52 protein-coding genes and 1 other RNA gene (1 of these 53 running past the window's edge) are annotated in these 57,671 nt (G+C 46.2%); 46 read left to right on the top strand and 7 right to left on the bottom strand.

What is annotated here, in order from left to right:
• The 7 genes from glyS to rnpB form a co-directional block, all read left to right on the top strand.
• A protein-coding gene (gene glyS / locus G3352_RS07585) for a glycine--tRNA ligase subunit beta (RefSeq protein WP_163755372.1) crosses the window boundary here: on the top strand, window positions 1-13 show its end. 2,063 nt of this gene lie to the left of the window's left edge; 13 of the gene's 2,076 nt are visible here — the last part of the coding sequence; its start codon lies beyond the left edge, outside the window; its stop codon occupies window positions 11-13.
• A 207-nt stretch (window positions 14-220) separates the two neighbouring features.
• The gene (locus G3352_RS07580) at window positions 221-709 is read left to right on the top strand and encodes a YaiI/YqxD family protein (protein WP_090901596.1); all 489 of its coding nucleotides are present in this window, start codon (window positions 221-223) and stop codon (window positions 707-709) included.
• 47 nt (window positions 710-756) lie between these two features.
• The gene (dnaG, locus tag G3352_RS07575; protein ID WP_163755370.1) at window positions 757-2,577 is read left to right on the top strand and encodes a DNA primase; all 1,821 of its coding nucleotides are present in this window, start codon (window positions 757-759) and stop codon (window positions 2,575-2,577) included.
• A 43-nt stretch (window positions 2,578-2,620) separates the two neighbouring features.
• Window positions 2,621-3,760 carry an RNA polymerase sigma factor RpoD gene (gene rpoD, locus G3352_RS07570; RefSeq protein ID WP_024628459.1) on the top strand — a complete coding sequence of 380 codons (1,140 nt, stop codon included), beginning with the start codon at window positions 2,621-2,623 and terminating at the stop codon, window positions 3,758-3,760.
• 184 nt (window positions 3,761-3,944) lie between these two features.
• The gene (locus G3352_RS07565) at window positions 3,945-4,703 is read left to right on the top strand and encodes a tRNA (adenine(22)-N(1))-methyltransferase (RefSeq protein ID WP_099858458.1); all 759 of its coding nucleotides are present in this window, start codon (window positions 3,945-3,947) and stop codon (window positions 4,701-4,703) included.
• A complete protein-coding gene (locus tag G3352_RS07560; protein ID WP_163755368.1) occupies window positions 4,679-5,794 on the top strand; it encodes a Nif3-like dinuclear metal center hexameric protein in 1,116 nt (371 codons plus the stop codon). The genes G3352_RS07565 and G3352_RS07560 overlap by 25 nt, the downstream gene beginning before the upstream one ends.
• Before the next feature lie 81 nt (window positions 5,795-5,875).
• Window positions 5,876-6,285: RNase P RNA component class A (rnpB, locus tag G3352_RS07555), an RNA gene on the top strand.
• 238 nt (window positions 6,286-6,523) lie between these two features.
• Here the strand turns inward: rnpB and G3352_RS07550 are convergent.
• Window positions 6,524-7,753, bottom strand: a complete 1,230-nt coding sequence (locus tag G3352_RS07550) for an aminotransferase-like domain-containing protein (protein ID WP_163755360.1) — start codon at window positions 7,751-7,753, stop codon at window positions 6,524-6,526.
• 109 nt (window positions 7,754-7,862) lie between these two features.
• Here G3352_RS07550 and pdxR point away from each other — a divergent pair, with 109 nt between their 5' ends.
• Together pdxR and G3352_RS07540 are read left to right on the top strand one after the other, a co-directional pair.
• A complete protein-coding gene (pdxR, locus tag G3352_RS07545; protein WP_163755359.1) occupies window positions 7,863-9,383 on the top strand; it encodes a MocR-like pyridoxine biosynthesis transcription factor PdxR in 1,521 nt (506 codons plus the stop codon).
• 85 nt (window positions 9,384-9,468) lie between these two features.
• Entirely contained in the window at window positions 9,469-9,726 is a 258-nt protein-coding gene (locus G3352_RS07540) for a hypothetical protein (protein ID WP_064636406.1), read from the top strand.
• Between the two features lie 95 nt (window positions 9,727-9,821).
• Here G3352_RS07540 and G3352_RS07535 read toward each other — a convergent pair whose 3' ends face one another.
• The gene (locus tag G3352_RS07535) at window positions 9,822-11,699 is read right to left on the bottom strand and encodes a S8 family peptidase (RefSeq protein ID WP_163755357.1); all 1,878 of its coding nucleotides are present in this window, start codon (window positions 11,697-11,699) and stop codon (window positions 9,822-9,824) included.
• 287 nt (window positions 11,700-11,986) lie between these two features.
• Between G3352_RS07535 and G3352_RS07530 the strand changes: the two genes are divergently transcribed.
• Window positions 11,987-12,493: a YpuI family protein gene (locus G3352_RS07530; protein WP_063567014.1), complete on the top strand. Its 507-nt coding sequence runs from the start codon at window positions 11,987-11,989 to the stop codon at window positions 12,491-12,493.
• Here G3352_RS07530 and G3352_RS07525 read toward each other — a convergent pair whose 3' ends face one another.
• Complete coding sequence (locus G3352_RS07525; protein WP_163755066.1) at window positions 12,494-12,766, bottom strand: hypothetical protein; 273 nt, start codon at window positions 12,764-12,766, stop codon at window positions 12,494-12,496. It abuts the gene before it with no gap.
• Here G3352_RS07525 and G3352_RS07520 point away from each other — a divergent pair.
• From G3352_RS07520 to thiI, 5 genes are all read left to right on the top strand, one after another.
• The gene (locus G3352_RS07520) at window positions 12,659-12,877 is read left to right on the top strand and encodes a DUF1540 domain-containing protein (protein ID WP_064636410.1); all 219 of its coding nucleotides are present in this window, start codon (window positions 12,659-12,661) and stop codon (window positions 12,875-12,877) included. The genes G3352_RS07525 and G3352_RS07520 overlap by 108 nt on opposite strands.
• A gap of 34 nt (window positions 12,878-12,911) precedes the next feature.
• Window positions 12,912-13,328, top strand: coding sequence for a hypothetical protein (locus tag G3352_RS07515; RefSeq protein WP_163755355.1), 417 nt, complete (start codon window positions 12,912-12,914; stop codon window positions 13,326-13,328).
• Between the two features lie 242 nt (window positions 13,329-13,570).
• Window positions 13,571-14,332 carry a lytic transglycosylase domain-containing protein gene (locus G3352_RS07510; RefSeq protein ID WP_240342972.1) on the top strand — a complete coding sequence of 254 codons (762 nt, stop codon included), beginning with the start codon at window positions 13,571-13,573 and terminating at the stop codon, window positions 14,330-14,332.
• Window positions 14,333-14,506: 174 nt separating this feature from the next.
• Window positions 14,507-15,655: a cysteine desulfurase family protein gene (locus G3352_RS07505; RefSeq protein WP_163755352.1), complete on the top strand. Its 1,149-nt coding sequence runs from the start codon at window positions 14,507-14,509 to the stop codon at window positions 15,653-15,655.
• Window positions 15,656-15,661: 6 nt separating this feature from the next.
• The gene (gene thiI, locus G3352_RS07500) at window positions 15,662-16,906 is read left to right on the top strand and encodes a tRNA uracil 4-sulfurtransferase ThiI (protein ID WP_163755349.1); all 1,245 of its coding nucleotides are present in this window, start codon (window positions 15,662-15,664) and stop codon (window positions 16,904-16,906) included.
• 131 nt (window positions 16,907-17,037) lie between these two features.
• Here thiI and G3352_RS07495 read toward each other — a convergent pair whose 3' ends face one another.
• The gene (locus G3352_RS07495; RefSeq protein WP_062326458.1) at window positions 17,038-17,739 is read right to left on the bottom strand and encodes a TerC family protein; all 702 of its coding nucleotides are present in this window, start codon (window positions 17,737-17,739) and stop codon (window positions 17,038-17,040) included.
• A 103-nt stretch (window positions 17,740-17,842) separates the two neighbouring features.
• Between G3352_RS07495 and G3352_RS07490 the strand changes: the two genes are divergently transcribed.
• From G3352_RS07490 to G3352_RS07465, 6 genes are all read left to right on the top strand, one after another.
• Window positions 17,843-18,502, top strand: coding sequence for a TerC family protein (locus G3352_RS07490; protein ID WP_163755347.1), 660 nt, complete (start codon window positions 17,843-17,845; stop codon window positions 18,500-18,502).
• 288 nt (window positions 18,503-18,790) lie between these two features.
• The gene (locus tag G3352_RS07485; RefSeq protein ID WP_163755345.1) at window positions 18,791-19,285 is read left to right on the top strand and encodes a hypothetical protein; all 495 of its coding nucleotides are present in this window, start codon (window positions 18,791-18,793) and stop codon (window positions 19,283-19,285) included.
• A 177-nt stretch (window positions 19,286-19,462) separates the two neighbouring features.
• Window positions 19,463-21,307, top strand: coding sequence for a translational GTPase TypA (typA, locus tag G3352_RS07480; protein WP_091028450.1), 1,845 nt, complete (start codon window positions 19,463-19,465; stop codon window positions 21,305-21,307).
• Window positions 21,308-21,606: 299 nt separating this feature from the next.
• The gene (locus G3352_RS07475) at window positions 21,607-21,903 is read left to right on the top strand and encodes a YlaH-like family protein (RefSeq protein WP_053781242.1); all 297 of its coding nucleotides are present in this window, start codon (window positions 21,607-21,609) and stop codon (window positions 21,901-21,903) included.
• Between the two features lie 90 nt (window positions 21,904-21,993).
• Window positions 21,994-23,055 carry an LCP family protein gene (locus G3352_RS07470; protein ID WP_163755343.1) on the top strand — a complete coding sequence of 354 codons (1,062 nt, stop codon included), beginning with the start codon at window positions 21,994-21,996 and terminating at the stop codon, window positions 23,053-23,055.
• A gap of 99 nt (window positions 23,056-23,154) precedes the next feature.
• Window positions 23,155-23,607: a pyridoxamine 5'-phosphate oxidase family protein gene (locus G3352_RS07465; protein WP_063567005.1), complete on the top strand. Its 453-nt coding sequence runs from the start codon at window positions 23,155-23,157 to the stop codon at window positions 23,605-23,607.
• A 7-nt stretch (window positions 23,608-23,614) separates the two neighbouring features.
• On the opposite strand, the gene G3352_RS07460 is transcribed toward G3352_RS07465, so the two are convergent.
• Window positions 23,615-24,310: a YhcN/YlaJ family sporulation lipoprotein gene (locus tag G3352_RS07460; RefSeq protein WP_163755341.1), complete on the bottom strand. Its 696-nt coding sequence runs from the start codon at window positions 24,308-24,310 to the stop codon at window positions 23,615-23,617.
• 153 nt (window positions 24,311-24,463) lie between these two features.
• Here G3352_RS07460 and G3352_RS07455 point away from each other — a divergent pair, with 153 nt between their 5' ends.
• Together G3352_RS07455 and G3352_RS07450 are read left to right on the top strand one after the other, a co-directional pair.
• A complete protein-coding gene (locus G3352_RS07455; protein WP_024628438.1) occupies window positions 24,464-25,798 on the top strand; it encodes a PhoH family protein in 1,335 nt (444 codons plus the stop codon).
• 222 nt (window positions 25,799-26,020) lie between these two features.
• A complete protein-coding gene (locus tag G3352_RS07450; RefSeq protein ID WP_163755338.1) occupies window positions 26,021-27,301 on the top strand; it encodes an ABC transporter substrate-binding protein in 1,281 nt (426 codons plus the stop codon).
• Here the strand turns inward: G3352_RS07450 and G3352_RS07445 are convergent.
• Both G3352_RS07445 and G3352_RS07440 read right to left on the bottom strand, forming a co-directional pair.
• Window positions 27,293-28,372, bottom strand: a complete 1,080-nt coding sequence (locus tag G3352_RS07445) for a coiled-coil domain-containing protein (protein WP_163755335.1) — start codon at window positions 28,370-28,372, stop codon at window positions 27,293-27,295. The genes G3352_RS07450 and G3352_RS07445 overlap by 9 nt on opposite strands.
• 180 nt (window positions 28,373-28,552) lie before the next feature.
• Entirely contained in the window at window positions 28,553-28,789 is a 237-nt protein-coding gene (locus tag G3352_RS07440; RefSeq protein WP_053781237.1) for a DUF2626 domain-containing protein, read from the bottom strand.
• Between the two features lie 315 nt (window positions 28,790-29,104).
• Here G3352_RS07440 and G3352_RS07435 point away from each other — a divergent pair, with 315 nt between their 5' ends.
• From G3352_RS07435 to G3352_RS07325, 23 genes are all read left to right on the top strand, one after another.
• Window positions 29,105-29,755: an RsfA family transcriptional regulator gene (locus G3352_RS07435; RefSeq protein ID WP_063567002.1), complete on the top strand. Its 651-nt coding sequence runs from the start codon at window positions 29,105-29,107 to the stop codon at window positions 29,753-29,755.
• A 144-nt stretch (window positions 29,756-29,899) separates the two neighbouring features.
• On the top strand, window positions 29,900-30,862 hold the full coding sequence (locus G3352_RS07430) for a ketopantoate reductase family protein (protein ID WP_163755333.1): 963 nt from the start codon (window positions 29,900-29,902) through the stop codon (window positions 30,860-30,862).
• Entirely contained in the window at window positions 30,862-31,236 is a 375-nt protein-coding gene (locus G3352_RS07425) for a DUF3397 domain-containing protein (protein WP_076288116.1), read from the top strand. The genes G3352_RS07430 and G3352_RS07425 overlap by 1 nt, the downstream gene beginning before the upstream one ends.
• 151 nt (window positions 31,237-31,387) lie before the next feature.
• Window positions 31,388-33,085: a peptide ABC transporter substrate-binding protein gene (locus G3352_RS07420; protein ID WP_163755331.1), complete on the top strand. Its 1,698-nt coding sequence runs from the start codon at window positions 31,388-31,390 to the stop codon at window positions 33,083-33,085.
• 189 nt (window positions 33,086-33,274) lie between these two features.
• Window positions 33,275-34,207, top strand: coding sequence for an ABC transporter permease (locus G3352_RS07415; RefSeq protein WP_063566998.1), 933 nt, complete (start codon window positions 33,275-33,277; stop codon window positions 34,205-34,207).
• A gap of 47 nt (window positions 34,208-34,254) precedes the next feature.
• Window positions 34,255-35,136: an ABC transporter permease gene (locus G3352_RS07410; RefSeq protein ID WP_371121656.1), complete on the top strand. Its 882-nt coding sequence runs from the start codon at window positions 34,255-34,257 to the stop codon at window positions 35,134-35,136.
• 17 nt (window positions 35,137-35,153) lie between these two features.
• Complete coding sequence (locus G3352_RS07405; protein WP_163755329.1) at window positions 35,154-36,917, top strand: ABC transporter ATP-binding protein; 1,764 nt, start codon at window positions 35,154-35,156, stop codon at window positions 36,915-36,917.
• 155 nt (window positions 36,918-37,072) lie between these two features.
• Window positions 37,073-38,704, top strand: a complete 1,632-nt coding sequence (bshC, locus tag G3352_RS07400) for a bacillithiol biosynthesis cysteine-adding enzyme BshC (protein ID WP_163755327.1) — start codon at window positions 37,073-37,075, stop codon at window positions 38,702-38,704.
• A 45-nt stretch (window positions 38,705-38,749) separates the two neighbouring features.
• Window positions 38,750-40,015: an adenosylhomocysteinase gene (locus G3352_RS07395; protein ID WP_163755325.1), complete on the top strand. Its 1,266-nt coding sequence runs from the start codon at window positions 38,750-38,752 to the stop codon at window positions 40,013-40,015.
• Between the two features lie 275 nt (window positions 40,016-40,290).
• Window positions 40,291-40,728 carry a division/cell wall cluster transcriptional repressor MraZ gene (gene mraZ, locus G3352_RS07390; protein WP_017687291.1) on the top strand — a complete coding sequence of 146 codons (438 nt, stop codon included), beginning with the start codon at window positions 40,291-40,293 and terminating at the stop codon, window positions 40,726-40,728.
• Between the two features lie 18 nt (window positions 40,729-40,746).
• On the top strand, window positions 40,747-41,697 hold the full coding sequence (rsmH, locus tag G3352_RS07385) for a 16S rRNA (cytosine(1402)-N(4))-methyltransferase RsmH (protein ID WP_163755323.1): 951 nt from the start codon (window positions 40,747-40,749) through the stop codon (window positions 41,695-41,697).
• Between the two features lie 27 nt (window positions 41,698-41,724).
• Window positions 41,725-42,153 (top strand): hypothetical protein, encoded by a 429-nt coding sequence (locus G3352_RS07380; protein ID WP_099858471.1) that lies wholly within the window; start codon window positions 41,725-41,727, stop codon window positions 42,151-42,153.
• A 50-nt stretch (window positions 42,154-42,203) separates the two neighbouring features.
• On the top strand, window positions 42,204-44,534 hold the full coding sequence (locus G3352_RS07375) for a penicillin-binding transpeptidase domain-containing protein (protein WP_163755321.1): 2,331 nt from the start codon (window positions 42,204-42,206) through the stop codon (window positions 44,532-44,534).
• A 93-nt stretch (window positions 44,535-44,627) separates the two neighbouring features.
• Window positions 44,628-46,592: a stage V sporulation protein D gene (locus G3352_RS07370; RefSeq protein WP_163755319.1), complete on the top strand. Its 1,965-nt coding sequence runs from the start codon at window positions 44,628-44,630 to the stop codon at window positions 46,590-46,592.
• 130 nt (window positions 46,593-46,722) lie between these two features.
• The gene (locus G3352_RS07365; protein WP_163755317.1) at window positions 46,723-48,210 is read left to right on the top strand and encodes a UDP-N-acetylmuramoyl-L-alanyl-D-glutamate--2,6-diaminopimelate ligase; all 1,488 of its coding nucleotides are present in this window, start codon (window positions 46,723-46,725) and stop codon (window positions 48,208-48,210) included.
• Window positions 48,210-49,622: a UDP-N-acetylmuramoyl-tripeptide--D-alanyl-D-alanine ligase gene (locus G3352_RS07360; protein WP_163755420.1), complete on the top strand. Its 1,413-nt coding sequence runs from the start codon at window positions 48,210-48,212 to the stop codon at window positions 49,620-49,622. Before G3352_RS07365 ends, G3352_RS07360 begins: the two co-directional genes overlap by 1 nt.
• A gap of 12 nt (window positions 49,623-49,634) precedes the next feature.
• The gene (gene mraY, locus G3352_RS07355) at window positions 49,635-50,603 is read left to right on the top strand and encodes a phospho-N-acetylmuramoyl-pentapeptide-transferase (protein WP_063566988.1); all 969 of its coding nucleotides are present in this window, start codon (window positions 49,635-49,637) and stop codon (window positions 50,601-50,603) included.
• 3 nt (window positions 50,604-50,606) lie between these two features.
• On the top strand, window positions 50,607-52,028 hold the full coding sequence (gene murD, locus G3352_RS07350) for a UDP-N-acetylmuramoyl-L-alanine--D-glutamate ligase (protein ID WP_163755315.1): 1,422 nt from the start codon (window positions 50,607-50,609) through the stop codon (window positions 52,026-52,028).
• A 48-nt stretch (window positions 52,029-52,076) separates the two neighbouring features.
• The gene (spoVE, locus tag G3352_RS07345) at window positions 52,077-53,174 is read left to right on the top strand and encodes a stage V sporulation protein E (RefSeq protein WP_163755313.1); all 1,098 of its coding nucleotides are present in this window, start codon (window positions 52,077-52,079) and stop codon (window positions 53,172-53,174) included.
• A 7-nt stretch (window positions 53,175-53,181) separates the two neighbouring features.
• A complete protein-coding gene (gene murG, locus G3352_RS07340; RefSeq protein ID WP_076288129.1) occupies window positions 53,182-54,291 on the top strand; it encodes an undecaprenyldiphospho-muramoylpentapeptide beta-N-acetylglucosaminyltransferase in 1,110 nt (369 codons plus the stop codon).
• Window positions 54,292-54,439: 148 nt separating this feature from the next.
• Complete coding sequence (murB, locus tag G3352_RS07335) at window positions 54,440-55,345, top strand: UDP-N-acetylmuramate dehydrogenase (protein WP_163755310.1); 906 nt, start codon at window positions 54,440-54,442, stop codon at window positions 55,343-55,345.
• Window positions 55,346-55,362: 17 nt separating this feature from the next.
• Window positions 55,363-56,646 carry a UDP-N-acetylglucosamine 1-carboxyvinyltransferase gene (murA, locus tag G3352_RS07330; protein ID WP_053781219.1) on the top strand — a complete coding sequence of 428 codons (1,284 nt, stop codon included), beginning with the start codon at window positions 55,363-55,365 and terminating at the stop codon, window positions 56,644-56,646.
• A 58-nt stretch (window positions 56,647-56,704) separates the two neighbouring features.
• Window positions 56,705-57,472, top strand: a complete 768-nt coding sequence (locus tag G3352_RS07325) for a cell division protein FtsQ/DivIB (protein ID WP_163755308.1) — start codon at window positions 56,705-56,707, stop codon at window positions 57,470-57,472.
• Window positions 57,473-57,671 lie beyond the last annotated feature (199 nt).

Raw genomic sequence — 57,671 nt, 5'->3', positions numbered from 1 at the left:
ACTCGTCTGGTAGTCGGGTTCGTTTTTACTCCGAGAAGATAGATCTGCGGCAAACCATAAATTCAGTATTAAAGAAGGATATATGAGGGTATAAATATACGGAACGGATTGTGAAAAATTTATATTTACAGCCGTTCCGTATTTTAGCCTTTGATTTCCATAGACCGGTCAGAAGGATTTTGACTGGCTGAGGTCGTATATTACAATATGCAGATATTTTATGAAACCGGGTGGTCTGGCTTTGAGTGAGTTGAATGTACGCCATATTGTTGTGGATGGTGATGCTTGCCCGGTCAAGGCTGAGATCGCAGAAACAGCTCTTCGATTCAAAGTTCCTGTATTGATGGTTTCTTCATTTGACCATTTTCTTCAGGGCGGAGAAGGAGTGCGCACCGTTCAGGTAGATCGAAGTGATCAGAGTGCAGACCTTTACATTGCCAATCACATCAAGCCATACGATGTGGTCATTACACAGGATTATGGACTGGCGGCGCTCGCACTTGGCAAACGTTGTTATGTTTTATCATTTCGTGGTCGTGAATTTAATGATCGTGACATTGATTTCATGCTGGATTCCCGTCATACTGCGGCCAAAGCACGAAAAAGAGGGCATTATGGAAAAGGCCCAAAGCCTTTCACAGAGCAGGATCGGGAAATTTTTCAACATAAACTGACAAAACTTTTGAAAGATTTGCAGGAGAATGTGTAAGTTTATCGAATAATATTTACGTGTTAAAGAGATGAAGGTGGACCAAGATGAGTACCGGACAAGGCGGTATACCCGAAAGCATTATTGAATCGGTGTTACAGCAGCATGATATCGTCGATACGGTGAGCCGATTTGTACATCTGACCAAACAGGGGAAATATATGAAAGGCCTCTGTCCTTTTCATTCTGAGAAGACGCCTTCGTTTACAGTTACGCCTGAGAAACAAATTTTCTATTGCTACGGTTGCGGCACGGGTGGAAATGCCATCAAATTCAGGATGGAAATCGAAGGGTTATCCTTTCCCGAGGCTGTCAAGACGATGGCAGAAGAAAGCCACATTTCAATGGGGGACTGGCAAGGGCGTGAATCGGCTCATGTTAATCCAGAAACAGAACGTTTATTGGAAGCATATGAGCTTACCGCGAAGCTGTATCATTTCTTATTGAAAAATACAGAGCACGGTAAAGTGGCTATGGAATATTTACGCTCACGTGGGTTTAGCGACAAACTCATTGACCAATTCCAGATTGGCTATGCGCCTAATCGCTGGGATACCTTGGTACAATTTTTGGAAAAACGCGAGTTTCCGCTTGAAGAGATGGAGAAGGGTGGATTACTGTCACCGCGAAACGAAGGTCAGGGGTATGTGGACCGTTTCCGAGACAGGGTCATGTTTCCGATTAATGGCAGGAGCGGAAAGCCGATTGCATTTGCAGGTCGCATTTTGGGAGACGGGCAACCGAAGTACCTAAATTCACCGGAAACCCGGTTATTTAACAAAAGCCGTGTTCTCTACAATCTGCATCATGCCAAAAATGCAATTCGCAAACAAAGGCAGGCCATATTGTTCGAAGGCTATGGCGATGTTATCTCCGCCTGGGATCAGGATATCCAGAATGGTGTAGCAGCAATGGGCACCGCCCTCACTGAGAATCAGGCATTGATGCTTAAAGGCATGTGTGATGAAGTCATTGTGTGTTATGACGGCGATCGAGCTGGACAGGCTGCAGCACTCAAAAACTTCCCTATTCTTGAGGAAGCGGGATTGCAGGTCAAAATTGCTCTGATACCGGATGGGCTCGACCCGGATGATTTTATCCGCAAGCATGGTGGCGAGCGGTTCCGAAACCAGATTGTGGACGGCGCCGTAACGACTACAAAATTTAAGCTTATAAACCTAAAAAAAAACCATATACTGCTAGAAGGCGGCGGACAAATCGCTTATTCCAAGGAAGCGGTGAAACTTATTGCTCCATTGTCTTCTCCTACAGAACGGGAAGTATATCTTCGGGAACTGGCTGCGGAAGTGGATGTATCATTTGAAACACTGAAGCAGGAGTGTAATGAAGAACGGGAGGCCATGAAAAATAACCTCCAGTATGGGGATAATAACCCGAAAAGGTGGAATAATGGTAGGCAACAAAATAGGCAGGTGCCTACACCCAATCTGTTGCCGGCTTACCACGCTGCTGAACGCAAACTGCTCGCCTGGATGCTTCAGGATGATGAGGCTGCCCAGTACGTGAATGAGCATCTTGGTGAAGCTTTTAACTTGGATGATCATGCAGCTATTGCTGCTTATCTATATGCCTATTATGCGCAAGGCAAACCGTCGGATACAAGCCGTTTTATGTCTTCACTGCATGATGACCGACTGGAAAAGACAGTCAGTTCAATCTCGATGATGGATGGTCCAGGTGAATGGAGTATTCAAGTGCTCGACGATTGCATCAGAGAAGTGCTGAAATATCCGCGTAAGAAAGAGTACGATCTGAAAAAAGAAGAAATGATTGCTGCAGAGCGGGCAGGTGATTCTGTACGCGCGGCACAAATTGCAATTGAAATGATTGCCCTAGAGAGACAGTGAACGTCTGAATGTTGGATGTTTCTAGGGAGGAGGGAGTCGAGTTATGGCGAATGATCAGCATACTGAACTAGAAACAGAATTGACACTGGATCAGGTTAAGGATCAATTGATTGAATCAGGTAAGAAAAGAGCATCGTTGAACTACAAGGAAATTATAGAAAAACTCTCCCCATTTGAGCAAGATGCAGAGCAGATGGATGAGTTCTATGAACAACTGAGCGACCTGGGTATTGATGTCGTGAACGAAAATGATGAAGAGGTAACCCTTCGCCCTAGTGAAGATTCCGAGAACAACACCAGAGAGGGAGACGATGAATTCCACTTTGATGATGATCTCAGCCTTCCACCAGGAATCAAAATCAACGACCCTGTTCGTATGTATCTCAAAGAAATTGGTCGTGTACCTTTGTTGTCTGCGGATGACGAAGTAGAACTGGCTAAACGGATTGAAAACGGGGATGAAGAAGCGAAACGTCGTTTGGCTGAAGCTAACCTTCGTCTCGTGGTCAGTATCGCCAAGCGTTATGTTGGACGTGGAATGTTGTTCCTGGATCTGATTCAGGAAGGTAACATGGGTCTGATCAAAGCGGTTGAGAAGTTCGACCACAAAAAGGGTTATAAATTCAGTACGTATGCGACGTGGTGGATTCGCCAAGCGATCACCCGTGCAATTGCGGACCAAGCACGTACGATTCGTATCCCTGTGCATATGGTGGAGACGATCAATAAGCTGATCCGGGTATCCCGTCAGCTGTTGCAGGAACTTGGGCGTGAACCGACACCAGAAGAAATCGCTGCCGAGATGGATCTGAGTGTGGAAAAAGTTCGTGAGATTACGAAGATTGCTCAGGAACCGGTTTCCCTGGAAACACCGATTGGTGAGGAAGATGATTCCCATCTGGGTGATTTCATCGAGGATCAGGAAGCATTGGCTCCGGCGGATGCTGCTGCTTATGAGTTGCTGAAAGAACAGCTCGAAGATGTCCTGGATACTTTGACTGAGCGTGAAGAGAACGTGCTTCGTCTGCGTTTTGGTCTGGACGATGGACGTACAAGAACGCTGGAAGAAGTGGGCAAGGTATTTGGTGTTACGCGTGAGCGTATTCGTCAAATTGAAGCCAAAGCTCTTCGCAAATTGCGTCACCCTAGCCGCAGTAAACGGCTTAAAGATTTCCTCGAATAACATCACTATGGGAGACTTTCCGCAAGACGCTTAAGCGGCGGCGGGGTCTCCTTTATTTTTAAATTGAATAACTAAATTTCTTGGTTTTGGTAATTCATCCTTGAAATGTTTTATTGGATTTCATTTTATCGCTTTTCGTTGTTCAATGCAAATCAATAAATTAAATGAATGGTGTAGGTGCTTCATGAAACTTTCGAATCGATTACAGCGGATACATGATCAAATTCCCGAAGGAAGCCGCTTGGCTGACATTGGCTCAGACCACGCTTTGCTTCCGGTAGCAGCAGTACGCAGCGGGAAAGCAGCAGGTGCAGTAGCCGGAGAAGTCAACCCCGGCCCTTATGAAGCTGCACGCAAGCAAGTCAGCGATGCAGGCCTGAAGGAACGAATAACAGTACGTCGTGGAGATGGCTTGGATGTCATCTCTGCAGGAGAAGTGGATGTTATCACCATTGCCGGTATGGGAGGAGCACTCATTGCCTCCATTCTGGATCGTGGCCTCTCCAAACTGGATGAGGTCAAGCTTCTTATTTTGCAGCCTAATGTTGGTGAGGATATTCTCAGACGTTGGCTGCTAGAGCATCACTGGGTGGTGGTTGCAGAACAGCTGCTTGAGGAAGATGGCAAAGTGTACGAGATTATTACAGCAATGCCGCAAGAACTCAGTCCGATTGCCAATGAGGAAGTGTATCGTGCACGTCCGCTTGAAGGCGGAGTGGAATTGACATCAGATTTGCTGCTGCGCATGGGGCCTTATTTAACTGACCGTCCAACGGATGTGTTTTTTGCCAAATGGGAGAGCGAAATCGTCAAGCTGCAAAGTGTTGTGCATTCCATCTCCAAATCAGATCAGGAGTCTTCACGGGACAAGGCGGCTGAGGTGGAGCGTCTTATTGTGAACTTGAAGGAGGTACTCTCATGTTTGCCAAAGGTCAAACTGTAATTCAATTGATGGAGCAGCTTGCTCCCAAACATCTGGCCGTGCCGGACGATCGGATTGGTCTTCAACTTGGCAGTTTGCAAAAGGAAATTACGCATGTTCTTATCGCGCTTGATGTGACGAACGAAGTTGTAGATGAGGCCATTCGGATTGGAGCCAATCTGATTATTGCGCACCATGCCATCATCTTCCGTCCGGTCAAGTCATTGAATACCGATACACCCATGGGGAAACTGTACGAGAAGCTGATCAAGCATGATATTGCGGTGTATATTAGTCATACCAATCTGGATGTGGCTGAAGGCGGCATGAATGACTGGATGGCCGAGGCCATCGGAATTGAGAGCAAGGAATCACTTGAGGATGTACATACAGATCATTTGTTCAAACTGGCTGTATTTGTACCTCGCACTCATCATGAGCAGGTGCTCCAGGCGATTCTCGAAGCGGGCGCTGGCAGTATCGGGCAGTACAACAAGTGCAGCTTCAATACGGAGGGCACAGGTACTTTTGTACCGGGAGAGGGGACACAACCTTTCATCGGTACAGAGGGACAGATGGAGCGTGTAGAGGAAATGCGGATTGAGACCATCGTACCTCAGAGTCTGCGCAGCAAGGTTGTACAAGCGATGCTTAAGGCTCATCCATATGAGGAAGTGGCCTATGACTTGTATGCAATGGATTTAAAAGGCCGTACGCTGGGTCTGGGGCGCTTGGGACCACTCAAACAACCAAAGACACTCGGTGAGCTGGTGGAGGTCGTTAAGGCCCAACTGGATGTGCCATACGTTAGAGTAGTAGGTGATTTCAATCGGCAAATCAAAAAAGCAGCAGTGCTTGGCGGTTCAGGCAGCCGTTATACCCTTTCGGCACGGTTCAAAGGTGCAGATGTCATCGTAACTGGAGACATTGATTATCATACGGCTCACGATGCGCTGATGGCGGGTATGTGTATCATCGACGCCGGGCATAATGCCGAGAAAATCATGAAACCGAAAACTGCGGATTGGCTTCGTTCACGTTTGGAAGACAAACGTTATGACACACAAGTGACTGCATCCGAGGTGAACACGGAAGTATTTCAGTTTATCTAAAAGCACTCGGGTTCATTGCTTCCAGTAAGATTAAGCTTGTTTGTAAACTCAAATGCCTGTATACTATGTAATGTTGTTCGGAAAGCTTGACAGACAATCGCTGGTGGCCTTCGTTGCCACGAGAGGAAAGTCCGGGCTCCACAGGGCAGGATGCTGGATAACGTCCAGTCAGCGCGAGTTGAAGGATAGTGCCACAGAAATGGACCGCCGATGGCCGGATTTTCCGGCACAGGCAAGGATGGAACCGAGGTGTAAGAGACCCCGAGGAACGCTGGTGACTTCGTTCCTGGTAAACCCCATCTGGAGCAAGACCTAATGGGACACAGTCGACTCTTCGGAGAAGGCAGCCTTAGCCCGAGGTGTGTCTAGGTTGGTCGCTTGAGCTGTGCAGCAATGTATGGCCTAGATAGATGATTGTCGCTTGTGGTGGGAGGGTAGTTCCCGTCTGAACCACGAAGAGCACAGAACCCGGCTTACGGTAAGCTTTCCTAACTACAACACAAACAGTAACAAGTGCAGTCCACTATCAGTCACGGGCAAACAGAACGATTGTACCTGATGTGCCTGACTGATCAGAAGGACGCGATTAAACTTCAAAAGAATTCCTGCACTTGCAGGTCATATAAATAAGGCGTCAGACTTTGAGCTTTCTCGGGTCTGACGCCTTATTTTTGTTGTTATTCGTTGGAATGAGAAATTGTTCCTAATGATACAGTGGATGACAGTTCGTTACAGTGTAACTACACTGTCGGACTGTAATGATGCATGCCAGCGTTGAATGGCACGATCCATACGCTCTACAGCCTCGGGAAGAAGATCTGGATCAGTATGAGTAAAGTTGATCCGCATACGGTTCAGCTCCGGTGTACCCGCATAGAACGAATCCCCTGGTACAATGCATACTTTCTCCTGAATTCCATAGGTAAACAGATTGCTGGCCAGCATGCCCTCAGGCAGTTGCAGCCATAGGAACATTCCGCCCTGCGGTGAGTTCCAAGAGATACCTTCCCACGATTTTGCAGCCATGAGAGTGGTCATTTTTTTCATCCGTTGTTCATAATCCTGTGAGATATTGCGAATATGCCCGTCCAGATCGAAAGACTCCAATAGCGCATGAAGTGCTCTTTGGTCGATGCTGCTGGAATGCAAATCAGCACCCTGTTTGGCGCGGGCAGCTATTTTGATAACATCCGGAGCTGCCAGTATCCAGCCAGTGCGGAGACCTGGAGCTACTGTTTTGGAGAATGTGCTGGTGTAGATGACATTGGATGGACCCTCATGGGATTCCGCATCCAGTTGCGCCAGTGCAGGGGCATCCAGTTGTTCTGGTTTAAAGCGGATTTCACCATAAGGATCGTCTTCCAGGATCAGTACGCCATATTTCCGGCACAGGTCTACGGCTTGTTGACGTCTGGCGCGACTCCATACTTTACCTGACGGGTTGGAGAACGTAGGGTTAATGTAAACGAGCTTTGGTCGATGCAGTTGCAGCTGTTCCTCCAGTGATTCAGGCAACATGCCGTCATCATCACAAGTAACACCGTGCGCCTCAGCCTGATAGGAATGAATGACTTGAAGGGCAGCCAGATAGGTTGGTGATTCAACCAGTACGCTGTCGCCTGGATCGAGCAAAATTCGGCACACCAGGTCGATGGATTGCTGGGAACCGGTAGTCAGAAGCATATGATCAGGTGAAGCGGGAATGCCCTTGGATTCAAGACGTTCTGCAATTTTGGCACGTAATGGTCGGAAACCTTCTGTCTCTGCATATTGAAGAGCAGCTGAACCACCCATGAATACTTTTTCGTATGCGTCACGGATGGCTTCAAGCGGGAATGATGACTGGGCAGGTAAACCTCCGGCTAGAGAAATCATTCCAGGCGCCTGTGCAGCCTGTAACATGTCGCGAACGACAGAGGACGGGGTATTTTGTGCCATTTTGGACCAAGGGATATTCATATTATTCTCATCTCCTGTTATTCACTGTTATACTGATATTATAAACTATATTAGACGGAATGCAGTATAACAGTAAAATGCTGATCATAACAGTTGGGAGGGTGCATGTGTGCATATTGAATTGAAACGGGGAAGCAGCACCAAATTGTATGTTCAGATTGCCCTTACACTTGCTGACCGAATAAGGTCTGGACTAATCGAGCCTGGAACCCGTCTGCCGTCGGTTCGTAAAATGACGACTGATCTGGGCGTCAGCCTGGTCACCGTGTCCAAAGCTTATGCCGAGCTCGAAGCTATACAGCTGATTACATGTTCCCAGGGGAAGGGATGTTATGTACGTGGCGCGCAAGAGCTGGAGAAAACGGAGGATACGGAGAGAACTCACCGTACTCATGCAAAGAATGAATCCAGCACACCTTGGAACTGGCAGATGGCTCTTGTGGATTATCTGCCCCGAGCTCAGCTCTGGAGACATTTTGATGCATCTCCACAAGTTAGATATGAGCTGCACATGTCGGCGATTCAGCCTGAATTGTTGCCAACGCGAGAGATCATTGACAGTGCATACCGACTTTCCTCGAATCATCCAGAGCGCATGGCAGCCTACGGGTCCTTTCAGGGGGACCGGGAACTTCGTCAGACGTTTTCCGGGCATTTTGCAGAAAGAGGTTTGCGGGTAATGCCTGAACGGATGCTGATTACGAGCGGTACCCAGCAGGGAATCGATCTTGTCGCGCGTACGTTTGTTGGTCCTGGTGATGTCGTTTACATGGAAGCACCGAGCTATACGGGAGCCATTGATGTGTTCACAAGCAGAGGAGCGAAGATTATTACGGTGCCAATGGATGACGATGGTATGCGTATTGATCTGTTAACCCGATTATGTGATACATACCCACCCAAGTTGATATACACGATTCCTACGTTTCACAATCCTACGGGGATTACGATGAGTGCCAAACGGCGTGCGCAACTACTTAACCTTGCTCAAAGTTATCATTGTCTCATCCTGGAGGATGATCCGTTCGCCGATCTGTATTTCCGTGATCCTCCCCCTGCTTCCATTAAATCGATGGATGGGACGGGCCATGTGATATATATCAAAAGCTTCAGCAAAGTATTATCTCCCGGCTGTCGTGTGGCGTGTGCGGTTGCAGACGGAAGTGTGCTCACCCGACTTGTTGCCGCCAAATCCACTGCGGATCTCGGAAGTCCGCTGCTTACACAAAAGGCGTTGCAATCGTTTATACAACATCAATACAGTGCGTATACAGCGCGATTGAGGGATGAGTTATATTCCCGGCTGCTTGCCGCATCAGCGGTATTGGAGGAACATGGTTCTCCCGGGATGTACTGGATTTTGCCTGATGGAGGACTAAACTTGTGGCTGCAATTGCCAGATGGTTTGGATATGCGTGAGCTGCACCGCCAGTCACTTGCTGCAGGTGTTTCTTTTTTGCCGGGCTCTGCGTGTTATGTGGGGGAAACGGATACGGCGAGTCTACGGATTTGCTTCACGGTTACGAATCAGGAGCTGTTATGTGAAGGGTTGCGGGTATTATGCATGGTCATTAAGAACATTACACCGCAACAGGGTGGGGCAACGGCGGACAGGCTCCCGCTTATATAATTTTTCGGAACACGGACATACATCCAATCCACATCGGACCCAGTGCAATACGTTATAGTATCACTTGAAAGGGAGTTGGTTTGAAATGAACCATTTCTGTCCACCGCTTTGTCCGATTGTATGTGACCCAATCCAGGTTGTTGAAGATTACTACATCCCACAAATCGTACCCGTAATTCACCCGATCGAAGTCATCAAAAAACATCACTGTGTGCCAATCCATCATCACATGTATCCTGTCGTGGTCAAAGAAGAAGATCCTTGTTATGTTTCAAGCCACAACGGTAAGAAAAAATCCGTGAAAAAATCAAGCAAATCCCGCACAACTTCTCGCAAACGCTAGTGCAGCGGGTGCCCCGGGGAAATAGGTGAACATACCAAAGAGCAGCATACGCCCCGGGGCGCAGCTGCTTTTGTTTTTTTATATCCAGTGTACAGTTATTGTTTGATGTACTTTTTCATTGTATTGTCCATTTGCTGTCGCACATGTTGCGGCCAAAATTGAAGTGGGGCACTGTTGCCAGAGGCCGCCTCCAATGCTTTAAACACATCGATTTGACCATAACCGAAATACTTGTCATGACCTGGGTCTCCCAGATCTATGACGCTTTGACGCATGAGATCCATAACTTCTGTATTGGTCAGATCAGGGTTGAGTGAGCGAATCAAGCCTGCAAGTGCCGCTACATGGGGGCTGGCCATCGACGTTCCGGACAAGGCTGCATATTGGTTGTTCGGATACGTACTTGCAATGCTAGACCCTGGAGCCGTCACATCGACGTAATCCCCGTAGTTGGAATAGGAAGCTTTGTTCATGTCCGGATCCGTAGCAGATACTGCAAATACTTCCGGATAAGCGGCAGGGTATCCCGGACGCTCCGTATTATCGTTACCAGTCGCTGCAATTAATACGATGTCGCGATCAAAAGCGTATTTGATAGCATCATGAAGAAATTGGGCATCCGCATAGTTACCCAGACTCATATTAATGACCTTGGCTCCATGATCAGCAGCCCAAATGATGCCTTCGGCCACAGCATAGGTTGTGCCTGAACCCGAATTATCCAGCACTTTAACAGGTAGTACCTTGTTATACCAGCTCATGCCTGCTACACCTTCGTTGTTATTCACAACAGCGCCAATGATGCCAGCTACATGTGTACCATGACCTACGTCATCAAGCGGTTGGCTCGCCGGATCGACAACGTTATAACCTTTCAGCAGCTTACCCTTCAGATCGGGATGAGTCAGATCAACGCCGGTGTCTACCACCGCAACGATAACATCCTTGTTGCCCTTCGTAATATTCCAGCCGCGGTTAGTCTCAATTGCGGGCAAGTTCCATTGGTAATCGGAAAACAAAATATCATTGGGCACGGTTACATCTTTTTGTTCAGGAGCGGTCTCATTGGTTAAATACATGTAGTGGGGTTCCATATACAGCGGATTCCATTTACGTTCGAAATAAGCATGTAATTGTTCATAATTCATATGTTCCGACCGAAAAACATACGTGTACCCCAGCTTGCGTGCCGATTGCGTCCGCAGGTCAGATTTAATGATGCGCATATCCCGTTCACCTGGATCCTGACGGAAACGAATGACGATTTCATTTTCGTAAAAATGGCTGGCATTGGCATTATCATGTCCTGTTTTTACAGTGATTTCTTTAAGGGTGTCGGGGTGCACAGACTCGATTTTGAATTTACCTTCACGCGGATAAGGAATCATGCGCAAATTTTTGCGCTGATGCTGTTCCACGGCATTCAGTACATTTTGGCTAAATAGGGCGATGACGGCACGTTCTCCATCCTTGGAGGGCTGCGCCATAACAAAAAACTTTTCCTTGCCTAGAGGAAAGGAAGAAGATTCGAAGCTTTGACGTTTGCTCACTGCTTTCTTGGCTAGGGCGAGAGAATGTTCCAGCTTTTGCTGTTCCATTTTACTTCCTTTTGCTGTTGTTTTGTCAAAGTGCCGACTGCGTGATCCCTTGGTATTCATTACATCAATAGACCGTATATGATCATGTGTTTGTTGTAGCTCTTTAACGTATTGGCTTATTTGCACATCATTCATTTTGGAGGTCTTCTCAAGCATGATACTAAGGTGCTGTTTGGCATCTGCACGGGTCAGCAGATCGGTTGACTTTACATCCTGGACTTTAAGACGTTGTTTGCTCGCATGTTCCTCGTGTGGAGAATCGGGCATGGCACTTGGAGCAGGAACAGGGCGATTGGACGTTGGAAGCAAAAGCGTCAAGGCAAGTGCGCCCGCACCCGCGGCAATGGCCCAGTTAACCCATTTCGGTCTGGACATAAGGATGGAACCTCCTCGTTTATTTTGACAATCATCTTACAGTGCTCTGATTTCATCGTTGTCACTGGATATATCTATCGTTAGGAAAAGCGGTTATTTTTATGCAGGTGAACATCAGGTGAGCTGTGTGTAATGGGCATGTTCAGGAACAGAAAGGGAAAGCCTGATTAAGGGATACCGCTCGTCATCTTTTTATGGTAGGATAGTACCTGAGAATTCAAGGCTAGGGGAGAACCTCCCGTTGGCCGATCTATATGTAAGGACTTATTTAAGGGGGAGCTACCTTTATGTCAGCAGCCAATGTACAGAAAACATGTGAGTCAACTAGGGAAAAGTTAAAACCGGCTATCGATCGGATCGAAAAATTTTTGAATGAAAATGCCTTGCCTGAACTGGATCAGAATCAGACGGAAGAGTCATCAGCCTTCTACAAAGGATTTCTTTCGGATCTCCGTCATTTGCTCGTTTTTTCTGAAGTTTCTTACGAAAAACTTGGCGTTGTGCTGCGTCGTGCCAATTTTGATGTCGATTTTGCCGAAAAGGCTCTCTATAACACATACCATCAAAGCATAAACAGCTTTTTTTATCCTAAAAATGAATGTTACTCCGAAGATGGAAGATATGCTTACACTGGACAGGATGCAATCCGTTTCCGTGATAAGCCAATTCGTGCAGTACGTGATGTCATTCTTGAGATATCCAAAACGTACGAAGAACTGCGCGATGATTTGGCATTTTATGAAAGTGACTACCTAACGCAGCGTCGGATGCAAAACCAACGCAATCACGCGTAATTACATTTTCAACTTATATACGAATTGTACAAAACCGCCCTTGTGGCGGTTTTTTTGCGTTTTCTTTAACTGGCATTGTAGATAAAGGATCATGTCATCATCTGGCATTTCGTTGGAGAATAGCCGATTTGCGGTGCGGAGACAATAGATGTCGAGGTGATAAAAATGAGCCAAGAGAAGCCGATCGTCAAATGCAGTGTTGCTAACTGCCACTTCTGGGGAGAAAACAATTTCTGCCAGGCTGATGCCATCATGATTGACATCGACCAACATGCCACCCGTCGCTTACATGAGGAATTTGCAGGAGAGACCTTTGATTCCGATCATCACGATCATGCTCGTACTTCATCTGCGACTTGCTGTCACACATTCAAACCGAAATGAGCAGTCATTCCCATTTATATGGAGGTGCTTTGCAATGAATAATGACCGTAGAGATGATCAATCGTTCCAACGTCCAAAAACGACTCCGTTAGATGAAAAGCAGCGTCAGCGTGTAGACTATCCAAGACGTAGCCACAGAGAAGAATATGGCGCAGAGGTAGCGCCCCCAACAGGTTCTATTCGAACAGAACCTACGGAAAGAACAGATCATACCCCTGTGAAGCGTGAAGATGACGGTGTTATGAAATCTACTGGCCGTATCTCCGGATATATGGGGCTGGCCTTTGGTATCGCATCCTTATTTATGTGGTCCATTGTCCTTGGTCCAGCTGCAGCGGTACTTGGTTACTATGCTTACGTCAATGGCCGGAAAACGGCGGGTGCGTGGTCCATCGGACTTGGCGCAGTGGCAACACTCAGCTATTTCTTCATGATTCCATTCGCCCGTTAATAAAGCACAAACATGATGTAATAAGCAATACACAAGTGCTTAACCAAACAGGATATGAGCTTATTATTTGCAGCCTTCTGCTCTCACCTTAATTAAATGGGGATTGCAGAAGGTTTTTTCGCATTTACGAAATAAAGTTGTATGATCGGTCTATTTTTTTGAAAACAATGGAACCTCCCTGTAAAATAATGTAGAATAAAGTCATAATCTACGTTTACATTATACGGGAGTGAATATAACTCATGCAGATTGATCCGCGCGCGTCGCGGCAGTTGCTGGAACTGCAATTGTCCAATAGTCTCAACGAAACAAATGCATCAGATGGAAACTCCGCTTCAACAGTGGATTTTGCCAGTATGATGGACGGGTTGCTCGGGACGAATTCAAATACTTTGAACAATACTGATACCGTTGGCGAAGACGTGAATTCTGCTACGATCTCCAAACGATCGAATGACGGCCTGTTGTGGCTGCAGCTTGGAAGCATGTATAATCCGGATGCAAGTTCCGTTTCTTCCTCGAACAATAATGTGGTTTCTTTATCTTCTCTGTTAAATACTGGAGTAGTCGATTCGGGTGTATCTGTACCTACAGATTTTGAATCTTTGATTGCTTCAGCAAGCGCCAAATATGGGGTGCCTGAATCTTTGATCAAAGCGGTCATTGATACAGAATCCGGCTTCAATCCGAATGTAGTGTCATCCGCAGGTGCCAAAGGACTAATGCAGTTGATGGATGGAACGGCAGCAGGGTTGGGAGTAAGCAACGCTTACGATCCCGCTCAGAATATAGATGGTGGAACCAAATACCTGTCTCTCCAGCTCCAGCGTTTTGGTGGCGAGGTGAAGATGGCACTTGCTGCATATAATGCCGGACCGGGACGGGTTTCGAGTCTGGGTGTATCGAGTGACGCTGAACTGATGAGTGTACTTAACCGCCTCCCTTCGGAAACACAGGCTTATATCTCCAAAGTGGAGAAAGCACAGTCGAAATATACGGTTTAAATGGTATAGACCAAAGATGTGGCAACACAACAGAACGCCCCGGAAGAGATCAAACGCGGGAACAGCAGCCTTAAATGTGCTTAGTTCCTGTTTGGTCTTTTTGTGTTGAGCGGGGATCGTGTTACAATGCTCACTGTAGATTCCACAACGAAGAGACAAGGAGGGGAACCTCATTTGAAATATTTTGATTATGCAGCAACGACGCCTCCTCATCCGGATGTCGTTCGTACAATGGCCGAGATTATGGAGGCGCAATATGGGAATCCGTCATCGATACATGGATATGGTGAGCGAGCCCATCAACTCTTGCGCCGGGCGCGATCTGGTTGCGCCGCCGCAATTGATGTGAAACCGGAAGAAATCGTATTTACCTCAGGCGCAACTGAGAGCAACAATCTTGCCATTAAAGGGGCGGCATTACAGTATCAGTCTAGGGGCAAACACATCATTACAACTGCAACGGAACATGCTTCAGTTTACGAGAGTTTTGTGCAGCTACAGCAGTGGGGATGGGAGGTCATTTGGCTTCCCGTGGATTCCGATGGTCTGGTTAGCACCCAGTTGGTAATGGATGCCATAAGATCGGATACGGTGCTTGTGAGTCTGATGCATGTGAACAATGAAACAGGAGCGATACATCCAATTGCTGAAATCGGTGCACGACTGAAAAAGGAAGCACCAAAGGTGCTTTTTCATGTAGATGGTGTTCAGGGTTTTGGCAAGATGGAAGCTAAACCTGCGGCATGGGGCGCGGATCTGTACAGCTTGTCTGCTCACAAGATTCGTGGTCCCAAAGGAGCTGGACTTCTCTACGTACGAAGTGGAGTCGAGCTCACGCCTTTACTGTCAGGGGGTTCCCAAGAGCAGGGACTAAGAGCGGGTACTGAAAATGTACCTTTGCTTGTGGGTATGGCGAAGGCGATGCGTCTCGCTGCGGAACGTCAGGCTGACTTTGCGCAGCGTACAACCATTTTGCGAGATCGTATTATGGAGGTCATAGATACGATTCCCGGACTTGTATTAAATAGTCGTAAAGAGGGAGCTCCGCACATTGTTCATTTTTCCTATCCTGGAATGAAGGCAGAAGTGGCGCTGCATACCCTTGAACAACTTGGAGTAACTGTTTCTACACAATCTGCCTGCTCTTCGCGATCGGCTGAACCCAGCAGGGTATTGCTTGCCATGGGCAGGGATAATGCTTGTGCTGCTGGTGGATTGCGTATTAGTCTTGGAGATGAACATACAGAAGAAGATGTGGCACTGCTGGAGCAGGCTTTACATCAGATGGTGGCGCAGCTGCGCCCGTTGGAAAGGCGGATGTGATTTTAGATGAAATATGATATGCTGCTTCTCCGTTTCGGAGAGTTTATGTTAAAAGGAAAAAACCGTGCCCGGTTCGAAAAAACGATCATCACCCAGGTACGTTCCCTGCTCAAACCTTATCCAGGTGCAAGTCTGCGGAAGGAGTTTGGACGGTTGTATGTTGATCTGGGTGGCGAATCTCATACAGAGCTGATTGCTGTGCTGAAACGAGTATTCGGCGTTACGTCGATCAGTCCCGTTAAAGTGACTCCATCTGAAACTGATCAAATCGTGGAGACAGCCGTTGCTTTTATGGATGAGAGAGAGTCTGAATTCAAAGACGGTACCACGTTTAAAGTTAATGCACGGCGTGTATGGAAAGAGTTCCCCAACTCTTCGCATGAAATGAACCATCTAGTGGGTTCTCCGATTCTTCGGAAATTCCAGCAGTTAAGTGTAGACGTGCGTCAACCTGACATTGAACTACGTGTGGAAATCAGGGATCAGGGCACATATATCTTCAGTGAAGTCATTCCAGCCGTAGGCGGATTTCCCCTGGGTACAAATGGTAAAGCGATGCTATTACTATCGGGTGGCATAGACAGCCCTGTAGCTGCATGGTCTTCGATGCGTAGAGGCCTAGAAGTGGAATGTGTACATTTTTACAGTTATCCGTTCACAAGCCAGCGTGCCAAAGAAAAGGTCATTGATTTGGCGCGTGCACTTGCTGATCATGCAGGCACAATTAAGCTGCATCTAGTTCCTTTTACGGAAATTCAAACAGCCTTTACCCAACTGGGACAGGATAACTTGATCATCACACTGATGCGCCGCTCCATGTTACGTATTGCAACCAAGCTAGCTGAACGTGAGCGCGCGCTTGCACTGATTACCGGAGATAGTCTGGGTCAGGTAGCAAGCCAGACCCTGCCAAGCATGAATGTCATTGGACGTGCGACGGATCTGCCGTTGCTGCGACCACTTGTCATGATGGACAAGCAGGAAATTATTACTCTGTCCAAACAGATCGGAACGTATGATATATCGATTCTGCCATATGAGGATTGTTGTACTCTTTTTATACCGAAATCCCCAACAACGAACCCGAATCTTCGCATTGTGGACAAAATCGAAGCGACTATGAGTCAACTACCGGAATGGGTGGAGCAGGCGGTGGAGAAGACAGAAACAATTACGCTGCATGCAGGTGAAAACTTTATGATAACCAATCAGCAGGATAAAGTTAATGACATGAAAGAAGAGTGGTTCTGAGGAACCGTATTCTGGATTGAATAACATAATAAGGACTATGTTATCTGCATGAAGAAAAAGGACTGGCCGATGTATTATCGGTCAGTCCTTTTTTTATAATTGTGGCTGATGGGAATTTCACTTAATAAAGCTTAGGAATAGGAATGCTGTCGCTCTCCACCTGGTTTATTACTGCTTGCACGTTTACGATATCCTGCAAACACGACACCAGCAGTGACGAGGACGATAAATAAGATTCTAAGTGCAGGATGCTCAGTGAAGAAAGGCACGAGGCGGTGTTCCTCTGTGATCATATTTGAAGCCGTATATCCCAGCACGATAGCTCCAAGATAAATAATCCAAGGGAAACGGTTAATTAATTTGATAAACAACGTACTGCCCCACACGATAATAGGTACACTGATCAGCAGTCCGAGTATAACCAGTACCAAATGCTGCTGTGCTGCACCAGCAACGGCGATGACGTTATCCAGTCCCATCGCAGCGTCAGCAATGACAATCGTTCGCACCGCTACCCAGAGAGAACTGCCAGCCTTGATATCCGAATGCTCTTCCCCTTGATCTGCTAATAGCTTGTACGCAATCCAGATCAGGAGTAATCCCCCAACAAGAAGCAACCAAGGCACTTTAAGCAGCCAGAGAACAATCACGGTGGCTACAATACGAATTAAAAGTGCGCCGCCTGTTCCGTAAAGAATCGCCCTTTTCTGCACAGAAGGGTGCAAATTTCGAGCCGCGAGACCAATCACGATGGCATTATCGCCAGCCAGAATTAGATCAATAAATACAACGTTCAACAAAGCTAGCCAAAAAGCGGGGCTAAACAGCTCCATACGATGTCACTCCTTCTATATATCCAAACCTGAGAATGCTTGTTCAACGTTTAAGAATAGCATGGACAACTTTGACATACAAGTTAGAGTGGGGGGGAGAAGCATGGATACGCTATGGCTGTTGACCGAAATATTGATGATCAATCTGGTTCTGAGTGGAGATAATGCGGTTGTTATTGCGCTTGCAAGCAAGGATTTGCCGGTGAGACAGCGCAAGCAGGCGGTATGGTGGGGGGCTTTCGGCGCTGTAGTTTTGCGCTGTTTGTTAACCTTTGCAGCCGTACTACTGTTGGGTATTCCTTTTATTCAGGCGGCTGGCGGTTTGCTGTTGCTCTGGATTGCTGTCAAGCTGCTGCTTCAGAATGAAGATGAAGTACATATTCGTAAGGCGTCCACGACCTGGAAAGCGATCCAAACCATTTTGATTGCTGACTTCGTCATGAGTCTGGATAATGTTCTCGCGATTGCTGCTCTGGCGGATGGGGACTTGGCGCTCACAGTCATCGGGATTGCCATAAGTATTCCGATTGTGGTGTGGGGCAGCGGATTGATTGTCGGTTTGTTGAAGCGGTTTCCGATTCTGGTATTTGCCGGTTCAGGTATTCTGGCCTTCACAGCGGGTGAGATGGTGATGAATGATCCGAAGCTGGGACAGTGGCTTGGTGGCTTGGCAGCTGAGGCACATACACTGCTGCCTGTAGCTATGGCTTGTCTTGTAATCGCGATTGGAGGAGCACACAAATTCGTTCGTCGAAACGCGTAAGTTAATTTGAGCAAATGGAAATGTGAAATTTCTGGCGAACTGCCCTTTTCGGGCAGTTTTTTGCTGTATTTATTTGTTCTTAAGAAATGGGCGAACTTGAATAAGTCATAGACCGATCATTTTAGGGTAATACAGGATAATGGAGAGAGGCGAAGTACGACATAAAGTGTAGTTTTTTGCATACACATCGGCTACACTAGAAGAAGGCTGGGAACAGTCAGTCATCATGGTAAGCTTATAGTTTATCTTACGGGGTACATAGCCAAATGTTATAAGAGGTGATTGTAGATGAGGATGAGAAATGAAAAAGCAATCGGAATATTTATTTTTGTTGCAGGTTTAATAATTTTACTCGGTAAACTAGGTGTGTTTGGCTTTATTGGACGGCACTTCTGGCCTTTGCTCATCTTGTTGCCTGGTATTGCTCTTCATGCATTATATTATGCAAGGCTTACGCCATCATGGTCACTCGTTCCAGCAGGAACGTTAACCGTCTATGGTCTGTTGTTCGGAATCACCAATACATGGGGCAACGGATTGATGAGCAACCTGTGGCCTGCTTTTTTGCTTGGAATTGCCGTTGGTTTGCTTGAATATGCACTGGCTGATCATCGAAGACCTGCAATGGTACTTCCGGTTGCATTGGGCGTTGGCATCCTTTCAATTATTTTATTCGGATTTACACTGCTTCACACCGGTATTATCTATGTGCTGGCGGTAATTTTGATTGTAGGCGGGATGTGGTTGCTGTTTGGCCGAGGACGCCAAGGGAGAGGCTGGTAACATTCCCAGCGGTCTTTCAAGCGAAATATCTTGATTTTTACCTATGATCAACTATAATATAAGGGATATAGGCATGCGTCGGGATATCACCGACGCTTATTTTGGGTGAGTAACCTGCGAATTTGCGGGAAGTTTAGTAGATAAGAATTGAAATTGGAAAGGATATGGATACAAACCATGCATTCAAGAGAACACATTCGCAATATTGCGATTATTGCCCACGTCGACCACGGGAAAACAACGCTCGTCGACAAGTTGCTCCAGCAATCCGGTACTTTCCGTGATCACGAAACGGTACAGGAGCGCGCAATGGACTCCAACGATTTGGAGCGTGAACGCGGTATTACGATTCTGGCCAAAAACACAGCTATTACCTATAAAGATTACCTGATCAATATTGTGGATACACCAGGACACGCCGACTTTGGTGGTGAAGTGGAACGTATCATGAAAATGGTTGACGGCGTTTTGCTCGTTGTTGATGCTTACGAAGGATGTATGCCGCAAACGAAATTCGTACTTCGTAAAGCTTTGGAGCACAACCTGACACCAATCGTTGTTGTAAACAAAATTGACCGTCCAGCGGCTCGTCCGACTGAGGTTATTGATGAAGTACTGGACCTGTTCATTGAACTGGGTGCCAACGATCAACAACTTGAATTCCCTGTTGTATATGCTTCCGCATTGAACGGAACATCCAGCATGGATAATGATCCTGCAAAACAGGATGACAACATGATGGCGATTTACAATACCATCGTTAGTCATATCCCACACCCTACCGAAAATGTTGAAGAACCACTTCAATTCCTCGTTACTTTGATGGACTACAATGAATACCTTGGCCGTATTGCCATTGGTCGTGTTAACCGCGGTGTGATCCGTCAAGGACAATCGGTAACGGTTATTATGCGTGATGGTAAGAGCAAAACTGCACGTATCGAGAAACTGTTCGGTTTCCAGGGTCTCAAACGTATTGAGACGGAAGAAGCAGGAGCAGGCGACATCGTTGCGATTGCAGGAATCAAGGACATCAACATTGGTGAAACCATCGCTGATCCAAACAATCCTGAAGCACTTCCAGTTTTGAAAATTGATGAGCCTACACTGCAAATGACGTTCCTCGTGAACAACAGTCCATTCGCAGGTCGTGAAGGTAAATGGGTAACTTCCCGTAAACTTCGTGAGCGTTTGTTAAAAGAATTGGAAACAGACGTTTCCCTTCGTGTTGACGAAACGGATAGCCCGGATGCATTTGTCGTTTCTGGACGTGGTGAGCTTCACTTAGGTATCCTGATTGAAAATATGCGTCGTGAAGGATATGAGCTTCAAGTATCCAAACCAGAAGTTATCGTTAAAGAAGTTGACGGTAAGAAAATGGAACCTCTAGAGCGCTTGTTGATTGATATTCCTGAAGAAAGCATGGGTTCCGTAATGGAGAGCCTGGGCGCACGTAAAGCAGAGATGGTTAACATGGTCAACACAGGTAGTGGTCAAGTTCGTCTGGAGTTCCTGATTCCAGCACGTGGTTTGATCGGATATAGCACCAACTTCCTGACATTGACTCGTGGTTACGGTGTAATGAACCATGCATTTGACAGCTACGCTCCAGTAGTATCCGGTCAAGTAGGTGGACGTCACCAAGGCGTGCTGATCTCAACTGAAACTGGTACATCTACGTTCTATGGCATGATGGGCGTTGAGGATCGCGGTACGCTCTTCTTGGAGCCGGGTACTGAAATCTACGAAGGTATGATTGTTGGTGAACATACACGTGACAATGATATCGTTGTTAACATCTGCAAAGAAAAACAACTCACTAACGTTCGTTCTTCAGGTAAAGATGATACGGTTAAAATTAAAACTCCGATTATCTTCTCGTTGGAACAGGCGCTTGAATACCTGAATGAAGACGAATATTGTGAGATTACACCGAAATCTATTCGTCTTCGTAAGAAGATCCTGAATAAATCCGAGCGTGAGCGTGCAGAGAAACAACGTAAAATGGCTTCGAAAGCCTAATAACAACAAAATAAACTATATAAGTTAGCATTTGATGGAACACAGAAGTTAACGATGTTATGCACAATGGAATTAGTGAAGGGATCGGAATCGATTCTGCAGAAGCGAAGCGTTCGCCTTTATCCCCGGATTTTACCATTGAGTAAATGGATCAAAAAAATCTGGGGATAACAGCGATCAAAAGAACGATCCGATACCGGAACGGTCACCTCCGATGTGTGTCTTATTCAGAGTTATCGAAAGGGTTTCACAATAGTTAACTTATATCTTAGCATGAACACGAAAGGAGCTGGCTGTGCATGCAAGCATGGTTCGCATCAAACCCGATCGTAGCCTACATCGTCATCTTTGTATTGATTACTTACGTATATAACAAGGTGTTTCGGGTACGTCAGAAATTGCCACTTGGTAAGGAAATCGTTCTCTATATATTGATGGCGATGGGCACATTCATGCTTCTTGTTTTTCAAATCGACAAGTTGCCAATAATTCAATGTTTGCTGGTGGCTGTTGGTTTGATGCTGTTAGTGAGAGTGCGCTATTTTATTGAAGGTCGTCAAAAGAAAAAAGCGGAAGCTGCCGCTCGAAACTCATAAATTCTGTATAGTATAGACCATCCGTTTTCCTTAGGGAAAGCGGTTGTCTTATATATAGGCCAAAACAGATGTGATAAAGGTGTTGAAGATATGAACTCGAATTCGAACGGACTGCCTCCACGGAGACAGGCACCGACTCAATCCGGCGCTTCTGGATCGAAGAACGGCAAAGGCAAGCAACCAAAGAAGAAGAAAAAGATGCGAACCTTTGGCAGACTGATTTTAAGTTTATTGGTTATTGCAATTGTGGTTGGCGGTGGATATCTCTATTGGGTATACAATCAGGTAGCTGATACGGGCATTGACAAGCCAGTACCGGCTGGAATGTCAGCCAAAACCAAACCCATTACGATGTTGCTGCTAGGTACGGATAACCGTCCCGAAACAGGTACGTATCTCTCGGATGTGGTTATGGTAGCTTCTCTGAATCCGGAGACCAAGACGGCAACCATTGTATCTTTACCTCGGGATACCCGTATTCAGTTGGATGGATATAAGGCGAATAAATTGAATTCCTATTATCCTAAATTTAAAGCCCAAGAAAAAACCTCTGGCAAAAATGCGGAGGATCAAATGAAAGAAATGATGGGCAAATATCTGAATGTGGATATCAATTATACAACGGTACTGAATTTTCAAGCGTTCCGTGATGCGGTTAATGCTGTAGGTGGCGTGGATGTGACAGTGGATAAAAACATGTGTTACAAAGATACGGCCGATGGCACGGATATTAACCTGGTAGCTGGTGCACAGCATTTGGATGGTAAAGATGCACTTGATTTTGTTCGTTACCGTAAATCGAACTGTAAGCCTAAGACAGATGAATCCAACGACTTTGACCGAAATAAACGTCAGAATCAAGTGTTGAATTCCATGTTGGATCAGTTGAAATCACTGGGAGGCGTAACGAAGATTGGTAAAGTGATAGGCGCTGTTGACGATAACATGACAACAGATGTGGAATCAGAGCAAATGAAGAACTTCATTTCAACCTATTGGAATATTTCCAAATCGGATGTGCACTACACACCTGTAACCGGAGAGTGGAGAAGTCCATATGTTTATATCAACGAAACTGAATTGGCTAATGCCAAACAGGCGTTGCAGGATACACTTTCAGGCAAAGTAACAGCATCTCCAACAGCTGAGTAACATTGATTCTTTTGGGATTGGAAGCAAGTTTGATGGTATGCTATAATATCACCAACAACGAATCAAGAATTGCATAAAGAAGATTAGGGGGCTGGTTGGATGTCCGAAGCCGTCACACAATTGACTGAATCTCTTTTACAGCAATTCAAGAACGAAACCTTTGTGCTCTTGAGCACCGTGGACATTGAATCTGGAGGTCCGACATCAACAGCAATCTCCTGGATTTATGCGGAGAATGCTTCTACCCTTCGTGTGGCGATTGATCATCGTTCACGTCTCGTGAACAATATGATCGAGAATCCGGCTATTACCGTCACCATTTTTGGAGAAGAGATGGTGTATGCGGTAAACGGACGTGCTTCCGTACGACAAAATCCGTTACAGGATGTTCCGTTTAATATGTGCTGTTTCGACATTTCCATTGAAGCGGTAAGAAACGCCCTTTTTTATGGAGCCCAGCTATCTTCTGTGCCTCAATTTGTCAAAATATATGATCAGCGTGCTGCTGAGAAATTAGATGAGCAGGTTTTTACTGCAATGAAAAAAGCCTAGTGAGAGATCACTGGGCTTTTTGTTGTCTTTTGTCTGAAGAATGCAGCTGCTGAATTTGTTGTTCACGCTCAACATGTTCATCCGGATTTTGACGGACTTTGACATCTTTGGGTAGTTGGGGAATGATCCGGCCCATCATGTCAGCAAGTTCTGAAGCGAAACCGGATATTGGATGACCTTGACGAATATGCTCACCAATTTCCTTAATGCGTTCAGTGACATCAGCATCTGCGGTAACAATGGAATCCACACCTTCCGGATCTTTGCGGAGGGCTTCGGCTACAGAGTATTTAATTGTACCTACTCGTGCACGCTCCAGTTCACCGTCAACATCAATGCCAACTACGGCTGTATTGCCAAGAATGACACAGTTGGCATCTTTGACACCTTCCACTTGCTTGGCAAGTGTTTTGAGGTGGGTAACCCTTTTTTCATTTGGCATCCGATCGGCCTTGGTGTTGTCCATGACGTTTTTCTCATGAACCTCACCTGTATTTTCGGTCAGATGGTCCACAGCTGAAGGGTGCAACCGATCTTCCTGAGTATTGAGCATGTGAGATCCTTTCCTTTGGTCTTGCTGAGTTGTAACATTTCCTCCGTAACCTTTGGCATGCTGACCTTGTTGCTGCGAGGCATTACGTGTAGAACTGTTGCAGCCTGTAAGTATAAAGATCAGAAGCAGCGTGCAAACCCAATATTTCATAAATGTTCATCCTTTCCTGGAGTTTTTCAGAATGGTTGACAATTATTTTGTCCTAGTCGAATACATTTATGTATGGGAGCATGATTGTCCATGTCGCTGCTGAAAGATCAAACTTATCCATGCCTTTAACGACGCCGCTTTGGAGGGGATTGAATGAAAAAGATTTTTGTATTGGATACGAACGTGCTTCTGCATGACCCCAATGCCATATTTGCCTTTGAGGAACATGAGGTAATCATTCCCGCGGTTGTACTGGAGGAGATCGACTCCAAAAAAAGAAATGCTGATGAAATTGGGCGTAATGCCCGTAATGTATCGAGACTTCTTGATGGGTTGCGTGAATTGGGACATCTGCACAGTGGCGTCCCTTTAGCTAATGGAGGCAATCTGAAAGTGGAACTGAATCATCGTAGTTTTGTAAAAGTACAGGAAATGTTTGGAGAGGTGTCCAACGATAATCGGATTTTGGCCGTCGCACTGAATTATCAGATCGAGGAAAATGAGAAAGAGGTCGTTGAGCGACAAGTGGTTCTGGTCAGCAAGGATGTGCTTGTTCGTATCAAAGCGGATGTACTCGGTCTTTTCACACAGGATTACTTATCAGATCGAACGGCAGGTCTTAGTGAATTATATCCAGGCTATACTGCCCTGAAGGTTCATCCTTCGGTCATTGATGAGTTTTACACATATCGCTTCCTACCGATCAAACCGTTACAGTTGTCTTATTCGCTTTACCCGAATGAATTTGTAATTCTCAAGGATGAGATGGGAACCAATAAATCGGCTTTACTCAAAGTAAATACAGAAGGAACGAAGTTGGAACCACTTTTCCTGAGTAATGATAATGTATGGGGCATCAGTGCACGTAACGCGCAACAGCGTATGGCCCTAGAACTGCTCCTGAATGATGATATTCCACTTGTCACGATTACAGGAAAGGCGGGTACGGGGAAAACCTTGTTGGCGCTTGCTGCGGGTTTGCTTAAAGTGGAGGATGACCATAAGTACAAAAAATTATTGATCGCTCGTCCGGTTGTGCCGATGGGGAAAGATATCGGTTATCTCCCTGGTGAGAAAGAAGAAAAACTAAGACCATGGATGCAGCCGATTTATGATAACTTGGAATTTTTGTTTGATACCAAAAAAGCAGGCGACATTGATAAAATTCTGATGGGTCTTGGCAGTATTCAGGTTGAGGCACTCACTTATATTCGTGGACGGTCTATACCAGGACAGTTCATCATTATTGATGAAGCGCAGAACCTGTCTCGACATGAAGTGAAGACTATTGTATCAAGGGTGGGCGAAGGCAGTAAAATCATTTTGATGGGTGACCCTGAGCAAATAGACCATCCTTATCTGGACTCAGCAAGTAATGGTCTGACGTATATTGTGGAGCGGTTCAAGCAAGAGGGAATCAGTGGACACATTATGCTGGAAAAAGGAGAACGTTCCAAGTTGGCTCAGCTTGCAGCGGATTTATTGTAAGGTAACGGGAAGTTTATTTCCCGGAAAATGTTTCTATTGAACCGGCTCTTAGGGCCGGTTTTTTGCTGAAAAAATAAAAATCAGTTATTGCACAGAACTCGATATGCTCGAGGTATGCAAAATATCGGAAAACTGTTTTTTGGCAGGATAGGACAAGAGCACTACTTATTTGTTACAATGAGTGTTGCAGGAAAAAATTAGGTGAGCAAGGAGGGGAAGTTAATGAAGCGTGGACACCAGGTTGTTTTGTTCGCAGTGCTACTGCTTTCGTTAACGATTCTGTCTCCCAGCTTTGATTTTAGAGGTTCACAGCTTAATCAGGAACGAGATCCGGAAAAAGATGCATTTCCCAACACGTCATCTCGTAGTGAAGACCAACATGCCCCATTAGAGATTGTAGTCTCGATGTCTGAGACCGACTTTAAATCGTTTAAAAAGATGGCTAATGAAGTAGCAACTACTCAACATGTGGAAATCAGTCTTCGGAATTTGGAGCCAGTTACATATAAGCGAGTGCTTGATAATAAGTTTTCGGTAGGAGAGAGCGGGGATATTATTCTTCTGGATAGCGCGGAAGTTCAATATCATGCTAAAAAAGGACATCTGTATCCGTTAAACGGTACAACACTGTCCAAGTCTTTGGGAGAAACTGTGGTTGGCTTACGTGAAATGACAGAGTGGAATGGTTACCAATGGGGGATGCCGTTTGATTTTGACGCTTATGTACTCGCAGCCCGCTCTCCATTCCTAGACGAAGCCGGTTTGGCAGGTTTACCCGAAAATAAGGAGCAATGGATCAAACTTGTACAACAAGCAACACAAGATGGAACGGATTTGATAAGTATAAATTCAAATGACCTTCATGCGGTAAGTGCGTGGCTGAATCAGTTTGAGCCAGGCATGGGCCCCAACAAAATTAAGAAAGCGCAAACTTCTTCGCAAACGGAGGCGTACCAACAAATCATACAGCTGTTGGATCAGATCCAGTCGTACATTACAGCTGAATCCATAAATCCGATGATCTCTTCTTCTGATGAGCAGACGGGAACTCCTATGGTAGTAACGCTGCTTTCCCGTTTGTTGAGTGGAGATAAAGCCGTGGTAGGCGAACAGAGCCCATCGGAGAAGATAGCACTCAGTGCGTTAGAACCGCTAAGATCAAGAAGTCTTGTTATCGCAGCTGGCTCACTTGAGGCCGAAGAGGCCAGCCGCTGGATTGAAGGAATGACTTCCTCTACCGTGCAATCGGAGTGGTACCAACAGGCTAACTATTTACCAGCAAAGCAACAGGAACTAGATCTTGAGTCACAGAAACTAATAACGAAATATGATACGACTGATGTGAAATCCTGGTTTCCAGCTGAATCTTCACAGGCCGTAATGACGGAAAGTCCTATACTAACTTCTGCCTTTCAAAAGAAGATACAACAACTTCTTGCGGGAGAGATTACGGCTAATCAATATGTCAAAAGCATTATTGCTTTGCAAAGCTCGTCAAAATGAAATGGCGAGCTTTACTTCAAGTATGCCTTCGCTTGTGGATACCTCTGTGGCTTTGACAAAGGACAGAATTTTCTGGGGGTAAAATCCGAGATCGAATTCTCGTTCCAGCATACGACGTGTGGTATCGGGCAGTTCTAACTGATTAAAAATAAGTTTATCGACATGAAATCGAATTGAATTCTGTGGTTCATTTTCGACCGTATAATGGCCTTCAATGCTTAATTGTAACTGATCCCGCTGCCCAGAAGCAGTGATTCGATCTTTGTCGAACTGAAAGGCGAAGTCTTCAAAGATCGGATTCTGTGATCGAAGAAATGTATTCAGCTCATCTTGTCCGATTCGAATGGTGTACGATGTTCCGGTAGTGGAGATTCCTCCGTTTTGTTCCTGGATAAACTGTGGCAGGTTCTGCATAGCTGATGCCAATGCTTTGAAATATCGCTTGACCTCGTATATGCCGATGTTCTCCCAATAGATGGTCAACTCATCCATCAATTTCTGCATGGCTGCAGCATCCCCGCTGGCAGCTACTTTTCCGTCCACTTCTTTCTGCAATGCAAGTACCCGTTCACGTTGATTTTGAAGATTATTTTTGAGTTCAGACAGCTCTGCAGAGGTCTGATTAATCTGGGCAGACGTTTGCTGCATGGTGCGATATCGATCCTGATACTTGTCCAGAACAGCCTGATCTCTGCCAATAATAATCTGATAGTAATCGTATAGAATGAACAGGTCCTTAATGGATCTTGCTCCCAGTACCGTCATCAAGAGACTATCACGCTCCCCGGTATAGTAGGATCTTACAACTGCACCCGCTCGGTCTTGCTGAGTATGTATCTGGTCTTCCTGTTCCTGAAGCTGAATGGATAATGTCTGACGCTGTTCGTCCAACTGTTTTTGTCTTGCTGTAATACGCTCGATTTCATGATCGATTTCGACGATGGATAGGCTTTGTTGCAGTATTTCGCGTGTTTCCTCAGATGAAGGCTCTCCATAGGCATAAGTCCAAGGTAGCTGGATCAAAAATATAATACATACGATGAAGCCGGGAATGCCGTATCGACGTTTCACCCATCATTCTCCTTTCCATATCTACAATGATGCCAACAGGCTTATCTCTTCCAGACAATATATGAAATAGATACGTGAAATATCCGTAGTGGTTACATAACACAAAGAATAGTCATTTAATCTGAAAACAACAAAAAAGCAATCCGACATTAGCCGGATCGCTTTAATGCTGCTGGCGGATTAGAGCGGCAAATCCATTTGGAATACGGTCCAATAGCTGAACCCTGTGAATGTCACGATCATATAACCCCAGAAGAGCAATATGTACGTACGTTCCGTAAATTTCAAATATCCCAAAATGACAAAAAACGCAGTCTGCAGGAAAAAAAGCAAAGCCATTTCGACCAGGTCTCCCGCAAAAGCCATCAGGCCAATCGCTAGCGTGAAGAACCCGAGTACCCGAAACATGCGCGCCACGGTAAGTCCTCCTCTCCTATGTACGATCATAGATTGTCTACACAACATTATACCGGGAAAGGAAAAAGGTGTAAACAAAATTGGATATGAAAGCGAATTCTTTTTTTAGCTTAAAAGAGTTAAAGTATGGTTTGTTTTGCATATGTAACGTATGAGTACTCATAAATGTGGAAATACATTTTAGTATGAAATCAATTCTATGAACTCTATGAGAGGCATAAGAATGAATAAAGCAGCTTTTATACCTAATTCACATGCCGGGAACTCGGTTATGGGGACGGTTATTTTAGGATGTTGTTAGGAGGGTATTATAGCATGACTGCAGTGAGACAGGATGCTTGGAGTACAGAGGACGATTTGATCTTGGCTGAGGTTACTTTGCGTCATATTCGGGAAGGAAGTACACAACTGGCCGCTTTTGAAGAGGTTGGCGAAAAAATAGGCAGAACTTCTGCCGCTTGCGGTTTTCGCTGGAACAGCTGTGTACGTAAGAAGTATGAGTCTGCCATTAGCAATGCTAAGGCTCAACGTCAAAAACGGAGTTATCTCCGCAAACAACCGGCTTTGCTTGGACCACAAGTAGCAGCTTTGTCCACCTTGGATACAGAAGAAAATCTGTACAAGGCGGATGGGATTTCGGAAGACTCTCTATCCATCGATGCAGTTATACGATTCTTGCGGCAATGGAAGGGAACTGTACAGGAAAACGGTCGCCAGCTCAAAATGCTTGAGAAAGAGCTTCGTGAAAAAGAGGATGAACTTCATGAACTGCGTTGCGAGAATGATCGTCTGTCTAAGGAAGTGAATGAAGTACAGACTGATTATCGTGTTGTAAACGACGATTATAAAGCACTGATTCAGATTATGGATCGTGCTCGCAGACTTGCATTTCTGACAGAAGAAGAAGAGGAACTCAAAACGAGATTCAAAATGGATGCCAACGGGAATCTGGAACGAATTGAATAAAAGCAAACGATGTCTGATGATCAGCATTAGATTAGGGCCCATCACACCTCCGTTACATAACGGCAGGTATGATGGGTTTTTTGTTTGCTGTTTTTGTTCTATTATAGATAAAAGCAACTATTGGAGCAGAGGTAGGGATGCAGCATGATCATTGACGTTGTAGGATCAGGCTCACTGGGTCTTTTGTATGGAGGTAAGCTTCAGGACGCAGGCAACGAGGTTCGATTTTGGACCAGAACGGCCGAACAGGCAAATAAACTGAGTATCGAAGGGTTCAAGGTCATTGAACAGGAGAAAACCATCCAGATTACACCTGATCATACCCAGGCCAAGCCGATTACGGAGTTAATCCGAGTATGGGAACACTCACCTGGAGATTGGCTACTATTAATGGTGAAACAGACAGCGATACATGATGTTATACGTGAAATTGGTTCATTGAAGAAGCAAGTGCTCAATATTGCATGTTTCCAAAATGGGGTTGGGCATCTGGATCATGTGCAATCCAATATGCCGCATTCCAATGTATACAGTGTCATAACCACAGAAGGGGCGAAACGTCAGCAAGATGGAGTCATCCGTGCAGGTATAGGAGAGACCTGGTTGGGCAAAAGTGCAGATGTACATATCTCATCTTTAACGCCAATGGATCATAATGAACCCGTTCGTTTACAGGGACTTTTGCAGCAGGCAGGATTTGGCTGTACAGTGTCGAATGAAATCGATAAGCTGATTTATAGGAAGTTGTTAATCAATGCTGTCATTAACCCACTTACCGCGATATGGCGTATTCCTAACGGTGAGTTAATTACAAAGGAAGAGCGAATCATGTTTATGCGTCAGGTGTACGATGAGGCATTGGCGGTATACAGAGCAAGCGGAATACTTCTTGATATGGATGTGTGGGAACAAATTCTCTCCGTCTGTCGTTCCACAGCCTCGAATACATCTTCCATGCTGTCAGATGTTCTGCAAGGACAAGAAACGGAGGTACAATCCATTAATGGGCAAATTGTAAGCATGGCGTGTCGGTGTGGCCTGTCTGCTCCAACGCATGAAGTACTGCTTCATCTGATTGAAGGTATGCAACCGGAAGGAGTGAGTTAATGGGATTTTTTATTGTGCTGAGCATACTGCCGTTCTTTCCGTTTTTTCTTGTGTATTGGATCATGTATGGATGGAAAAAAGATAAGCGTGTGGCGCTGCGCTCGGCAATGGATGTAACAACATTATTCCTTATATTCTCTGTATCGGCGTTATTCAACTTAACATTTGATTCGAATTTTGGATTTTATTTAACATTAATACTCATACTAATAGCGCTTGGATTCATCGGAGGTGCACAAAATCGGCTCAAAGGTAAGGTCGATGGGGGTAGAATGTTCCGGGCCGTTTGGCGCATGGCTTTTGTCATAATGAGTTTTGGGTATGTTTTGTTTACTATATTTGGATTATTTAGATACTTCATGAAACAGATGTGAGGATACATAACGCAAATGGGCTAAAAAATGTGTCGATTTTGTCGAAAACTGAAAAAAACATTACTTTCTGAAAAAGTAATGTAGATTTTTTTGACCGGTGGTTGTATAATCTATAAACATATACCACATCAATTTAGGGGGAAAGTGTTAGATGAAAAGGAAAAGTCTATTAGTCCTTTTGACGCTGATTTTGGCGTTCGGTACCGTACTTGCAGCGTGCGGATCGAAAAACGAAGGCACAGGTAACACCGATACTGGTTCTGCAACCGAAGGAAATGGTCTTGCTAAAGATCAAGTCCTGAAAATTAACCTGTCAGCTGAACCTCCTACGTTAGACCCGGCTCAAGCAAAAGACAGCCAAACCAACACTGTACTGAAATTCTTGTATGAAGGTCTTGTGCGTATCGACTCTGATGGCAAAGAAGCTCCAGGAGTTGCTAAAGACTGGACAATTTCCGAAGATGGTCTGAAATATGTTTTCAACCTGAATCCGGATGCTAAATGGAGCAACGGTGATGCAATCACTGCCGAGGACTTTGTACGTTCTTGGGAACGCGCTTTGAAACCGGAAACAGCTTCTCCATATGCTTACCAATTGTATTACATCAAAGGTGCTGAGGGTTACAACCTGAGCAAAGACGGAACATATAAAGGTACTAAAATCACAGACTTCTCTCAAGTAGGCGTTAAAGCTACTGATGAGCACACGCTGGAAGTAACGTTGGAAAACCCAACACCTTACTTCTTGGGTCTGACAGCATTCTACACGTACTACCCAGTACACAAGTCTGCTGATACGAATGACAAATTCTTCACAGACTACAAAAACATGATCGTTAACGGACCATTCACAATGGATCAATACGCTAAAGGTCAAAAAATCGTCGTGAAGAAAAACGAAAGCTACCATGCAGCTTCTGACATCAAATTATCTGAAATTAACATGTCCCTGACAAACAGCAGTGCTTCCGAACTGCAAGCTTACAAGTCTGGACAATTGGACTACACAGGCGCACCTAACGGTGAAATTCCTTCCGACCAAATTCCTTCTGTAAAAGCGGAATTGCCGGACGAGTTTAAAGCTACTGGTATTGCAAGTACGTACTACTACCAGTTCAACGTTAATGAAGCTCCATTTAACAACGTTAAAATCCGTAAAGCTTTTGCAATGTCAATTGAACGTCAATTGATCGTTGACAAAGTAACACAAGGTGGACAAATTCCAGCTTTCGGCTTTGTACCTCCAGGTATCCGCGGTGAAAACGGCGAATTCCGTGATGAGCACAAAGATGACTTCTTCACTGAAAACGTAGAAGAAGCTAAGAAATTGCTTGCTGAAGGTATGAAAGAAGAAGGCTACACAACATTGCCAGCAGTAACTTTGATCTACAATACTAGTGACGGTCACGCGAAAATCGCTCTTGCTGTTGCTGATATGTGGAAGAAAAACCTTGGTGTTGACGTGAAAACGGAAAACCAAGAGTGGGGCGTATTCCTTGAGAACCGTCAAAACCAAAACTTCCAAATCGCTCGTGCGGGCTGGTCTGCTGACTACAACGATCCGTACAACTTCTTGGAAATGTGGACTACTGGAAACACAAACAATGATTCCAAATTCAGCAATGAACAGTATGACAAAGATGTTAAAGAGACTGTAAAATCTGCAGATCCAGCTACTCGTATGGCTGCTTTTGCTGACGCTGAGAAAATCCTGATTCAAGATGAAATGGGCGTATTGCCGATCTATTACTACACTAACGTATCTTTGACTAAGCCTTACCTGAAAGGCATACAACTTGATTTCAGTGGAGCTATTGACTTCACTCGTGCATATCTGGAAGAGAAATAAGTTGTTCTGAAGTCTATATGATTACTTCGGGATATATATGTGGAACTCCATATATATCCCGATTTTTTTGTATGTGCACCGATTTTCCTTATAATTCTTGAAATTTCCGATAAATGGATTGGACATTATTCTTGTCTAATTCTACAATCGATTTGTATACAAAATATTGTTTGTGGAGGTGTGCAAGGGTTGGTTAAGTACGTGCTGAAAAAACTGCTATTTATGCTGCTATCGCTTTTCATACTCGCATCAGCAACCTTCTTCCTGATGAAGGCCATTCCGGGTGACCCTTTTACATCCGAGAAAAAAGTATCACCTGAAATCCGGGCACTTTTGGAAGTGAAGTATGGTTTGGACAAACCGATGTATGAACAATACCTGAAGTATATGGGTGGAATCATCAAAGGTGATTTCGGGGTTTCTATGAAATACCTGAATCAAGATGTAACGGGTATGATCACTCAAACGTTTACAGCATCGCTGAAGCTAGGAATCTTTGCGATTATTATCTCAATTGTTGTGGGTGTCTTGTTGGGGCTTATTGCCGCAGTGTACCATCGCAAGTTGATTGATGATATTACGATGATTCTGGCTGTTATCGGGATTGCTGTACCGAGTTTCTTGCTCGCATCCCTGGTGCAATATGTTTTTGCATTCAAACTCGGCTGGTTTAATGTTATGGGCTTCGATGGCCCACTCGACTATGTGCTTCCGGTTGCCGCACTGTCGGCATCTCCAATTGCCTTTATCGCACGTTTGACGCGTTCAAGCATGTTGGAAGTGTTGCATGCAGACTACATCAAGACAGCCAAAGCCAAAGGTTTGAAATGGCCTGCTATCATGTTTAAACACGTTTTACGGAACGGTATTCTACCAGTCGTTACTTATGTTGGTCCGATGACAGCAAATATTATCACGGGTTCCGTTGTTATTGAGCAAATCTTTAATATTGGTGGAATTGGTAAAGTATTTGTAGAGAGTATTACGAATCGTGATTACACGATGATCATGGGGATTACAATCTTCTATGGTATTCTCTTGATGCTTGCACGTTTCCTGACGGATATCGCTTACGTGTTGATTGATCCTAGAATTAAGCTAGAAAGCCGGAAGGGGGCATAACGTTGTCTGGCACGAATAACAACAATAATGAAACGGCGAACACAGGCCTGGATAGTCAGGCAGCGTTGAAATCGCAAGAGAGTGTATCGCTATTCAAAGACGCTATGTACAGACTTGCAACCAACAAGGCCGCTATGATTAGTTTGGCTGTTCTAGTCCTTGTTGTCATTTTCTCTATGATTGGTCCAACTTCGTTGTTCTCAAGCTATAATTATTATTCCAATGATTTGTTAAATGCCAATGCTGCACCGAGTGCTGAACACTGGTTCGGAACAGATGAACTTGGTCGTGATGTATGGGTAAGAACCTGGGTAGGTGCACGTGTGTCTCTTACTGTAGGTTTGGCTGCTGCTTTGATTGACCTTGTCATCGGGGTGATTTATGGAGCCATTATGGGCTTCTACGGTGGACGTGTTGATGGCATCATGAACAAGTTCTCCGAGATCTTGTACTCCCTGCCATACATGCTCGTTGTTATCCTGTTGCTGGTTGTATTGGAGCCAAGTCTAACAACGATTATCATTGCACTCACCATTACAGGATGGATCAGTATGTCCTGGATTGTGCGTGGTGAGATTATGCAACTCAAAAACAGAGACTTTATCCTTGCTGCTCGTTCCATGGGCGCAAGCACTGGACGTCAACTCTTCCGTCATTTGTTGCCAAATGCTGTCGGACCAATTCTCGTTACATTGACGTTGTCCATCCCAAATGCCATCTTCGCAGAAGCATTTTTGAGCTTCCTCGGATTGGGTGTATCTGCACCTAAATCCTCTCTTGGATCTATGATCAATGATGCACTTACAGGCTGGACGCTGTATCCTTGGCGGATGTGGTTCCCTGCAGGTTTGATGGTTATGACAATGCTCGCATTTAACTTGCTTGGTGACGGCTTGCGTGACGCGCTTGATCCGAAATTACGTAAATAGAAATAGGAGGTGGGATTATGGAGCCGATTTTAACAGTCAAAGACCTGAGTGTGTCATTTACGACGCGTTCTGGTGAGTTTGATGCCGTTAAAAATGTGAGTTTTGAACTTGGCAAAGGAGAGACGCTGGGGATCGTAGGTGAATCCGGTAGTGGTAAGAGTGTTACTGCCCAAACCATCATGAAATTGATTCCCTCCCCGCCTTCGAAGGTCAAAAGCGGAGAAATTACTTTTCACGGGCAGGACCTGCTGAATAAGACAGATAAACAGATGGAAGCCATCCGTGGTAAGGATATCGGCATGATCTTCCAGGATCCAATGACTTCTTTGAATCCTACCATCAAAATTGGTAAGCAAATTACCGAGGTACTGCGTAAGCATCAGAATATGTCCAAAAAAGAAGCTGAAAAAAGCGCATTGGAAATGCTCGAACTTGTAGGCATCAAAAATGCGGAATCGCGTATGAACCATTATCCACACCAATTTTCCGGTGGTATGCGCCAGCGTGCTATGATTGCAATTGCCTTGGCATGTCGTCCATCCCTTCTGATTGCGGATGAGCCAACAACTGCACTCGACGTAACGATTCAGGCACAAATCTTGGATGTTATGAAAGACATGCAGCAAAAGCTTGGAACTTCGATCATGCTTATCACGCATGACCTTGGAGTAGTTGCAGGAATGTGTGATCGTGTTGTCGTTATGAAGGAAGGCGAAGTTGTTGAAACAGGAACAACTGCTGAAATCTTCAGTAATCCTCAACATCCATACACGATTAAATTGCTGAATGCTCTTCCTCGTCTGGACGAGCCTAAAAAAGAAAAGCCTACTCCAGTTGGTATTATCAAAGGTGCCAACAAGCCGCTGGTTCAAGTGAAGAACCTGAAACAATACTTCAATTTGGGCAAAGGGAACATTCTCAAAGCGGTTAATGATGTTAGCTTTGATATTTTTGAAGGCGAAACACTTGGAGTTGTAGGGGAGTCTGGCTGTGGTAAATCCACAACAGGCCGTACAATTCTGCGCCTTTATGAGCCAACAGGCGGAAATGTTAACTTTAATGGAACGGATATTTACAAGCTGTCCCCACGCAAGATGAAAGAAATGCGTAAAGATATGCAGATGATTTTCCAGGATCCTTATGCATCCTTGAACCCACGTTTCAACGTTATGGATATCATCGGTGAATCTCTTGATATTCATGGTCTGGCATCAAGTCGGGCAGAGCGGAAGAGACGTGTTGAAGAATTGCTTGATCTTGTAGGTCTGAATCCTAGCCACGCACTCCGTTATCCACATGAATTCTCAGGTGGTCAAAGACAACGGATCGGGATTGCACGTGCATTGGCCGTAGATCCTAAATTCATCATCTGTGATGAGCCATTGTCAGCATTGGACGTTTCCATTCAGGCTCAGGTCGTTAATTTGCTTGAAGAACTTCAGCAACGCCTCGGCTTGACATACCTGTTCATTGCGCATGACTTGTCCATGGTTAAACATATCAGTGACCGTGTAGCTGTAATGTACATGGGTAAAGTGGTCGAGTTGGCAGAAAGTGAAGAACTTTATGCTAATCCGATTCACCCTTACACCAAAACATTGCTGTCTGCGATCCCTGTACCTGATCCGGAAGTAGAAGCGAGCAAACGTCGCATTTTGTTACCGGAAGAACAAGCACTCAAGAATGGATCGGGTGGTCCTGCAAATGATCCATACAACCTGCAGAACGCTCAATTGATTGAGGTATCCAAAGGTCACTGGGTTGCAGAACCTTACGTATAAAAAGTACAAATTTCATTTGGACTTATCCATGAATATCAAACCGCCGACTTTGTTCGGCGGTTTTTTATTTTTTGATGCACTTTCTTTTGACGAAGAGGGCTTTCATTCGGTACAATCAAGAAAGGCTCTTTGAAGCAGAATAGGAGGCAGACCTCATGAAAGGTATTACCGAGGCACTCCGCAGCGGAACTCGACTTGCAGAAGACTATGTCTGTTCAAGCGATGCTGCGCGTGGCCTTTACGAGTATGACATTCGCTGGGAATCGGGGCTTCATACGCGTGCCGAGTGGCTAGACCAATCGGAGAACACACGTATTCCTCGTCAACGTCTGGCAGAGTATCTACGTATATATAATAAACGGGTGAACGATCATGGTGCTGTTCATGAATCCATCACACGTTTCGCGGAACAAGATGCGTTGGTTGTTACGGGAGGACAGCAAAGCGGCCTGCTTACAGGTCCGTTGTTTGTAATTTACAAAGCAGCAAGTGTGGTTGCAGCTGCGCGGGAAGCGGAGAACAGGCTACAACGGCCGGTCGTTCCCGTTTTTTGGATTGCAGGTGAAGACCATGACTGGGATGAAGTGAACCACACATACTTGCCTGACGCTAACGGTGACATGACAAAGATCAAGTTACAAGGGCGGTTTGCAGGCAGGGATTCCGTGAGTTTTGTCCATGTGGAAACGGAACAATGGATGACCGTGCTGGAGCAGGTGGAACATCTGTTACCGGATACGGTGCACAAACCAGGTTTGATGAAGCTGGTTACGGAGATCCATCAGTCGAGTTCGAACTTGAGTGATGCGTTTGCCCGGTTAATCTCAGCGTTGTTTGGCAGCAGTGGACTTATTCTGATGGATGCTGCAGATCCAGACTTGCGCAGACTTGAGCAGCCTGTATTTGAACGTTTGATTCGTGAGAATGGGACATTACGCCAAGCATATGCACAAGGTGCCTCCGCATTGGAACAAGCCGGATATGCCATGCCAGCTGAAGTCGCGGAAGATGGGGCCAATCTGTTTTACATACATGATGGGGCACGATTGCTTCTGATGTTGAAAGACGGCTTGTACAGCGACCGTAAAGGTCTGGTTTCATTTACAGAAGAGCGATTGCTTCAGGAACTGGCTGAACATCCCGAGCGGTTTAGCAACAATGTATTGACCAGGCCATTGATGCAAGATTCCATTTTACCTGTAGTGGCTGTTATCTTGGGTCAAGGTGAGATCGCGTACTGGGGATTGACACGTGAAGCGTTTGGCCGGTTTGGGCTGCAGATGCCTATCTTACTTCCACGTCTGTCCTTTACCATTATGGAAGATGTTCATCACAAACATATGAAACAGTACGGTCTTTCTTTCCAGGACGTTCAATATCATATGGATGAAAAGAGGAAACAATGGCTGGCACAGCAGGAGACCTTCCAGGTCGATGAACAATTCGAGCGCGTTCAGCAAGCATTTGCCGATCTATATCGTCCATTGCTCGATCAGATCGCAGAGATCCACTCTGGTTTGGACCGAATTGGAGATACCAATGTAGGCAAGATCAGCGAACAGATGCAGTATCTGCAACAACAGACCCACAAAGCCATCAAAGATAAACACAATGTGAGTCTAAGGCACTGGAACGGGATGCAAAACTCACTCTTTCCTATGAACAAACCGCAGGAACGAGTGCATAACGTGCTCTTTTACCTGAACCGTTATGGAACCGAGTGGATTGAACAACTGATTGAAAGTCAGAACGAATTCCGTGGACAACACCAAGTGATCACGTTGTAGTGACCTTTTATAATAGAAGGAATAGATAATTGAGGAGGATGAGGAATGACTACCCCTGCATTGCAAAACAGTATTGTTAAAGATATGGGACTCGCTTCGGAAGGTCATCTGAAAATTGATTGGGTAGAAGCACATATGCCAGTGTTGAACCGCATTCGTCGCCAATTTGAACAGGATCTCCCGTTTAAAGGTTTGAAGGTAGCCATTTGCCTTCACCTTGAGGCCAAAACAGCATACCTGGCGAAAGTCATTCAAGCTGGTGGTGCAGAAGTGACGATTACACACAGCAACCCATTGTCAACGCAGGACGATGTTTGTGCTGCTCTGGTGGAAGACGGCGTTACTGTGTATGCCAAACATAATCCGGACCCTGTAGAGTTCAAAGAACTGCAACTCCGTGCACTTGAAGTGAAACCTGATCTGATTATTGATGACGGTGGAGACTTTGCCACTATTATTGCATCTGAACGTCCTGATCTAGCTGCCACGATTCGTGGCGGAGCAGAGGAAACGACAACGGGCATCATTCGTTTGAAAGCTTTGGCGAAAGAAGGACAATTGCGCTTCCCAATGGTTGCAGTCAATGACGCTTATTGCAAATACTTGTTCGATAACCGTTACGGTACAGGTCAGTCTGCATTCGATGGTATTATCCGTACAACCAATTTGGTCGTTGCAGGAAAGAACGTAGTTGTGGCGGGTTATGGATGGTGTGGTAAAGGTGTAGCAATGCGTGCCAAAGGGCTCGGAGCAAATGTTATCGTAACTGAAATTGATCCTATAAAAGCCGTAGAAGCACATATGGACGGATTCCGTGTCATGACGATGGTGGAAGCTGCAAAATTGGGGGATTTCTTCATCGCTGTTACTGGCAATAAAGATGTGATCACCGGAGAGCATTACGATGTGATGAAGGATGGAGCAATCCTGAGTAATGCGGGTCACTTTGACGTGGAAGTAAACAAACCTGAACTTGCTAAACGTTCCGATTCGATTCGTACCGTACGCCGCAACATTGAAGAATATCGCTTCAAAGATGGCCGTAAGATGTATTTGCTGGCTGAAGGACGTCTCGTAAACCTGGGTGCTGCCGATGGACACCCTGCCGAGATTATGGATACAACGTTTGCATTGCAAGCGCTGGGTCTGCGTTATGTGAGCGAGAACTATGCCGAATTGGGTAAAACCGTTGTTAATGTACCTTATGACATCGACCAACAGGTTGCCAGCTACAAACTGGAAAGCTTGAATATTGCCATCGACTCCTTGTCCGCCGAGCAGGTAAAATATCTGGACAGCTGGAAATTCTAAGAGGCATCCATTAATTACAAGCTGATTAAGTGCTTCAAAGGGTTTAAAATGGTTTATTAATGATATGGCTCATATGCGGGTGTACGTGCGATTGCCCGTAAGCGGGAAACGTCTTTGATCCTGAGTGACAGGATCAAAGACGTTTTTTTGCGGTTGCGAAATTAAAAAAAGTAAACCCCGTAAGAAGGGTTTTGATTTTTTTGTGCGAATCTATTATGCTTAGGTGGTGGAAAGTGGGGCAAAGTGGGAGAAACGGGTGAGGAGTGAGTGGGCCAATGTTTATGGGGGAGTTCCAACATAGCATTGATGACAAGGGTCGGGTTATTATTCCGGCTAAATTCCGCGAATCTCTGGGACCGTCTTTCGTTGTCACACGGGGTTTGGACCAGTGTCTTTTCGTGTACCCCATGGAGGAGTGGGGGGTCATGGAACAGAAGCTCAAAGCACTGCCATTGATGAAATCTGATGCACGTGCGTTTACCAGATTTTTTTTCTCGGGTGCCACCGAATGTGAATTGGACAAACAGGGCAGGGTAAATTTGCCGGGCAATCTTAGAGAGTATGCCAAGCTGGACAAGGATTGCGTTGTTCTTGGCGTGTCGAACCGGGTGGAGATTTGGAGCAAAGGCATATGGGAGAGTTATTTCAATCAATCCGAAGAAGCATTCAACGACATTGCCGAAAAGCTGGTCGATTTTAATTTTGATCTATAAAGTCAGGAGGGGTGCAGGTTGTTTCACCACATAACCGTACTCAAAGAAGAGGCAACAGAGGGTTTAAACATCAAGCAGGACGGTATATACGTGGACTGCACTTTAGGCGGTGGCGGACATAGCTCCGTGATTGCATCCAAGCTCGGTCCAGGGGGACGTCTGATCGCACTGGATCAGGATGATTGGGCTTTGGATAACGCGCGTGAAAAATTGGCTCCATATGGAGATCGGATTACATTGGTCAAAACCAATTTCCGTGATCTGGAACAGGTACTGAAAGAACTGGATGTACCGATGAAAGATGGCGTGCCACAGGTAGATGGTATTTTGTACGATTTGGGGGTATCATCGCCGCAATTCGACGAAGGAGAACGTGGATTTAGCTACAATCACGATGCTCCGTTGGATATGCGTATGGATCAGGACGCATCCCTTACCGCCAAAGAGATTGTTAACGAATGGACGGAAGAGGAGATTGCCCGCATTTTGTATCGCTATGGTGAAGAGAAATTCTCAAGACGAATTGCTCGTGTCATTGTTGAAAAAAGGAAGCAGTCCACAATTGAGACTACTGGCGAACTGGTGGAATTAATCAAGGAAGGTATTCCGGCGGCGGCTCGTCGTACCGGAGGACATCCGGCAAAACGCAGTTTTCAGGCATTGCGAATTGCCGTTAATGATGAGTTGGGCGCGTTCGAAGAAGCGTTACATCAGGCCGTTCGGTGCTTGGCACCAGGCGGACGTGTATCTGTTATTACTTTTCACTCACTTGAGGACCGAATTTGCAAACAGATTTTTAGCAGTTATCTGGAGAAATGTACATGCCCTCCCGATTTCCCGTTGTGTGTTTGCGGCGGTAAGGGTGCCATGCGTTTAGTAAACAGAAAGCCGCTGATTCCAACGGAAACGGAACTGGCCGAAAACTCCCGTGCTCGTTCAGCGAAGCTGCGCGTAGCCGAGAAACTGTAAATCAAGAGCGGAGGAGAGAGTCGGAGTATGGCATATACACGTGGTAATCTGGCAGTGAAAGAAAAAGCGTCCCAAGAACGTGTGACCCAGCAGCGGTACAAGGAAACCACCAAAGTGGTGACCCGTCGTACCGGTCTTCCGGCACGCGAGAAATTTTTGTATCTGATTACTCTGGTTGCAGTCATTGTTGTGGGTGGTGTTATGATGTCGCGTTACGCTCACATCTATGATCTGAATAAGCAGGCACAGACAACGTTGTCTGACGTGAGAGAAGCAGAGAGAACGATTGCAGATTTGCAAGTGGAAAAAGAAAAACTGAACAATCTGGTCATCGAGAATGCTCGCAAACTTGGTTACGTTGAGGCTTCCGGCAAGGATGTCATTTTTGTACCTCGCTCAACAAGTACAACGAACTCGACAGGTACTGAATCGTCCTCGGATACAGCAAATAAGTAGAACATTTTGTATCAATCCTTACAAAGTGCTGAAGCAAAAGAGGTGTACCGATGGTAAAAAGAATAAAGATGCGCACGCTGCTTATAGGGGGATGTATTACCCTCTTTTTTCTTGTATTAATAACCCGAATCTTTTTTATTCAGGTTGTTAATGGCGGTATTTGGCAGGAAAGAGCAGCTGGATTGGTTGAACGCGAACAAACCATCAAGGCGAGTCGCGGGACAATCACAGACCGTAATGGTAACATTTTGGCGACGGATGCGCCTGCTTACACGGTGTCCGTAAACCCAAAGATAATTAATCAACTTGGGATTGAAGATGTGGTTATAGACAAATTATCTAGTTTATTGGGTAAAAGCGAGAGTGAAATGCGCGCACTTGTAACAGCGAAAAAGCAAGATGGGACATTCTTTCAACAACGTGAAGTGCGAAGTGAAGGGTATAAAATTAACCCTGATTTGGCTGCCAAAGTAGAAGAATTTCGCAAAGAACTGAAAGATGACTACAAGGGTCAAAATGCGATTGTCATGACACAAGAGTCGAAGCGATATTATCCGGAAGAAACGCTCGCCTCTCATTTGCTGGGATACATGAGCCGTGATGGGAAGGCTGTTAATGGACTTGAAGTCTCCTATGATGAACAGCTTACAGGTACAGATGGTTATCTGAATTATCAGAATGATGCCAAAGGGTACAAGCTGCCTGATTCCCAGGACAACTACCTTCCACCACAGAATGGAAGTAACTTAAAGCTGACGATTGATGATACAATTCAGTACTACATCGAAGATGCAATGAAAGAAGCGGTAGCCCAGTACAATCCACTGAGCATGACTGTCATTGCAGCAGATCCTAACACCATGGAAATCTTAGGAATGGCCAATTGGCCGACCTTTAATCCTAATACGTATGCGGAAACGCCGGATCAGAAAAATTTTATCAACCATGCGATACAATCCATCTATGAACCAGGGTCTACTTTTAAAATTGTTACTCTGGCGGGGGCGGTTGAAGAGAAGCTGTTTGATCCGAATGCTACGTTTGAATCCAAGCGAGTCTATATCGGTGGCTACCCAATCAGTGATAACGGTCACGCCTATGGCCGGATTTCCTACTTGGAAGGTGTCAAACGTTCAAGTAACATTGCGTTTGTTAATCTGGGCTATAACATGCTTGGCGGTGAACGTTTGCGTCATTACATAGACCAATTCGGTTTTGGTAAGAAGACGGGCATCGATCTGCCGAGTGAATCGGCTTCACCAATCAAGCCGCTGGTTTATAAATCGGAAATTGCCACAGCAGCATATGGTCATGGTCTTGTACAGGTAACACCAATCCAGCAGGTAGCAGCCATTTCGGCTATTGCCAACGGCGGCAAACTTATGGAACCTCATCTGGTGAAGGAAATTATTAACCCGAATGATGGTACATCAGAAGTAATCAAGCCGAAGGTTGTTCGTCAGGTCATTTCCAAGGAGTCCTCCAAACTGGTGAGCGGTTATCTGGAACAGGTTGTAGCTGACCAAACGATTGGTACAGGGCGCAATGCTTATATCGAAGGATACCGCGTGGCTGGTAAAACGGGTACTGCTAGAAAAGTAGTGAACGGGGAATACAGTAAATCCAAAGACGTCGTTTCATTTATCGGATTTGCACCCGTTAATAATCCCAAAATCGCGATGTTGATTGTAATTGACCAGCCAGATGGTTCCAATATTGGCGGAGGTACTGCAGCTGCTCCGGTGTTCAAGAAGATTGTGAGCCAGACTCTTCAGTACATGGGAGTTCCCAAAGATACAGTAAAGACCACTGATAAAAAGTCAAAAACAACGCCGGTCGTTCAAGCTAAAGCTCCTGATCTGTCAGGTAAGACTGCCAAACAGGCCAGAAGCCAACTATTGAACGCAGGAATTGCCTATGAGACGCTTGGTCAGGGTGAAAATGTCATTCGCCAGTATCCTGTGGCGGGTGCAGCCATGAATCCTGGCCAACGAATCTACCTGTTAACCGAAGAAAGCAGCAAGATGAAGATCCCTGATCTGACTGGCGAATCACTACGAGATGCACTTGAAGTGCTCTCCCTCATGAAAGTGGGCGTGACCGTTAAAGGTGAAGGATATGTGGTGAAGCAAACGGAGCAGGTGGCAGGCGAACAGAGAACGGTTGAGCTTGTGCTGCAGACGGCCAAAGCGGCAGTTACCGGTATAGCAGATGAAGCTCCTGAGTCTTCTGATCCAGCATTAGGGGACGAGACTAACAATCAGGGAGAAGCTGATGGAACGGGGAACACCGAAGAAACAGGCAAAACCGATACTACAAATCCACCTTTAAATGAGACAAAATCGTCTGATAACACATCGGATGGGGCTTCGCTTCCATAGAGATCACAGACAGCTTGTTCTAACCCCCGGTTGTCCTGAATATTCATGAATTGAACACAATCATGATTTTGGGACGAGTGGGGGGATCTTTTCGTGAAGGGGTCAAGCGTAAATCTGCGGCGCAGGTTGTTATGGAGTTTAGTGATTTTAGTTCTGTTATTCTCAGCCTTGGTGATTAGGCTTGCTTATGTACAGTTAGGGAAAGGGCCGGAACTATCTGCGAAAGCGGAAGAGTCCTGGCGGCGGAATATTCCTTATTCAGCCAAACGGGGAGAGATCCTGGATCGAAATGGAACCTCTCTCGCCTACAATATAACCACACCAACCATTATGGCGATTCCTGCCCAGGTGAAGGAAGCGGAGACAACAGCAAGAGCACTGGCTCCTTTGCTGGGAATGACCGAAGAGAAAGTGCTGGCAACCATCAAGAAAAGAGAACTGATTGTACGACTACAACCCGGTGGCCGCAAAATTACGATGGAGAAGGCTCAGAACATCCGTGATTTGAAGCTTCCGGGTATCGTTGTTGCTGAGGATAATAAACGCTTTTATCCTTATGATGATCTGGCGGCTCATATTCTTGGTTTTACAGGCATTGATAATCAGGGCTTAACGGGTGTAGAGAAAAAGTATGATGATAAACTGAACGGTTTGAATGGCAGTGTGTCCTACTTGTCCGATGCGGCCGGAAGGCTAATGCCGGGCTCATCTGAGAAGTATGTGGAACCGAAGGATGGTCTGAACCTCAAGCTGACTATTGATAAATCGATTCAGTCCATCATGGAACGCGAGCTGGATCAGGCTATGGTCAAGTTCCAGGCCAACTCGGCGCTTGCCATTGCAATGAACCCTAAGACGGGTGAAATCCTTGGCATGGCCAGTAGACCCGGATATGAACCAGCCGATTATCAGCAATATCCGGCCGATGTATACAACCGGAATTTACCGATCTGGATGACGTACGAACCAGGTTCAACGTTTAAAATCATTACACTCGCAGCAGCACTTGAAGAGAAAAAAGTAAATCTGACGCAGGATCAGTTCTATGATCCCGGATTTGTTGAAGTTGGAGGCGCTCGCCTTCGTTGCTGGAAAAAGGGCGGCCATGGAAGTCAGACCTTCCTGCAAGTCGTGGAGAACTCCTGCAACCCTGGATTTGTTGCACTGGGTCAGAGACTGGGCAAAGAATCATTATTCTCCTATATTAAAGACTTTGGATTCGGCACCAAAACAGGCATCGATCTTAGTGGTGAGGCCAGCGGGATTTTGTTTAAACTTTCACGTGTCGGACCTGTGGAGCTTGCGACTACTGCTTTTGGTCAAGGGGTATCCGTTACACCGATTCAGCAAGTAGCGGCTGTGTCAGCAGCTATTAATGGTGGTAAACTATACAAGCCATATGTTACAAAGGCTTGGGTTCATCCGGAAACGGGTGAAGTGATGGAAGAGGCCAAGCCGGAACTGGTTCGACAAGTCATCTCAGAAGATACGTCCAAGCAAGTACGTGAAGCACTTGAGAGTGTCGTTGCCAAGGGTACGGGACGTCCGGCGTTTATTGATGGATACCGGGTTGGTGGCAAAACGGGCACAGCCCAGAAGGTAATCAATGGACGTTATTCCTCTACCGAGCATATTGTATCCTTTATCGGTTTTGCACCGGCGGATGATCCGCAGATTGTTGTGTATACTGCGGTGGATAATCCGAAAGGAATTCAGTTCGGTGGCGTGGTTGCCGCACCGATCGTACAGAACATTCTGGAGGATGCGTTGCATTATATGAATGTTCCGGTTCGGAAGGATCAGGTAGCTAAAGAATACAAGTATGGAGAAACCAAAATCGTGACGGTTCCCGATCTGACAGGAGCTACGGTCGAAGACCTGTATGAGGATCTGAATATGAACTTTATGCTGGCTAAATCCGGCAGTGGGAAATATGTCATTAACCAGGCTCCAAAACCAGGAGCACGGGTTGATCAGGGTTCTACTATACGCATCTATATGGGTGATGTTCTGAATGATATTCATGATCACACCAAGGAGGAAGGACAAGAGCCCTGATGGGGCTCTTGATCCCCACCGCAACAAAATGCACTGAGTTGCGTTTCATTAATTGGCTGTGTTGACGATATTAATGAATACAGAGAACTGTTGAAATTGAATTAAACTTGGAAAAAGTGAGGTTATTCATGTGCTTTTAAAACAACTTTCATCAATGCTGACAACCGCCCGTGTCATTGGCGAACCGAATACAGAATGTCAAAACCTACAGACAGATTCTCGCCAGGTACAACCGGGAGATCTGTTTATCTGTCTTCCAGGGCATACAGTTGATGGACATGACTATGCTGAGAAGGCTGTAAACGCTGGAGCTGTTGCTCTGGTTGTGGAACGAGAGCTGGATCTGCCTGTTCCGCAGTTGCTGGTAAAAGACAGCCGTTTCGCCATGGCTGTACTGGCAGATTGCTTTTTTGACTCGCCAAGCCGCAAGATGAATATGATTGGTGTAACGGGAACTAACGGAAAAACAACGACTACCTATTTAATTGAAAAAATCATGAGTGACTTTGGTCAAAAAACAGGATTAATCGGGACCATTCAAATGCGCTATGACGGGCGCACGTACCCGATGTCAGGCACTACACCGGAAGCACTTGATCTGCAGCGCAGTCTGAATGATATGGTTCAAGCTGGCACGGATTGTTGTGTTATGGAAGTTTCCTCCCACGCTTTGGAGCAAGGTCGGGTGAAGGGGACGGAATTCCGTACGGCTGTATTTACCAATCTGACACAGGATCATCTGGATTACCATCATTCCATGGAGGAATATCGCGGAGCCAAAGGACTGTTCTTTGCACGGTTGGGTAATGGATATACCGCAGATGCTTCCATGCGCAAATTTGCAGTGATCAATGCAGATGATCCAGCTGCTGCCTATTTTATATCTGTAACTGCAGCTGAAGTCATTACATACGGCATGGAGGAAAATGCGGATGTTCGCGCATCCCAGATTTCAATTACCTCGCAGGGGACTTCTTTCCATGTAGATACATTCAGAGGCAGTACTGATATTCGTTTACGCATGGTAGGCAAATTCAATGTATACAACGCAATGGCTGCCATCGCTGCTGCTCTGGTTGAAGACATTCCGCTGGAGGAGATCAAACGTAGTTTGGAGACGGTACCCGGCGTAGATGGACGTGTTGAGGCTGTTGACGAAGGACAGTCGTTTGCAGTCATTGTTGACTATGCTCATACCCCAGATGGCTTGGAGAACGTATTGCGGACGGTGAAGGAATTTGCTGAAGGACGTGTGATCTGTGTATTTGGATGTGGTGGTGACCGAGATCGTACGAAGCGGCCTCTAATGGGCAAAATTGCAGCCAAGTATAGCGATATCGTATTTGTCACTTCCGATAATCCGCGGACAGAAGATCCCGATCTGATTCTCAAGGATATTGAACAGGGCCTCATTGAAGATGCTATTCAACCTGATCGTTATACGATGATTGTGGATCGGCGCCAGGCGATTCATGAAGCTATTGAAATGGCAAGCCCTGCCGATGTAGTATTGATTGCGGGCAAGGGGCATGAGACCTATCAAATTATCGGTACAACCAAGACGGACTTTGACGATCGGATCATAGCGAAAGAAGCGATAAGGGGCAAATCCAATTGATAAAAAGAACATTGGCACAATTGGCCGAGATGTGTGGAGGAACACTAACTGACGTTGCTGCTTATGGTGATGTTGGTGTTGAAGGTGTATTTACAGATTCGCGTAAGCCGGTTCAAGGCAGTCTCTTTATCCCTCTTGTTGGCGAAAGGTTTGACGGACACGAATTTGTGCAAACCTGTGTAGAGAAGGGCGCTGCCGGGGCATTATGGCAAAAGGATCACGGAATTGCACCTCAAGGTGCTGTGATTATTGTGGAGGATACCCTGGTTGCATTACAGGAGCTTGCATCATCCTATTTAAGAGAAAACAAGGCCGCCGTTGTAGGCATTACAGGCAGCAATGGTAAAACAACAACAAAGGACATTGTGGATGCCATTCTGTCTACAACGTTCAAAGTGCATAAGACCCAAGGCAACTTCAATAACCATATTGGTTTGCCACTTACCGTACTTAGCATGGAACCGGACACTGAGATTGTAATTCTGGAGATGGGTATGAGCGGCCGAGGGGAGATTGAAGAATTATCTTTAATTGCCCAGCCGGATGTCGCAATCATCACGAATATTGGAGAATCCCATCTACTTCAACTGGGATCTCGATTGGAGATTGCTCGGGCAAAAGTTGAAATTGCTGCTGGTATGAAACCAGGTGGATTGCTGATATACAACGGCGACGAACCGTTGATTGAGCAGGTTCTGGCAGAGCCAGCGACTAAGCTGCCTGAAGGACTTCAGCGGTATACATTTGGCTTGCAGACGGATAACGATGATTATCCTACTGGAATTATGAATGCACAGAGTGGGGTCACGTTTACCACCAAGCAGTCTGGAGAGGGCGCTCTTACACTGCCGTTATTGGGAACACATAATGTGGTCAACTGTCTTGCTGCATTAGCGGTTGCCCGTCATTTTGGAGTGGCTACTGAACAGATTGTAGCAGGACTGTCACGTCTGAAATTAACCGGCATGCGCATCGAGATTATTAACGGCGTCAGTGGTTTGACCATGCTTAATGATGCTTACAACGCTAGTCCAACCTCCATGAAAGCCGCTGTGGATGTGCTGGAGGGTCTCAAGGGGTATCGGATCAAAGTCGCCGTGCTCGGTGATATGCTAGAACTGGGGCCTCAGGAGCATGAGCTCCATCGGGGAATCGGTGAATATATCACACCGGACAAAATGAATATGGTGCTGGCTTATGGCCCTTTATCTGCGAGTATCGCAGAAGGAGCAAGACAAAACATGCCAGCAGAAGCCGTACACACTTTTGAGAGCAAGGAAGAATTGACCCGATATCTACTGGAGAATCTCCAATCCAGAGATGTTGTCTTGTTTAAGGCCTCCCGGGGCATGAAACTGGAGGATGTGGTCGAAGCGCTAAAAATAGATCCATTACAGAATAGAGTAGACTAGAGGGGTGAACCCATGGATTTTCAGGTATTACTGTTAACAATCGGTGTTTCATTTATTTTGGCGGTGATTGCTGCACCGCTCTTGATTCCATTGCTGCGTCGAATGAAGTTCGGACAGCAGGTTCGGGAAGATGGGCCACAGAGCCATCTGAAAAAAAGCGGAACACCTACAATGGGCGGAGTAGTTATTTTACTCGCGTTCACATTGGCCTTTTTGAAATTTTCAGCGGTCAAAAACACGGACTTTTATGTCCTGCTGGTGGCTACACTCGGCTTCGGTCTGATCGGTTTCCTGGATGACTACATCAAGATTGTATTCAAACGTTCACTGGGGCTGACGGCTAGACAAAAGATGATTGGTCAGTTGTTCTTCAGTGCAGTGATGTGCTACTTACTGATCCAGAATGGACACAGTACAGCCATATCGATTCCGGGTACATCAGTCTCCTTCGACTGGACGGGATGGTTCTACTATCCGTTTGTGGTATTCATGATGCTTGCCATCACGAATGCAGTTAACTTTACCGATGGTCTGGACGGTTTGTTGTCCGGCGTGAGCGCCATTGCATTTGGGGCATTTGCCATTGTGGCGATGCAGGCAACATCCATGCCAGCAGCAGTATGTGCGGCGGCGATGATTGGTGCGGTACTTGGATTCCTGGTATATAACGCACACCCGGCCAAAGTGTTTATGGGAGATACAGGCTCACTCGGAATTGGTGGTGCGATTGGTGCCGTCGCCATTGTGACGAAGACAGAACTTCTTTTTGTCATCATTGGCGGTATTTTCGTCATCGAAATCCTGTCCGTTATCATTCAAGTAGTATCTTTCAAAACTCGTGGCAAACGCGTATTCAAAATGAGCCCGATTCATCATCACTTTGAACTGAGTGGCTGGTCGGAATGGCGAGTTGTCATTACTTTTTGGGCGGTAGGTGCCATTTTGGCCGCTCTCGGACTTTATCTCAACAAGGGGTTGTAAACAATGAATCATCCTGAATCATATCGTGGACAACAAGTGGTCGTGCTTGGACTGGCCAAGAGCGGCGTGCAGGTCGCCAAAGTACTGGATCGTGCCGGCGCAATCGTTACAGTTAATGATAAAAAAGAGAGAGAACAGTGTCCCGAAGCATCCGAATTGGAGGCTTTGGGAATTTCTGTTGTATGCGGAGGACATCCGGACGACCTGATTCATAGTGATGTGAAGCTTGTAGTCAAAAATCCGGGCATTCCTTATCAGGCACCTCCTGTGCAACAGGCACTTGCCTTAGGCATAGAAGTGGTGACTGAGGTGGAGGTAGCTTACCATCTATGCGCTGCGCCTATGATCGGGATCACGGGCTCTAACGGGAAAACAACCACAACAACGTGGGTAGGCAACATGTTGGAGCTTGCCGGATTGAAACCAATCGTTGCCGGTAATATTGGAACGCCATTGTGTGAGGCGGCAGAGCAGGCTTCTGCGGATAACTGGATGGTGGTGGAGCTTAGCAGTTTCCAACTGAAGGGCACATCCGATTTACGTCCGCGCATTGCCAGTTTGCTAAACGTGGCGGAGACTCATTTGGATTACCATGGGGACATGGATGATTATGTGGCTTCCAAAGCCAAATTGTTCTCCAACCAACAACCGGAGGATGTGGCTATCCTGAACTGGGATGATCCGGTATGCCGCGGACTTGTTCCTTATATCAAAGCAAGACTGCTCCCATTCTCGCTGACAGAGAAGCTTGAAGCAGGGGTATATGCAGATCCTCCATACGTGGATGGGGAAGAGGATGATGTGAAGCGCCAGGTGATCTATGCAGACGGTGAGGGCAACCATCATGTCATTATTGATGTGGAAGACATCGGACTACCAGGACGATTCAATGTGGGAAATGCATTGGCAGCAGTAGCTATTGCTGTGTCCGCTGGCGCCGACCCATCTGTACTTGCTGCGCCTCTGGCTGACTTCAAGGGGGTTGAACACCGTCTTGAGTATGTACTTGAACATAATGGAGCGGGCTATTATAACAATTCCAAAGCGACCAATTCCAAGGCAACTGTAATGGCGCTGAACTCCTTCAAGGAACCGGTCGTGCTCATTGCCGGAGGACTGGATCGTGGTTCAGACATGATGGAATTGCTGCCATTGTTCCAGGAGCGGGTGAAAGCTGTGGTTGCTCTTGGAGAGACACGAGAGAAAATTGCCAAGGTCGCGGAACTGGCGGGATTAAAGCAAATTAAGGTCGTCGATAATGAGGAGGACGCTGCCCGGACGTTAACCGCTGCCGTGCAGGAAGCTTCACAGTTTGCAGCTCCAGGTGATGTTGTTTTGTTATCACCGGCGTGTGCAAGCTGGGACATGTTTGCTTCCTATGAAGAGCGGGGACGCATTTTTAAAGAGGCGGCGCATAACTTGTAAGTAGGGGGGTGGAAAAGCCCCTACTTCCATGCAAGGGGTGGCCTCCTGATGAAACAGACGCGACCGGCGCCGGATTTCTGGCTCCTAATTTGTATTCTGGCATTGCTTGCCATCGGCATTATTATGGTATACAGTGCGGGCTCGGTGCTTGCTTTTCATGACTATGGTGATTCATTTTACTTTGTCAAAAGACAGCTGCTGTTCGCCGGACTTGGACTTGCTGCCATGTTTGTTACGGCAAATGTGGACTACCGGGTCTGGAGAAAGTATGCAAAGCCTATACTGATTGCCTGTTTTATAATGCTGATTGCGGTGCTGATTCCTGGCATCGGAGTGGTTCGCGGAGGGGCAAGAAGCTGGTTGGGCATTGGCTCATTCGGCATACAACCTTCAGAATTCATGAAACTGGGGATGATCCTGTTTCTGGCTCATTGGTTAAGTAAGGAACCCGGCAAAATCAAAACGTTTACGACGGGGCTTCTGCCACCGCTCGGTTTGATTGGTTTGGCCTTTGGTATTATTATGCTTCAGCCCGATTTGGGGACAGGCACAGTAATGCTGGGTGCATCAATGCTCATTATTTTTACAGCAGGATCACGGATGAAGCATCTCTTGCTTCTTGCCCTAGGCGGTGTAGCGGGATTTGCCGCGTTGATTGCGGCAGCTCCTTACAGATTGCAGCGAATAACGGCTTTTTTGGATCCGTGGTCTGATCCACTTGGTGCCGGATATCAGATTATTCAATCTTTATATGCGATCGGCCCGGGAGGACTTGCCGGCTTGGGGCTGGGTATGAGTCGGCAAAAATACAGCTATGTACCCGAGCCACAGACGGATTTTATTTTTTCCATTTTGGCAGAAGAGCTTGGCTTCATTGGTGGAATGATTGTATTGTTGCTGTTCCTGGTCCTGGTGTGGAGAGGGATGCGCGTAGCGATGACGGTACCAGATGCTTTTGGCAGCCTTTTGGGCGTAGGCATTGTGGGTATGGTGGCTGTGCAGGTCATTATCAACATTGGTGTCGTGATCGGGCTTATGCCGGTTACGGGAATTACACTGCCGCTCATCAGTTATGGCGGTTCATCTCTGACCTTGATGTTGACAGCGTTAGGCATATTATTGAACTTATCCCGTTATGCGAGGTGAATGTACGATGCGAGTCGTTCTAAGCGGCGGCGGTACCGGTGGGCATATCTATCCGGCCGTTGCTATAGCAAGGCAATGTGAGGCGGAGAATCCCGACTCGACATTTTTATATATCGGTGGTACCCGTGGGCTGGAAAGCAAACTGGTGCCACAAGAGAATATTCCGTTTCAATCGATTGATATTACAGGTTTTCGCCGGAAATTGTCTTTTGACAACGTGAAGACTGTGATGAGATTTCTGCAAGGTGTACGTAAAGCCAAGAAAATGCTCAAGGAATTCAAACCCGATGTTGTCATCGGTACGGGGGGCTATGTGTGTGGACCTGTCGTATATGCAGCAGCCAAACTAGGTATTCCAAGTGTTATTCACGAGCAGAATGCCATTCCCGGGTTAACTAATAAGTTCCTTACCCGGTATGTAGATACGGTAGCTGTTAGTTTTGAGGGTTCGGAGAAAGCATTCTCTGGAGCTAAAAAAGTTGTGTATACCGGCAATCCAAGGGCTACAACGGTAGCTCAAGCCAGCCGCGATCGTGGATTTGCGACATTGGGTGTACCCATGGACAGCCGAGTTGTTCTTGTGGTTGGCGGTAGCCGTGGTGCGAAAGCAATTAATAAAGCCATGGTGGATATGGCACCGATGCTGGCCAAGCTTGAAGATGTGCATGTGGTCTACGTGACTGGTGACTCATATTTTGATGAAACGCGTGAAGCGATCCGCAGTTCCCTTGGAACGATGCCAAATCATCTACATGTGCTGCCTTATGTGCACAACATGCCTGAGGTTCTTGCATGCACGTCGCTGATCGTAAATCGTGCAGGGGCATCATTCCTTGCCGAGATTACCTCTCTAGGTATTCCATCTATTCTGATTCCGTCACCTAACGTGACGAATAATCATCAGGAGGCGAATGCTCGTACGCTTGAGGGTGGCGGTGCATCGCTTACGATGCTGGAGAAGGATCTGACAGGCCAGGCGCTATATAAAGCGATTGCTGGAATTATGAATGACGAAGCGGCGCGCAAAAGGATGGCGGAAGCCTCCCGGCAACTGGGGAAACCTGATGCAGCCGAAGTGCTTGTGAGCGAGATTCGGCGTCTTGCTGCAGGGCGTTAATGTGCGTTTTGGGCGATTGTCACACACACGGCGGGACTGACATAAGATACCCTATAAATCGTGACAATCGTTCTATGGCGCCGCAACACGGCTTGCAGCAACGAAAACTGCCGTGCTCATCGGTTTTGAAGTAAAGGAGGATATTAATATGCAGCAGTGGATATCGTTACTATCCCAGAACAATGTCGGCAAAGTTCTTGAAAACGAGCCGCTAGCCAAATACACCACATGGAAGATCGGCGGTCCTGCAGATGCGCTGGTCATACCGGAAAACAAGGAGCAGATGGTCAATCTCATCCAATTGCTGCACAAACATCAGATCCCATGGATGCAGCTTGGACGGGGTTCAAACATGCTGGTGTCTGACAAGGGAATACGCGGAGTTGTCGTGAAACCGGGAGAAGGTTTTGATTATGCCGAGTTTCACGAGGGCGGGGTAACTGCCGGAGCGGCACATTCCTTTGTTAAACTCAGTGTTGTTGCTGCAAAGAAAGAGTGGACCGGTTTGGAATTTGGCAGCGGCATCCCCGGAACAGTCGGCGGAGCCGTATATATGAATGCTGGTGCCCATGGATCGGATGTGTCACGGATATTTCAATCTGCTGAGATTGTACTGGAGACAGGGGAATTGGTACGTTACAGCAAGGAGGACATGGAATTTGCCTATCGCCACTCTGTTCTGCATGACCGGAGAGGCATCGTGCTGGAGGCTACATTTGCACTACAGCAGGGAGAACGCAAAGTCATTTCGGAATCGATGGCCGCTTATAAAGACCGTAGACGCCGTACACAGCCACTGCAGATGGCGTGTGCTGGCAGCGTGTTCCGGAATCCCCCTGGTGATCATGCCGCCCGCCTGATTGAAGCAGCGGGGTTAAAGGGTATGATTCAGGGAGGCGCACAGGTATCCACCATGCATGCCAATTTCATTGTCAATACAGGCCAAGCAACAGCAGAGGACGTTATCACCCTAATGCAGCAGATTCAGAACACTATATCATCTCAAAACGGTATTAACCTGGTACCGGAAGTCTTCGTAGTGGGTGAACGGTAAACCCCGGAGGTGATACATTGGACAAATTGGTGATTGAAGGCGGGAAACCCCTCTCAGGATCCATACGCATCCATGGAGCAAAAAATGCCGCTTTACCGATCATGGCCGCAAGTTTGTTGGCAGACGGAGAAGTTACGCTGCACAACGTTCCACACTTGCTGGACATCGAAGTGATGCTGTATATCCTGGAACGACTTGGATGCACGTGTCGGCATGAACAGGGAACAGTGACGATAGATACATCGTCCATCCGGTCATATGATGTGCCTGAGGATCTCATGAAGCAGATGCGTTCTTCCATTTTTTTGATGGGACCATTGCTGGCTAAGTTTGGGCAAGTATCCGTGTACCAGCCAGGTGGCTGTGCCATTGGGGAACGTAAAATTGATCTTCACCTTCGGGGCCTTGAGGCGCTCGGAGCTTCGATTGAAGAGCTGGATCAGCAGATCATATGCCGCGGGCGCAAGCTGGTGGGAACAGACATTCATCTGGATTTCCCCAGTGTAGGAGCCACAGAAAATATTATGATGGCTGCCGTTACAGCTGAGGGTACAACAACGATATTTAATGCAGCCAGAGAACCAGAGATACAGGATCTGCAACATTTTCTGAATGCGATGGGTGCACGAATTATCGGTGCTGGAACGGATACCATCACCATTAATGGTGTGGAGAAACTCAAGCCTTGCTCTTATGAAATTATACCTGATCGGATCGTTGCAGGAACGGTGATGATTGCAGCCGCAGCAACGAGAGGGAATGTAACGCTTACACACTGCAATCCGGCCCATCTTACTTCCCTTATACATGTGTTGAAGCGTACTGGTGTTCAAATCACAGTCTGCAATGATATAATGACGGTGAGCTGTATGAGCCGTCCCAAATCAGTAGACCGCATTGTGACTTCTCCGTATCCTTCATTTCCAACAGACCTGCAGTCGCAAATTATGGTGCTGCTCAGTCTGGCCGACGGTTTCAGTGTGATGAAGGAAACGGTATTCGAGGGTCGGTTCAAACATGTGGATGAGCTGAATGTCATGGGAGCCGATATCTCGGTAGACCTGAATGCAGCTTTTATCCGTGGCGTTCCCCGGTTGTACGGGGCTACAGTGGAAGCAACCGATCTGCGTGCAGGTGCAGCACTAGTTATTGCTGGCCTTGCTGCCCAGGGAAAAACGGTTGTGGAGCAAGTGCATCATATTGATAGAGGGTACGATCGTATCGAGAAGCTCTTTCAGAGTCTTGGAGCTTCGGTTGAGCGACAGTCCCCCGTTTCGAAGCAGCTGGATTTTGCCAATTAACGTCCTTTGAGTCCCCTTCTTAAGGGAAGGGGGCCGGAGGCTTTGTGGAGCGCGACCTATGCCTAAAAGTCAAATTCCGGTTCTGAAGAAGAATCGGCCCAAACGAAACACAAGCCGTAAAATTGTTTTTATTCTCTTACTTCTTTTTATTGTATTACTTGCAGTACTTTTTTTTCGTTCTTCGATGAGTCGGATTTCGGCAATTGAGATTACGGGTAATGTATACACAACGACTTCAGAACTGCTGGAGAAAAGTGGTCTGAAGGAGGGCGAACAGTTTTTTGGGACAACCTCTGCTGATGTGATTGAGCGACTGAAAACGATCAAGGCTATATCAACCGTAACTGTGGATAAACAATTTCCAGGGACTATTCTTATCAAGGTGCAGGAATATCCAACGGTTGCGTATGAACTTGGTTCTGACGGTACGCTAAAAGCCATACTGGCAAGCGGGACAAGCTTAACGGTCCCTGCCACCATTGGCGTTGCGGTTGAGAAACCGATTTTGACCCAGTGGAAGGCGGATGATCCGCTCAAGGCCAAGCTGAGTGAAGAGTTGGCCAAGATCCCGAATGAACTAACGACGGATATTTCAGAGATTATTCCGAATCCTACACCTTCTTTCCCGGATCAGATTCGGATGTATACCAAGTCACAGTTTGAAGTGATTACAACCGTTTCTCTATTGTCCGATAAGGTAGAGTATCTCAATCAGGTCATTGAGACGGAACGTCCAGGGAAAATCACGATGCTGGAGGCCGATACGTACGTGCCTTTCATTCCGGATAACCCGGAAGAAGATGCTGAACCAGGAGCAACTCCCTGATTTCCGCCTTTATTCGGTTGAGCAGTATTCAAAACCAGGCGGGATCGGGGTTTAGCCCCTTTTATCCAGTGAAAGTTGTTCTTTCTGAGACGAAGAAAAAATGATACACTTGAACTTATGGCACTTGAGTTGCCTCCTTCTTTTTTCTTCAAGGTTTTATGTCTCGCAACCAGATCTTGGCACCCAAAAAAATTGTAGA

It is taken from the genome of Paenibacillus sp. ALJ109b, from assembly GCF_010747435.1.
Taxonomy (GTDB): domain Bacteria; phylum Bacillota; class Bacilli; order Paenibacillales; family Paenibacillaceae; genus Paenibacillus; species Paenibacillus taichungensis.
Note: the sequence above shows the minus strand (reverse complement) of the source record. Positions and strands in the feature narration are given on the sequence as shown.

Coding starts and splice junctions, on each gene's coding strand:
- G3352_RS07580 (WP_090901596.1), top strand. CDS start 221: ATGAAACCGGGTGGTCTGGCTTTGAGTGAGTTGAATGTACGCCATATT.
- dnaG (WP_163755370.1), top strand. CDS start 757: ATGAGTACCGGACAAGGCGGTATACCCGAAAGCATTATTGAATCGGTG.
- rpoD (WP_024628459.1), top strand. CDS start 2,621: ATGGCGAATGATCAGCATACTGAACTAGAAACAGAATTGACACTGGAT.
- G3352_RS07565 (WP_099858458.1), top strand. CDS start 3,945: ATGAAACTTTCGAATCGATTACAGCGGATACATGATCAAATTCCCGAA.
- G3352_RS07560 (WP_163755368.1), top strand. CDS start 4,679: ATGTTTGCCAAAGGTCAAACTGTAATTCAATTGATGGAGCAGCTTGCT.
- G3352_RS07550 (WP_163755360.1), bottom strand. CDS start 7,753: ATGAATATCCCTTGGTCCAAAATGGCACAAAATACCCCGTCCTCTGTC.
- G3352_RS07540 (WP_064636406.1), top strand. CDS start 9,469: ATGAACCATTTCTGTCCACCGCTTTGTCCGATTGTATGTGACCCAATC.
- G3352_RS07535 (WP_163755357.1), bottom strand. CDS start 11,699: ATGTCCAGACCGAAATGGGTTAACTGGGCCATTGCCGCGGGTGCGGGC.
- G3352_RS07530 (WP_063567014.1), top strand. CDS start 11,987: ATGTCAGCAGCCAATGTACAGAAAACATGTGAGTCAACTAGGGAAAAG.
- G3352_RS07520 (WP_064636410.1), top strand. CDS start 12,659: ATGAGCCAAGAGAAGCCGATCGTCAAATGCAGTGTTGCTAACTGCCAC.
- G3352_RS07525 (WP_163755066.1), bottom strand. CDS start 12,766: ATGTTGGTCGATGTCAATCATGATGGCATCAGCCTGGCAGAAATTGTT.
- G3352_RS07515 (WP_163755355.1), top strand. CDS start 12,912: ATGAATAATGACCGTAGAGATGATCAATCGTTCCAACGTCCAAAAACG.
- G3352_RS07510 (WP_240342972.1), top strand. CDS start 13,571: ATGCAGATTGATCCGCGCGCGTCGCGGCAGTTGCTGGAACTGCAATTG.
- thiI (WP_163755349.1), top strand. CDS start 15,662: ATGAAATATGATATGCTGCTTCTCCGTTTCGGAGAGTTTATGTTAAAA.
- G3352_RS07495 (WP_062326458.1), bottom strand. CDS start 17,739: ATGGAGCTGTTTAGCCCCGCTTTTTGGCTAGCTTTGTTGAACGTTGTA.
- G3352_RS07490 (WP_163755347.1), top strand. CDS start 17,843: ATGGATACGCTATGGCTGTTGACCGAAATATTGATGATCAATCTGGTT.
- G3352_RS07485 (WP_163755345.1), top strand. CDS start 18,791: ATGAGGATGAGAAATGAAAAAGCAATCGGAATATTTATTTTTGTTGCA.
- typA (WP_091028450.1), top strand. CDS start 19,463: ATGCATTCAAGAGAACACATTCGCAATATTGCGATTATTGCCCACGTC.
- G3352_RS07475 (WP_053781242.1), top strand. CDS start 21,607: ATGCAAGCATGGTTCGCATCAAACCCGATCGTAGCCTACATCGTCATC.
- G3352_RS07470 (WP_163755343.1), top strand. CDS start 21,994: ATGAACTCGAATTCGAACGGACTGCCTCCACGGAGACAGGCACCGACT.
- G3352_RS07465 (WP_063567005.1), top strand. CDS start 23,155: ATGTCCGAAGCCGTCACACAATTGACTGAATCTCTTTTACAGCAATTC.
- G3352_RS07460 (WP_163755341.1), bottom strand. CDS start 24,310: ATGAAATATTGGGTTTGCACGCTGCTTCTGATCTTTATACTTACAGGC.
- G3352_RS07455 (WP_024628438.1), top strand. CDS start 24,464: ATGAAAAAGATTTTTGTATTGGATACGAACGTGCTTCTGCATGACCCC.
- G3352_RS07450 (WP_163755338.1), top strand. CDS start 26,021: ATGAAGCGTGGACACCAGGTTGTTTTGTTCGCAGTGCTACTGCTTTCG.
- G3352_RS07435 (WP_063567002.1), top strand. CDS start 29,105: ATGACTGCAGTGAGACAGGATGCTTGGAGTACAGAGGACGATTTGATC.
- G3352_RS07430 (WP_163755333.1), top strand. CDS start 29,900: ATGATCATTGACGTTGTAGGATCAGGCTCACTGGGTCTTTTGTATGGA.
- G3352_RS07425 (WP_076288116.1), top strand. CDS start 30,862: ATGGGATTTTTTATTGTGCTGAGCATACTGCCGTTCTTTCCGTTTTTT.
- G3352_RS07420 (WP_163755331.1), top strand. CDS start 31,388: ATGAAAAGGAAAAGTCTATTAGTCCTTTTGACGCTGATTTTGGCGTTC.
- G3352_RS07405 (WP_163755329.1), top strand. CDS start 35,154: ATGGAGCCGATTTTAACAGTCAAAGACCTGAGTGTGTCATTTACGACG.
- bshC (WP_163755327.1), top strand. CDS start 37,073: ATGAAAGGTATTACCGAGGCACTCCGCAGCGGAACTCGACTTGCAGAA.
- G3352_RS07395 (WP_163755325.1), top strand. CDS start 38,750: ATGACTACCCCTGCATTGCAAAACAGTATTGTTAAAGATATGGGACTC.
- mraZ (WP_017687291.1), top strand. CDS start 40,291: ATGTTTATGGGGGAGTTCCAACATAGCATTGATGACAAGGGTCGGGTT.
- G3352_RS07380 (WP_099858471.1), top strand. CDS start 41,725: ATGGCATATACACGTGGTAATCTGGCAGTGAAAGAAAAAGCGTCCCAA.
- G3352_RS07375 (WP_163755321.1), top strand. CDS start 42,204: ATGGTAAAAAGAATAAAGATGCGCACGCTGCTTATAGGGGGATGTATT.
- mraY (WP_063566988.1), top strand. CDS start 49,635: ATGGATTTTCAGGTATTACTGTTAACAATCGGTGTTTCATTTATTTTG.
- murD (WP_163755315.1), top strand. CDS start 50,607: ATGAATCATCCTGAATCATATCGTGGACAACAAGTGGTCGTGCTTGGA.
- spoVE (WP_163755313.1), top strand. CDS start 52,077: ATGAAACAGACGCGACCGGCGCCGGATTTCTGGCTCCTAATTTGTATT.
- murG (WP_076288129.1), top strand. CDS start 53,182: ATGCGAGTCGTTCTAAGCGGCGGCGGTACCGGTGGGCATATCTATCCG.
- murB (WP_163755310.1), top strand. CDS start 54,440: ATGCAGCAGTGGATATCGTTACTATCCCAGAACAATGTCGGCAAAGTT.
- G3352_RS07325 (WP_163755308.1), top strand. CDS start 56,705: ATGCCTAAAAGTCAAATTCCGGTTCTGAAGAAGAATCGGCCCAAACGA.